The sequence below is a fragment of the Variovorax sp. GW821-FHT06D12 genome, assembly GCF_059419205.1.
Genome location: NZ_JBWKRI010000001.1, coordinates 55,621 through 111,997 on the forward strand (window position 1 = coordinate 55,621; position 56,377 = coordinate 111,997).

Here is a 56,377-nt window from a genome sequence, read left to right on the forward strand (position 1 = left end):
GCGCATTCCGCGCGGGCTGCGGCTGGTGGGCGGCCTGCTGGCGCTGTGGGTCGCGTGGCTCGCGGCGGTGCAGGCACGCATGGTCGGCATCAACTTTCTGCTGTCGATCCTGGTGTTGGTCTGGGTGGCGGACGTGTTCGCCTATTTCGCCGGCCGCGCCTTCGGCCTGAAGTTCACGCGCGCCAAGCTGGCGCCCGCCATCAGCCCCGGCAAGAGCTGGGAAGGTGTCTGGGGCGGCATGGCCGGCGTCATCGTGCTGGCGTTCGCCTGGGTCTGGGCCGACAAGAGCCTGGGCGCCACGGTGCCCAGCCTCTACACCCGCCTGCATGAGCGCGGCTGGTGGCTGCTGTTGATCGGGGCGGTGTTCCTGGCGGCGATGAGCGTCGTCGGCGACCTCGTCGAATCGCTGATCAAGCGCAGCGCCGGCGCCAAGGACAGCAGCCGGCTGCTGCCCGGCCACGGCGGCGTGCTCGACCGCGTGGATGCCCTCTTGCCGGCACTTCCCATTGCCATGATGCTGGCTTTCCTGTGAACACTCCCAAACAACGTGTCACGGTGCTCGGCTCGACCGGTTCGGTCGGTGTCAGCACGCTCGACGTCATTGCCCGCCACCCCGAACGCTTCGAGGTGTTTGCGCTCTCGGCGGCCACCAAGGTCGACGAGCTGCTGGCCCAATGCGCGCGCTTCTCGCCGCGCTTCGCCGTCATGGCGAGTGCGCCGCATGCCGCGCTGCTGGCCGAAAAGCTCAAGCAGAACAACCTGCCGACCCGCGTCCTGATGGGCGACGGTGCTCTCGAAAGAATAGCGTCGGACGACGAAGTCGATGCCGTGATGGCCGCCATCGTCGGTGCCGCCGGCCTGGCGCCGTGCCTGGCCGCCGCGCGCGCCGGCAAGCGCCTGCTGCTGGCCAACAAGGAAGCCCTGGTCGTCGGCGGCGAGCTGTTCATGCGCACGGTGCAGGAGGGCGGCGCCACGCTGCTGCCCATCGACAGCGAGCATTCGGCCATTTTCCAGTCGCTGCCCGAAGACCCGTCCACCTGGGCGCGGCGCATCGACAAGATCATCCTGACGGCGTCGGGCGGCCCGTTCCGCACCCGCGCGCCCGACACGCTGGGCGCCGTGACGCCCGAGCAGGCCTGTGCGCACCCGAACTGGGTCATGGGCCGCAAGATCTCGGTCGACTCGGCCACGATGATGAACAAGGCGCTCGAGGTGATCGAGGCGCGCCACCTGTTCGGCGTGTCGCCGGAGCAGATCGAGGTCGTCATCCACCCGCAGAGCGTGGTCCATTCGATGGTGCAGTTCACCGACGCCTCGGTCATCGCCCAACTCGGCACGCCCGACATGCGGGTGCCGATCGCGGTCGGGCTGGCCTGGCCGGAGCGCGTCGAGAGCGGGGCGGCACGGCTCGATTTCCGCCAGATGGGCTCGCTGACCTTCGACGCGCCCGATCCTGCGCTGTTCCCCGGGCTGGGGCTGGCATGGCAGGCCTTGCGTGCCGCTTCGGGCACCACGGCGGTGCTGAATGCGGCCAACGAGGTGGCGGTGGCCGCCTTTCTCGACCGGCGCCTGCGTTTCGATCGCATTCATGCGGTCAACCTGGAAACTTTGGAGGCGGTCATGCCCTCCAAGCCGGCATCGCTGGCCGACCTGCTGGCGCTCGACGCCAGCGCCCGCGAGGCGGCCAATGCCGCCGCGGCACGTTTCGCGGCCTGATTCCCTACTGCGCAGAGGACCCCGATGCTCACCGTCATAGCTTTTGTGGTCGCTCTCGGCGTCCTCATCGCGGTCCACGAATACGGCCACTACCGCATGGCCGTGGCCTGCGGCGTCAAGGTGGAGCGTTTCTCGGTCGGCTTCGGCAAGGCCCTCCTGCGCTGGCAGCCCAAGCGCCAGCATCCGGGGCAGCAGACCGAGTTCGTGATCGGCGCCTTTCCCTTCGGCGGCTACGTCAAGATGCTCGATGAGCGCGAAGGCCCCGTGGCGCCCGAGGAGCGGCACCGCGCCTTCAACACCCAGCCGCTGCGCTCGCGCGCGGCCATCGTGGCCGCCGGCCCGATCGCCAACCTGCTGCTGGCGGTCGTTCTGTACACGGCCGTCAACTGGATCGGCGTCGACGAGCCTGTGGCCAAGCTGGCCCGGCCGGTGGCGGCGTCGCTGGCCGAGTCGGCGGGACTGCGCGGCGGCGAACACATCACCCAGGCCGGTTTCGACGGCGACCTGTCGCCGGTCCAGTCCTTCGAAGACCTGCGCTGGCGTATGACGCGCGGCGCGCTCGACGGCCGCGACCTCACGCTCGAAGTGGCGGGCGAGGGCGGTCGGCCCGGTCGCCAGCTGGTCCTGCCGCTGAGCCGCATGGAGGCCAAGGACGCCGATCCGCAGATGTTCCGTAAGATCGGCGTGGTCGCACCGCTGACCCGTCCCGAGATCGGCGAGGTCATGGCGGGCAGCGCGGCGGAGCGTTCGGGCCTTCGCCACGGCGACCTGGTCCTGGCCATTGGCGATACCCCCATCCTCGACGGGCAGCAGCTGCGCGAAGTCATCCGTGCCTCGATCGATGCCTCCGGGCAGGCGCGCACACAGACCTGGCAGCTCCAGCGCGGCGGCCAGCCGCTCTCGCTCGAAGTCAAGCCGGAAGTGCGCGAAGAGGGCGCAGCCAATGTCGCGCGCATCGGCGCCTACGTCGGCGCGCCGCCGGAGATGGTCACGGTGCGCCAGGGCGTCATCGACGGCGTCTGGCGTGGCGTGGTGCGCACCTGGGAGGTGTCCGCGCTCACGGTTCGCATGATGGGCAAGATGCTGATCGGTGAGGCCTCGATCAAGAACCTGAGCGGTCCCTTAACAATTGCTGATTACGCCGGCAAGTCCGCCAGCCTCGGTCTGACGCAGTACCTGGTCTTTCTCGCGCTCATCAGCGTGAGCCTCGGGGTGCTCAACCTGATGCCGCTGCCGGTCCTCGATGGGGGGCACCTGATGTATTATCTTTGGGAGGGCCTGACCGGGAAAAGCGTCTCCGACGCCTGGATGGAACGGCTGCAGCGTGGCGGTGTCGCCTTGCTGCTGGTGATGATGTCGGTCGCACTCTTCAACGACGTCACGCGGCTCTTTGGTTAACTTTCTGCCGGCCCTTTCCGTGCCGGCCCAATTCACAGATGAACACAAACTTCAGTCGCTTTCGCCTGCGTAGCGTTGCCGCGGTGGTGGCCAGCACGCTGGCGGCCACGGCCGCTTGGGCCGTCGAGCCTTTCACGGTGCGCGATATCCGCGTCGAAGGCTTGCAACGCGTCGAGGCCGGCACGATCTTCGGGTCGCTGCCCTTGCGTGTGGGCGACACCTACAGCGACGAACGCGGCTCGGCCGCGATCCGCGCGCTGTTCGACCTGGGGTTGTTCAAGGACGTGCGCATCGACGTCAACGGCAACGTGCTGGTGGTGATCGTCGAAGAGCGGCCCACCATCGCCGACGTCGACTTCGTCGGCGCCAAGGAATTCGACAAGGCGGCGCTGCAGAAGGCGCTGCGTGAAATCGGGCTGGCCGACGGCCGCCCGTACGACAAGGCGCTGGCCGACCGCGCGGAGCAGGAGCTCAAGCGCCAGTACGTGAGCCGCAGCCTGTACAACGCGAACGTCGTGACCACGGTCACGCCCATCGAGCGCAACCGCGTGAACCTGACGTTCACCGTGACCGAAGGCGAATCCGCCCGCATCCGCGAAGTGCACGTGGTCGGCAACAAGGCCTTCAGCGAATCGACGCTGCTGAGCCTGTTCGACCAGGACAGCGGCGGCTTCATGAGCTGGTACACCAAGTCGAACCAGTACTCGCGCGCCAAGCTCAACGCCGACCTCGAGACACTGAAGAGCTACTACATCACCCGAGGCTACCTCGAGTTCCGCATCGATTCGACCCAGGTCGCCATTTCGCCGGACCGCAAGGACCTGAGCGTCACGGTGAACATCACCGAAGGCGAGAAGTTCGTGGTGGCGGGCATCAAGCTCGACGGCAACTACCTGGGCCGCGACGACGAGTTCAAGTCGCTCATCACGATCAAGCCCGGCGAGCCCTACAACGGCGAGCAGGTCACGGAGACCACCAAGGCCTTCAGCGACTACTTCGGCACCTTCGGCTACGCCTTCGCCCGCGTGCAGGCGCGTCCGGACATCGACCGCGTGAACAACCGCGTCACGCTCACGCTGCAGGCCGAGCCTTCGCGCCGCGTGTACGTGCGCCGCGTGTCGGTCGGCGGCAACAACAAGACGCGCGACGAAGTGATCCGCCGCGAGTTCCGCCAGTTCGAAGCCTCGTGGTACGACGGCGACAAGATCAAGGTTTCGCGCGACCGCGTGGACCGCCTGGGCTTCTTCACCGAAGTGAACGTCGAGACCCAGGAAGTGCCGGGCTCGCCCGACCAAGTCGATCTGACCGTCAACGTGGCCGAAAAGCCCACCGGCACGCTGCAGCTGGGCGCCGGCTACTCGAGCGCGGAAAAGGTCGCGCTGACCTTCGGCATCTCGCAGGAAAACGTGTTCGGCTCGGGCAACTTCCTGGGCGTGCAGGTCAACACCAGCAAGTACAACCGCACGCTGTCGCTGACCACCACCGACCCGTACTTCACGAAAGACGGCATCTCGCGCACGATCAGCGTGTACCACACGACGACGCGCCCGTACTCCACGAACGAAGACGGCGACTACAAGCTGGTGAACCAGGGCGCCTCGATCCGTTTCGGCGTGCCGTTCAGCGAACTCGACACCGTCTTCTTCGGCGTCGGCCTGGAGCGTTACGCGTTCGACCCGAACCGCTCGGCGCTCGCCGGCCTCACCACGCCGCAGTCGTACCTGAACTACTTCCATTGCGGCAAGGACGCGACCGGCTGGTTCGTCACCAGCTGCGACCAGAAGAGCGTCTGGGGCATCCCGCTGACCGTGGGCTGGGGCCGCGACAGCCGCGACAGCGCACTGGTCCCGACCACCGGTCGTCTGCAGCGCGCCAACCTCGAGTTGGGCGTGGGCGGCGACATGAAGTACCTGAAGACCAGCTACCAGTACCAGCAGTTCTTCGCGATCAACAAGCAGTACACCTTCGCCATCAACGGCGAAGTGGGCTATGCCAAGGCCTTCGGTGGCAAGGTCTACCCGATCTTCAAGAACTTCTACGCCGGTGGCCTGGGGTCGATCCGCGGTTTCGAGCAGAACTCGCTGGGCCCGCGCGACCAGCCGCTACTCGGCCAGACCGAAGGCGCGGCACTGGGCGGTACCAAGAAGGCCATCTTCAACGCCGAGCTGAGCACGCCGTTCCCCGGCGCCGGCAACGACCGCACGCTGCGCCTGTACGGCTTCTTCGACGTCGGTAACGTGTTCGGCTCCCGTGCACCCAACGTGACGGACGAGCAATGGAAGGCCCAGAAGAAGCTGCGCGCCTCGGTCGGCCTGGGCATCAGCTGGATCTCGCCGCTGGGCCCGCTGCGCCTGGCCTACGCCTTCCCCGTCAAGTCCCAGAAGGAAGTGACGGATCCGAGCACCGGGTTCGTCGTGATCCCGAAGGATAGAATTCAGCGCCTCCAATTCCAGATCGGAACGTCTTTCTAAATGAAGCATTTGATTCGCGCCGCCGCCGGCGCGTTCCTGATTCCCGCTTTTGCCCTCATGGCTGCGCCCGCGCAGGCCCAGGAAAGCTTTCGCATCGGTTTCGTGAACCCCGACCGTGTGCTGCGCGAAGCGCAGCCGGCCAAGACCGCGCAAGCCAAGCTCGAGGCTGAATTCCTCAAGCGCGAAAAGGACCTGACCGTGCAGGGCGATGCGCTGAAGACGGCCTCGGAGAAGTTCGAGCGCGAGGCACCGACCCTGTCGGAAAGCCAGCGCGTCTCGCGCCAGCGTTCGCTGGTCGACCAGGACCGCGACTTCCAGCGCAAGCGCCGCGAGTTCCAGGAAGACCTGAACGCGCGCAAGAACGAAGAGCTCCAGCAGGTCTACGAGCGCGCCAACCGCGTGGTCAAGCAGGTCGCCGAAGCCGAAAAGTACGACGCCATCCTCCAGGAAGCGATCTACATCAACCCGAAGCACGACATCACCGACAAGGTGATCAAGGCGCTCAACGCGTCGGTCGGCTCCTCTGCGCCTGCGGCCGGCAAGTAACGCCGCGAACCGGCGTGTCGCTGCAGCTCGGAGCCATCGTTGACGCCCTCGGGGGCGAGCTTCATGGAGATGCCACGCTGTCCATCGAGCGGCTCGCGCCGCTTCAGAATGCACAGCCCGATGCGCTCAGCTTCCTGAGCCATCCCAAATACCAGCAGGAACTGGCCGCCTCCAAGGCGGCCTGTGTCATCGTGTCGCCCGCCATGCGCGAGGCTGCCGCGGCGCGTGGCGCCTACATCGTCACGCCCGACCCGTACTACTACTTTGCGCGCCTGACGCAGCTGTGGAAAGCGCACCATGCGCGCCCGGAAGCCGACCGCATCCACCCGTCCGCCGTGATTCATCCCGAGGCCCAGATTGACGCCACCGCGCGCATCGGCGCGTTGTGCGTGGTGGAGCGGGGCGCGCGCATCGGTGCGGGCACCGTGCTGAAGTCGCGCGTCACGGTCAGCGAAGACTGCACCATCGGCGAGCGCTGCCTGCTGCACCCCGGCGCGGTGATCGGGGCCGACGGCTTCGGCCTCGCGCCGCACCAGGGCGCCTGGGTCAAGATCGAGCAGCTGGGCGCGGTGCGCATCGGCAACGACGTCGAGATAGGCGCCAACACCTGCATCGACCGCGGCGCGCTCGACGACACCGTGATCGAAGACGGCGTGAAGCTCGACAACCTGATCCAGATCGGCCACAACGTGCGCGTCGGCAAGCACACGGCGATGGCGGGCTGCGTCGGCGTGGCCGGCAGTGCCACCATCGGCGCGAATTGCACCTTCGGCGGCGGCGCCATCGTGCTGGGTCACCTCACGGTGGCCGACGGCGTGCATGTGTCGGCGGCGACCGTGGTGACACGCTCCATCCGCAAGGCCGGCCAGTACACCGGCATGTTTCCGATCGATGACAATGCGAACTGGGAAAAGAATGCGGCAACACTCAAGCAGTTGCACAGCCTGCGCGAACGACTGAAGGCGCTGGAAAAAGCCCCCTCGAAACAATGACGACGATGCAGGAACAGAACACCATGACGGACACGACGCTCGATATCCACCAAATTCTCAAGTTGCTGCCGCATCGCTACCCGTTTCTCCTGGTAGACCGGGTGTTGAGCATGGAGAAGGGCAAGCGCATCACGGCCCTCAAGAACGTGACGATGAACGAGCCCTTCTTCAACGGCCACTTCCCGCACCGTCCGGTGATGCCGGGCGTGCTGATGCTCGAAGCCATGGCGCAGGCCGCGGCGCTGCTGTCGTTCCGCTCGCTGGACATCGTGCCCGACGACAACACGGTCTACTACTTTGCGGCCATCGACGGCGCGCGCTTCAAGCGCCCCGTGGAGCCGGGCGACCAGCTCACGCTGGAAGTCGAGATCGAGCGCATGAAGGCCGGCATCTCGAAGTTCAAGGGCCGTGCGCTCGTGGGCAGCGAACTGGCGTGCGAAGCCTCGCTGATGTGCGCCATGCGCCAGATCAACAGCTGATCCGGCTCATCGTCTCTTGCAAGGCATGACCCAGGTTCATTCGACCGCGATCGTCGACCCGAAGGCCCAGCTCGACGCCTCGGTGTCGGTCGGTCCCTACACCGTGATCGGCCCGCACGTGCGGATCGGCGCGGGCACCACCATCGGCGCGCATTGCGTGATCGAAGGGCGCACGACCATCGGGCGCGACAACAGGATCTTCCAGTTCTCGTCGCTCGGTGCGATTCCGCAAGACAAGAAGTACGCGGGCGAGCCGACCGAGCTGACCATCGGCGACCGCAACGTGATCCGCGAGTTCTGCACCTTCAACCTCGGCGTGCCCGGGGCAGGGGGCATCACGCGTGTCGGCAACGACAACTGGATCATGGCGTACACGCACATCGCGCACGACTGCCGGGTCGACAACCACACGACGCTGTCCAACAACACCACGCTGGCCGGGCACGTGCACCTGGCCGACTGGGTCACGATCGGCGGCCTGACCGGCATCCATCAGTTCGTCTCGATCGGCGCGCACGCCATGGTCGGCTTCGCGAGCGCGATCTCGCAGGACGTGCCACCCTTCATGCTGGTCGACGGCAATCCGCTGGCGGTTCGCGGGTTCAACATCGTGGGCCTGCGCCGGCGCGATTTCTCGGCGCAGCGGCTCGCGGCGGTCAAGCAGATGCACCGCCTGCTGTACCGGCAGGGCAAGACGCTCGAAGAGGCGCGCGCCGCCATCGCCGAGCTCGCGGCGGAGATGCCCGAGGCCGCCGGCGATGTCGCGCTGATGGAGGCCTTCCTCGCTCATTCAACGCGCGGCATCGCGCGCTGACATGGGCGCGATGAGCACGAACGAGCAGCGCCGCTTCGCGCTGGTCGCGGGCGAAGCGTCCGGCGACCTGCTCGCGGCCTTGCTGCTCGACGGCCTCGAAGCCCGCTGGCCTGCCTTGCAGACCGTCGGCATCGGCGGTCCGCGCATGCTGGCCCATGGCTTCCAGAGCTGGTGGCCGCAGGAAAAGCTGGCGGTGCGCGGCTACATCGAGGTGCTTCGGCACTACGCCGAGATCGCCGGCATCCGCCGCCAGCTCAAGGCCCGGCTGCTGCGCGAGCGCCCCGAGCTGTTCATCGGCGTCGACGCGCCCGATTTCAATCTCGACCTCGAAGCCGGCCTGCGCAGCGAGGGCATCAAGACGGTTCATTTTGTCTGTCCCTCGATCTGGGCCTGGCGCGCCGACCGCATCGACAAGATCCGCGCCGCCGCCGACCACGTGCTGTGCATCTTCCCGTTCGAGCCCGAATTGCTCGAAAAGCAGGGCGTGGCCGCGAGCTATGTGGGCCATCCGATTGCCAACGTGATCCCGATGACGCCCGATCGCGCCGCCGCCCGCGCCGCACTGGGGCTGGACCCCGAGGCGCAAGTCGTCGCGCTGCTGCCTGGCAGCCGGCGTTCCGAGATCCGTTATCTCGCGGCCCGCTTCTTCGCTGCTGCGGCGCTGATGCAGAAGGCCAAGCCGAAGCTGCAGTTCATCGCGCCGATCCTGCCGGGGTTGCGCGCCGAGGTCGAAAGCCTGCTGCAGGCCGCCGGCATGGCCGGGCGGGTGAAGCTGCTCGACGGCCAGTCCCATGCCGCGCTCGCCGCCTGCGACGTCACGCTGATCGCCAGCGGCACGGCCACGCTCGAGGCGGCGCTGTTCAAGCGGCCGATGGTCATCGCCTACAACATGAACGGCCTCTCGTGGCGCCTGATGCAGCGCAAGCAGCTGCAGCCCTGGGTCGGGCTGCCGAACATCCTGTGCCGCGAGTTCGTGGTGCCGGAGTTGCTGCAGGAAGCCGCCACGCCCGAGGCGCTGGCACAGGCCACGCTCGAATGGCTCGACGCGCCCGCGAAGACGCAGGCGCTGCAACAAAGATTTTCCGCGCTGCATGTGCAATTGCAGCGCGACACGCCCACACTGTGCGCCGATGCGATCCAGAAAGTTCTTGAAGGCTGAGCAGGCCCCGCTGGTGTGGGACGCGCCCGGCCTGATGGCGGGCGTCGACGAGGCAGGGCGCGGGCCGCTGGCCGGCCCCGTGGTGGCCGCGGCCGTGATCCTCGACGACCTGCGCCCGATCCGCGGCCTGGCCGACTCCAAGACGCTCACGGCCCTGCAGCGCGAACGCCTGCACGACCAGATCCTGGCCAAGGCACTGTGCTGCTCGATCGCGCAGGCCTCGGTCGAGGAGATCGACAGCCTCAACATCCTGCAGGCCACGATGCTCGCGATGCGTCGCGCGGTCGAAGGGCTGCGGCTGAAGCCGGTCAAGGTGCTGGTGGACGGCAACCGGCTGCCCCGGCTCGATGTGCTGGCCGAGGCCATCGTCAAGGGCGATGCGCGGGTCAAGGCGATCTCTGCCGCATCCATCCTGGCCAAGGTGCACCGCGACCGGCTCTGCACGCAGCTGCACGACGAATTTCCGAATTACGGCTTCGCCGGCCACAAGGGCTACGGCACGCGTGAGCACCTCGAAGCGCTGCAACGCCACGGCGCCTGCGTGCACCACCGTCGATCGTTCAGTCCGGTGGCGGCGGCGCTGGCGCGCACGGCCGCTGCGACTTCGGGCGTTACCGTTGTGACCGGCGAGGTGCCAGCGACCCTCGTGATCGGTGCCGCCGAAAACCAGAGCGCACGCCTCGATCCGCGCGCCGCCCTCTGAGCCTGCCATGACCACCGACACCGGCCCGAGCCACATCAGCTCGCGCGACAACCCTTTGCTCAAGGACCTGCGCAAGCTCGCGCAGGACCCCGGCGCCTACCGCAAGCTGGGTCGCCTCTGGCTCGAGGGCGATCACCTGTGCCGCGCAGCACTGGCCCGCGGCGTCAAGCCGGCGGTGGCAGTGTTCTCGGAGGTGTTCTGGCCTTCGGCGCCCGCTGAATGGGTGCAAAGCGCTATCAAAACGGTAGTGGTTGCCGACGACCTGTTGCGTGCGGTCAGCGGCCTGGAGTCGCCCGCGCCGATGGGCTTCGTGCTCGACCTGCCGCCGCGGCCCGAAATCCTGCCCGACGCCCCGAGCGTGGTGCTCGACCGCCTGCAGGACGCCGGCAATGCCGGCTCCATCCTGCGCAGCGCGGCGGCTTTCGGCTTTACCCAGGTGATCACGCTCAAGGGCACGGCCGCGCTGTGGGCGCCGAAGGTGCTGCGCGCCGGCATGGGGGCCCACTTCGGCCTGCGGCTGGTCGAAGGCGTGGACATCGACGCGCTCGACGCGCTGCGGGTGCCGCTGGTGGCCACCAGTTCGCACCGGGGCGAATGGCTGCACAAGGCCGATCTGCCGCACCCCTGCGCCTGGCTGATGGGCCACGAGGGGCAGGGCGTTTCGGCCGCGCTGGAGGCCCGGGCCGCCCACCACATCCGCATCGCGCAACCGGGCGGCGAGGAGTCGCTCAATGTGGCGGCGGCTGCCGCCATCTGCCTGCACGCAAGCGGAGCAGCCCTGCAGGCCAAATAACACACCCAGTCCGGGCTACAATCGGGGGCTTACTCGCAAATCAGCGTCGCCCGGCCGCCTTCAACGCCAAAATCCCCTTAAGCAGCAGTCCGCAGGCAACGCGCCTGGGGCTCCGGGCGACCGTAACCATCCGGAGAACCCAGTGCTTTTGTCTCTCAAGGGAAGTTTCCCGCCCGCCATCCTGGCGCTCGCAGACGGCACGGTCTTTCTCGGCAACTCGATCGGAGCCGCCGGCTCCACGACCGGTGAAGTGGTGTTCAACACCGCGATGACCGGTTACCAGGAAATCCTCACCGACCCCAGCTACTGCCAGCAGATCGTCACCCTGACGTATCCGCACATCGGCAACTATGGTGTCAACGGCGAGGACATCGAGGCCGACAAGATCCATGCCGCAGGCCTGATCATCAAGGACCTGCCCCTCGTCGCTTCCAACTTCCGCAAGACCGCCACGCTGACCGAGTACCTCGTGTCCGGCAACACGGTGGCCATCGCGAACATCGACACCCGCAAGCTCACGCGCCACCTGCGCACCCACGGCGCGCAGAACGGCTGCATCCTGGGCCTGGCCGCGGGCGAGACCGTGACGCAGGCGCTGATCGACAAGGCCATCGCCGCCGCCAAGGCCGCGCCCAGCATGGCTGGCCTCGACCTGGCCAAGGTGGTGTCGGTCAAGCAGACCTACGAATGGACCGAGACCGAGTGGAAGCTCGGCGCGGGCTACGGCGTGCAGATCACGCCGCAGTTCCACGTGGTTGCGTTCGACTACGGCGTCAAGAAGAACATCCTGCGCATGATCGCGCAGCGTGGCGCGCGCATCACCGTGGTGCCGGCGCAGACGCCCGCGGCCGACGTGCTCAAGCTCAAGCCCGATGGCATCTTCCTGGCCAACGGCCCTGGCGACCCGGAGCCCTGCGACTACGCCATCAGCGCCGTCAAGGAGCTGATCGAAACCGGCATTCCCACCTTCGGCATCTGCCTGGGCCACCAGATCATGGCGCTCGCCTCGGGCGCCAAGACCTTCAAGATGAAGTTCGGCCACCACGGCGCGAACCATCCGGTGAAGGACCTGGACAACGGCTGCGTGAGCATCACCAGCCAGAACCACGGCTTCGCGGTCGACGAGAAGTCGCTGCCGGCCAACCTGCGTCCCACCCACATCAGCCTGTTCGACAACACGCTGCAGGGCCTGGCGCGCACCGACAAGCCCGCGTTCTGCTTCCAGGGCCACCCCGAAGCCTCGCCGGGCCCGCACGACATCGGCTACCTGTTCGATCGCTTCACGGCACTCATGGAAAAGCACAAGACGGAGAACAAGAATGCCTAAGCGCACCGATCTCAAATCGATCCTCATCATCGGCGCCGGCCCGATCATCATCGGCCAGGCTTGCGAGTTCGACTACTCTGGCGTGCAGGCCTGCAAGGCGCTGCGCGAAGAGGGCTACAAGGTCATTCTGATCAACAGCAACCCCGCGACGATCATGACCGATCCGGCCACGGCCGACGTCACCTACATCGAGCCCATCACCTGGCAGACGGTTGAAAAAATCATCGCCAAGGAGCGCCCCGACGCGATCCTGCCGACCATGGGCGGCCAGACCGCGCTGAACTGCGCGCTCGACCTGTGGCGCAACGGCGTGCTCGACAAGTACACCGGCACGGCCACGAACCGCCCGATCGAGCTGATCGGCGCCACGCCGGAAGCCATCGACAAGGCCGAGGACCGCCTGAAGTTCAAGGACGCGATGACCAAGATCGGCCTGGGCTCGGCGCGTTCGGGCATCGCCCACACGCTCGACGAGGCGTGGGCCGTGCAGAAGACGGTCGGCTTCCCGGTCGTCATCCGCCCCAGCTTCACGCTGGGCGGCACCGGCGGCGGCATCGCCTACAACCCGGAAGAATTCGAGACCATCTGCAAGCGCGGCATCGAGGCCTCGCCCACCAACGAGCTGCTGATCGAAGAGTCGCTGCTCGGCTGGAAAGAGTACGAGATGGAAGTCGTGCGCGACAAGGCCGACAACTGCATCATCGTCTGCTCGATCGAAAACCTCGATCCGATGGGCGTGCACACCGGCGACTCGATCACCGTGGCCCCCGCGCAGACGCTGTCCGACAAGGAATACCAGATCCTGCGGAACGCCTCGCTGGCCGTGCTGCGTGAGATCGGCGTCGACACCGGCGGCTCGAACGTGCAGTTCTCCATCAACCCGAAGGACGGCCGCATGGTCGTCATCGAGATGAACCCGCGCGTGTCGCGTTCCTCGGCGCTGGCCTCCAAGGCCACGGGCTTCCCGATCGCCAAGGTCGCCGCCAAGCTGGCTGTGGGCTACACGCTCGACGAGCTGCGCAACGAAATCACCGGCGGTGCCACGCCCGCGTCGTTCGAGCCGTCGATCGACTACGTGGTCACCAAGATCCCGCGTTTCGCGTTCGAGAAATTCCCGCAGGCCGACTCGCGTCTCACGACGCAGATGAAGTCGGTGGGCGAGGTGATGGCCATGGGCCGCACCTTCCAGGAATCGTTCCAGAAGGCCCTGCGCGGCCTCGAAGTGGGCGTCGATGGCCTGAACGAGAAGACGCAGGACCGCGAAGTGCTCGAGAAGGAACTGGGCGAGCCCGGTCCCGAGCGCATCTGGTACGTGGGCGACGCCTTCGCCATGGGCCTGAGCGTCGATGAAGTGTTCGCGCTGACCAAGATCGACCCGTGGTTCCTGGTGCAGATCGAAGAGATCGTGAAGATCGAACTCGAGCTGGAAACCAAGTCGCTCGACGACATCGACAAGGACACGCTGCTCGCGCTCAAGAAGAAGGGCTTCTCCGACCGTCGCCTGGCCAAGCAGCTCAAGACCACCGACACGGCCATCCGCGAGAAGCGCCGCACCCTGGGCGTGCGCCCGGTCTACAAGCGCGTGGACACCTGCGCAGCCGAGTTCGCGACCAACACCGCCTACATGTACTCGACCTACGAGGACGAGTGCGAGGCCGACCCGACGGACAAGAAGAAGATCATGGTGCTCGGCGGCGGTCCCAACCGCATCGGCCAGGGCATCGAGTTCGACTACTGCTGCGTGCACGCCGCGCTCGCCATGCGCGAAGACGGCTACGAGACCATCATGGTCAACTGCAATCCCGAGACCGTGTCGACCGACTACGACACCTCGGACCGTCTGTACTTCGAGCCGCTGACGCTCGAAGACGTGCTCGAGATCGTCGACAAGGAAAAGCCGCTCGGCGTGATCGTGCAGTACGGCGGTCAGACGCCGTTGAAGCTCGCGCTCGACCTCGAAGCCAACGGCGTGCCGATCATCGGCACCTCGCCCGACATGATCGATGCGGCCGAAGACCGTGAGCGCTTCCAGAAGCTGCTGCACGAGCTGGGCCTGCGCCAGCCACCGAACGCCACCGCGCGCACCGAACCCGAAGCGCTCGAAAAGGCTGCGGCCCTGGGCTACCCGCTGGTGGTGCGTCCGAGCTACGTGCTCGGCGGCCGTGCGATGGAAATCGTGCACGAGCAGCGCGATCTCGAGCGCTACATGCGCGAGGCCGTGAAGGTCAGCAACGACTCGCCGGTGCTGCTCGACCGCTTCCTGAACGACGCCGTCGAATGCGACGTCGACTGCATCCGCGATGCCGAAGGCGGCACGCTGATCGGCGGCGTGATGGAACACATCGAACAGGCCGGCGTGCACTCGGGCGACTCCGCCTGCTCGCTGCCGCCCTACAGCCTGAACGCCGACACGGTGGCCGAGCTGAAGCGCCAGAGCGCTGCCATGGCCGCCGCGCTGAACGTGGTCGGCCTGATGAACGTGCAGTTCGCCATCCAGCAGAAGGACGGCAAGGACGTCATCTACGTGCTCGAAGTGAACCCGCGTGCATCGCGCACCGTGCCTTACGTGAGCAAGGCCACGGGCATCCAGCTGGCCAAGGTGGCGGCACGCTGCATGGCCGGCCAGTCGCTCGCGTCGCAGGGCGTGACCAAGGAAGTCACGCCGCCGTACTTCAGCGTGAAGGAAGCCGTGTTCCCGTTCGTCAAGTTCCCGGGCGTGGACACCATCCTCGGCCCCGAGATGAAGTCGACCGGCGAAGTCATGGGCGTGGGCAAGACCTTCGGCGAAGCCTTCGTGAAGTCGCAGCTGGGCGCGGGCACGTTGCTGCCCAAGTCGGGCAAGGCCTTCATTTCGGTGAAGAACAACGACAAGGCACGCGCCGTCGAAGTGGCGCGCGGCCTGGCCAAGCTGGGCTTCGAGCTGGTCGCCACCAAAGGCACCGCCGCGGCCATCAGCGCCGCCGGCATCGCCTGCGAGACGGTCAACAAGGTGACCGAAGGCCGCCCGCACATCGTGGACATGATCAAGAACAACGAGATTGCCTTGGTCATCAACACGGTGGAAGAGCGCCGCAACGCGATCACCGACTCGCGCCAGATCCGCACCTCGGCACTGCTGGCACGCGTGACGACCTTCACCACGATCTTCGGCGCCGAAGCCGCGGTCGAAGGCATGGGCTTCATGGACGAGCTGGGCGTGATCTCGGTGCAGGAGATGCACGCGCAGCTGGCCGCTGCCTGACCGGGCACCGCCATGGAAACGCAGCTGGTCGAACTGGACCTCGCGGACTGGAATGCAGCCACGCCCAACGAGGCGTGGATCGCGGAACTGGAAGCCGGCAAGGTGCTGTACTTCCCGCGGCTGGGCTTCGAGCTGCTGCCCGAAGAGCGCAGCCTGCTGACGCCCAGCCTGCTGTCGCCCGACGTGCGCAACATCAGCCTCGACGCCCACGGCAAGCTCAAGGGCGCCGTCGGTGACGAGGCGGTGCAGCGTGCCACGGCGGCGATGGTGAAGCGTTTTCGCACGCAGGCGCAGCAGCTCATCCATGGCCTGCTGCCGCACTACACGCCGGCCCTGCGCCTGGCGCCGACCAGCTACCGGCCGGCCCAGGTCGAGACGCGCGTGCAGTCGTGGCGCGCCGACGACCGGCGCCTGCACGTCGATGCGTTCCCGTCGCGGCCCAATTACGGCGAGCGCATCCTGCGCGTGTTTACCAACGTCAATCCCGACGGCGCACCGCGCGTGTGGCGCGTGGGCGAGCCTTTCGAGGACATCGCCAAGCGCTTCCTGCCGCGGGCCAAGCCCTATGCGCGCTGGCAGGCCAAGTTGCTGCAGGCGCTGCACGTCACCAAGTCGTTCCGCAGCGAGTACGACCACCTGATGCTGCAGCTGCACGACGGCATGAAGTCGGACATGGCGTACCAGGAAAACTCGCCGCAGGAAACGGCCAAGTTCCCGCCGGGCTCGGTGTGGGTGTGCTTCTCGGACCAGACCTCGCACGCCGTGATGGCGGGCCAGTACATGCTCGAGCAGACCCTTCATCTGGCCGCATCGAAGCAATACAATCCCGAATCGAGCCCGCTCGCCATCCTGAGCCGGCTGACCGGACGCACACTCGTCTGATCAATTCCCTCAATCGACCGCCGAACGGCAGCGTTCGGCGGTTTCGCTTTATGGAGAACCAACAACATGGCCACCATTCCGATCACCAAGCGCGGCGCTGAAAAACTGCGTGCCGAACTGCACCAGCTCAAGACGGTCGACCGTCCCTGGGTCATCAACGCCATTTCCGAGGCACGCGCCCAGGGCGACCTGAGCGAAAACGCCGAATACGAAGTCGCCAAGGACCGCCAGGGCTTCATCGAAGGGCGCATCCAGGAAGTCGAAGGCAAGCTCTCGGCCGCGCAGATCATCGACCCGAGCGAGCTCGATGCCGGTGGCAAGGTGGTGTTCGGCTCGACCGTCGAACTCGAAGAAGAAGAGTCGGGCGATGCCGTCAAGTACCAGATCGTGGGCGAAGACGAAGCCGACCTGAAGCTTGGCCTGATCAACATCTCCAGCCCGATCGCGCGCGCGCTGATCGGCAAGGAAGAGGGCGACACGGCCGAAGTGCAGGCGCCGGGCGGCCTCAAGCGCTACGAGATCGTGGCGGTCCGCTACCTCTGAATCGGATGAAAGACCGCGTCGCGCTGATGCTGGCGGCCCTCTGGTGGGGCAGCCTCAGCACCATCGGTTTCCTGGTCGTGCCGATGCTGTTCGCCCGGCTCGGCAATCCGGCGGTGGCCGGCAATTTCGCCGCCCAGCTGTTCGAGGCGCAAAGCTGGATCGCCATCGGCTGCGGGCTGATCCTGCTGATCCATTTCCGCCAGAAGGCCGACGATGGCATGACCCAACCGGTGTTGACGGCCATCTTCCTGGTGCTGGCGGCGTTGCTGCTGGCGCTGTTGCAGCAGTACGCCGTGGCGCCGCGCATCGTGGCGCGCGACAACCTCAAGCTGTGGCACGCCATTGGCACCGGCATGTATTTCGTTCAGTGGGCGTGCGCCGGCACGTTGCTGTGGCGCATGGGCGGCGCCGCCCGGGCGCCACGCTGAACCGGGGCGGCGACACACATCGGCCGCCCTCCAGCTTTACTCTTTCCAGTGCTTGGCGACCCAGCTCGCCGGCCGGATGTAGCGGAAGGCGCGGTTGCGCCGTCCCGCCAGCGCATCGGGCGGGTTGCACTCGCCGTGGAACACCATCACACGGGCGCCTTCGGGCACGAAGGGCTCTTCCCAGTAGTTGGTCGGCCAGGTCGGGATGCCGTGGTACTTGAAGCTCGGGCACCAGGCGGCCGGCCAGTAGGCCAGCTTGCCCTGCTTGTGCAGCACGTCCGACAGGTAGGCCTGCTCGTTGCGGTATTCGGCCTGCACCTTGTCCATGTTGGCGCGGAAGTACGCCAGCACGTCGGCATGGGCACCCAGTTCGAAGCGGTAGACCGATGAATTGCCCGTGATCCGCTCGCGCCGCCAGGGGCGGGCGTAGTCGTGAATGATCAGGAATTCGCCGGGCTGCTCGAAGAAGGCGTCCAGGCTGCCGACGATGACCACGTCGACGTCCAGGAAGAGGGCTGTGCCGCGCAGGCCGTGCAGGTCCTGCTCGAAGGTCGTGAGCTTCTTCCAGGCGCCGTCGCGCTGGCCCGGGGCCAGCTGGAGGTTGAGCGGTGGAATGGGCAGGCACGTCACTTCGGGGCGGATGCCGTTGCCGTCGTCGGTCAGGCAGACGAACTTGAAGTCGCCGCTGAGGTGGCGGCGCACCATGGCGTAGAGCCGGTTGACGTACTCGGGGCCGTACTTGGTGCCCCACTTCATGCAGAGGATATGGCGCTGGGCGCCTTGCGCTGCCACCAAGTTCAGTCCGCCTGGTTGCGTTTCTTGGCCGACAGCGGACGCTTGGCCTTGGCGCGCTTGATGGTGCCGCCAGGGGTCAGGCGCTGGTTGCCGAGCACGCGCAGGGTCTTGATTTCAGGGCGCTGGCCGCCGCGCTTGCTGTACTTGACGATCTTCACGTCCCGCGGGCCGGGCATGCGGTCTTCGTCGATGACACGCTCTTTTTCGGGCTTCGGGCGCCACAGCACGAGCAGCTTGCCGATGTGCTGGATCGGGGCGGCGTCGAGCTCGTCGGCGAGCTCCTGGAGCATGGCGTCTCGGGCGAGGCGGTCGTCGGAGAAGACGCGCACCTTGATCAGGCCATGGGCCTTCAGGGCCGCGTCGGCCTCCTTTTTCACGGCAGGGGTGAGCCCGTCTCCACCGACCATGACGATCGGATCCAGGTGGTGAGCTTCGGCGCGGTGCACCTTGCGCTCGGCAGGGGTAAGTTGAATGGCGGGCATCCCCGTATTATCGACGCGTACACGAACACCCTCATGAGCACCAAAGCCAAAAGCAAAAAAGTCAACAAGGCGTGGCTTCACGACCACATCAACGACCCCTACGTGAAGCTCGCGACCAGAGAGGGCTACCGCGCCCGCGCGGCTTACAAGCTCAAGGAAATCGACGAGTCGCTCGGGCTGGTCAAGCCCGGCCAGCTGGTGGTCGACCTGGGCTCGACCCCGGGCGCCTGGAGCCAGTACCTGCGGCGGCGCATGTCGCCCGGCGGGGCGGCGGTCGGCGACCTCAACGGCACCATCATCTCGCTCGACCTGCTGCCGATGGAGCCCATCGAAGGCGTGACCTTCCTGCAGGGCGATTTCCGCGAAGATGCGCTGCTGGCGCAGCTGCTGGAGGTGCTGGACGGCCGCAAGGCCGACCTGGTGGTGTCCGACATGGCGCCCAACCTGTCGGGCATCCATTCGGCCGACGCCGCCCGGGTGGCGCACCTGATCGAGCTGGCCATCGACTTCGCCCAGCACCACATGAAGCCCGAAGGGGCATTGGTGGCCAAGGTCTTCCACGGCAGCGGGTACGACGAATTGGTCAAGATGTTCAAGGCCAATTTCCGCGTCGTGAAGCCGCTCAAGCCCAAGGCATCGCGCGACAAATCGGCCGAGACCTTCCTCATCGGCAGGGGATTGAAGGCGCTCGATACGCATTGATACCTTGCCGCAGGGTGCCCTCCAGGGGCGCAAACCCTTGTCAGCCTATGGCTGCTATAGGGAAATGTCCGCTTTTCGCAGCTTGAAAAGCCTAAAATGGGGCGCAATTGCGTACCCTCAGCGCGTATTTCATATTCCCGTCACGCGCTTTCGACTGGAGCTTCGTTTGAACAATCAGTGGTTTTCCAAAGTTGCCGTATGGCTCGTCATTGCCATGGTGTTGTTCACTGTGTTCAAGCAGTTCGACACCCGCGGTGGCGTCGGCTCGGGAACGGTGAGCTATTCCGAGTTCCTGGACCAGGTCCGCAACAACCAGATCAAGAGCGCCATCATTCCTGAAGGCGCTGGCGGCGGCGAGATCGTCGCCGTCACCAACGACGATCGCAAGATCCGCACGACCGCCACGGTCCTCGACCGCGGCCTCGTGGGCGACCTGATCGACCACAACGTCAAGTTCGACGTCAAGCCGCGCGAAGAAGGCTCGCTCCTCATGACCCTGCTGGTCAGCTGGGGCCCGATGCTGCTGCTGATCGGCGTCTGGATCTACTTCATGCGCCAGATGCAGGGCGGCGGCAAGGGCGGGGCGTTCAGCTTCGGCAAGAGCAAGGCCCGCATGATGGACGAGAACAACAACACGGTGACCTTCGCCGACGTCGCAGGCTGCGACGAGGCAAAAGAAGAAGTCCGTGAAGTCGTCGACTTCCTGAAAGACCCGCAGCGCTTCCAGAAACTCGGCGGCCGCATTCCGCGCGGCCTGCTGCTGGTCGGCCCTCCGGGCACCGGCAAGACGCTGCTGGCCAAGTCGATCGCCGGCGAAGCCAAGGTGCCGTTCTTCTCGATCTCGGGTTCCGACTTCGTTGAAATGTTCGTCGGCGTGGGTGCGGCCCGCGTGCGCGACATGTTCGAGAACGCCAAGAAGAACGCGCCCTGCATCATCTTCATCGACGAAATCGATGCGGTGGGTCGCCAGCGCGGCGCCGGTCTCGGCGGCGGCAACGACGAGCGCGAGCAAACCCTCAACCAGATGCTGGTCGAGATGGACGGCTTCGAAACCAACCTCGGCGTGATCGTGGTGGCTGCCACCAACCGCCCAGACATCCTCGACGCCGCGCTGCTGCGCCCGGGCCGTTTCGACCGTCAGGTGTACGTCACGCTGCCCGATATCCGCGGCCGCGAGCAGATCCTGGCCGTCCACATGCGCAAGGTCCCGCTGGGCCAGGACGTGAACCCGAGCGTCATCGCCCGCGGCACGCCCGGCATGTCGGGTGCCGACCTGGCCAACCTGTGCAACGAAGCCGCCCTGATGGCCGCCCGCCGCAATGCGCGCGTGGTCGAGATGCAGGACTTCGAGAAGGCCAAGGACAAGATCTTCATGGGCCCCGAGCGCAAGAGCATGGTCATGCCCGAGGAAGAGCGCCGCAACACGGCCTACCATGAGTCCGGCCATGCCCTCATCGGCAAGCTGCTGCCCAAGTGCGACCCGGTCCACAAGGTCACGATCATTCCGCGTGGCCGCGCCCTCGGCGTGACCATGAGCCTGCCGTCGCAGGACCGCTACAGCTACGACCGCGAGTACATGCTGAACCAGATCAGCATGCTGTTCGGTGGCCGCATCGCCGAAGAAGTGTTCATGCACCAGATGACCACCGGCGCCAGCAACGACTTCGAGCGCGCGACCTCCATCGCCCGCGACATGGTCACGCGCTACGGCATGACCGACGCGCTGGGCCCGATGGTCTACGCCGAGAACGAAGGCGAAGTGTTCCTGGGCCGCTCGGTCACCAAGACCACGAACATGAGTGAGCAGACCATGGAAAAGGTCGACGGCGAGGTGCGCCGCATCATCGACGAGCAGTACGCCCTGGCGCGCCGCCTCATCGAAGAGAACAGCGACAAGATGCACGCCATGGCCAAGGCGCTGCTCGAATGGGAAACCATCGACAGCGAACAGCTCGACGACATCATGGCCGGCCGCGCACCGCGTCCGCCCAAGGACTGGACGCCGCGCATTCCGCCTTCGGGCAGCGGCGGCAGTGGTGGCACGCCGGCCGTCAATCCTGATCCGGCGCCGACCGCCGCTTGAGGTGGGCTTGAAATCAAGCAACAACGGGGCCCCTGGCCCCGTTTTCCATGGTGAGCCAGATGGTGCGGTTTGGCAGACCTCGCGTTTCAGGATTGATCTCGCGCAGCCGCGCGTGATGGGCATCGTCAACGTCACGCCCGATTCCTTCTCCGATGGCGGCGCGCACGCGTCGACCGAGACCGCGCTGAAGCACTGCGAGCAGTTGCTGAAGGAGGGCGCCGACATCCTCGACATCGGCGGTGAATCGACCCGCCCCGGCAGCCCCGCCGTGCCGCTCGACGCCGAGCTGGCGCGCGTGCTGCCCGTGGTGCGCGAGGCCGTGAAGCTGAACGTGCCGCTGTCGATCGACACCTACAAGCCCGAGGTGATGCGCGCCGTGCTCGACCTGGGCGCGGACATCGTCAACGACATCTGGGCGCTGCGCCAACCCGGCGCGCGCCAGGCCGTTGCGGCGCACCCGACCTGCGGCATCTGCCTGATGCACATGCACCGCGACCCGCAGACCATGCAGGCGCTGCCGATGCAGGGCGACGTGATTCCCGAGGTGCTGGCTTTCTGGGACGCGCAACTGGCGCCCCTGACAGCGCTGGGCATCGACTCCGCGCGCATCACGCTCGATCCGGGCGTCGGTTTCGGCAAGAGCGTGGCGCAGAACTTCGCGCTCCTCGGTCGGCAGCGGGAATTGTTGGCAACCGGTTACCCCTTGTTGCTAGGTTGGTCCCGCAAGTCCTCCATCGGGGCCGTCACCGGCATCGACAATGCATCCGGGCGTACCGTGCCCAGCGTGGCAGCCGCCGTGCTGGCCGTGGACCGGGGTGCAGCGGTCGTGCGGGTGCACGACGTGCGCGACACCGTCGCCGCCCTCACCGTATGGCGTGCCATGCGCGCGGAAGCACCGCAAGAACACCTTCAAAGAGCAACAACATGACCCGTAAGTATTTCGGCACCGACGGCATCCGCGGCACGGTCGGCCAATCGCCCATCACCCCCGATTTCGTGCTGCGCCTCGCGCACGCCGTCGGCCGCGTGCTCAAGAAGACCCAGGCCCGTCCCACGGTGCTGATCGGCAAGGACACCCGCATCTCGGGCTACATGCTTGAGTCGGCGCTCGAGTCGGGCTTCAACTCCGCCGGCGTCGACGTGGTGCTGCTCGGCCCGCTGCCCACGCCGGGCGTGGCCTACCTCACGCGCGCCCAGCGCGCCAGCCTGGGCGTGGTGATCAGCGCCAGCCACAACGCCTTTCCCGACAACGGCATCAAGTTCTTCAGCGCGCAGGGCACCAAGCTCGACGACGCCTGGGAGCTCGCCGTCGAAGCCGCGCTCGAAGAAGAACCCGTCTGGGTGGATTCGGCCAACCTGGGCAAGGCGCGCCGCCTCAACGACGCGGACGGCCGCTACATCGAGTTCTGCAAGAGCACCTTCGCCAACGACCTGTCGCTGCGCGGCATGAAGTTGGTGGTCGATGCGGCCCACGGTGCGGCCTACCAGGTGGCGCCGAACGTGTTCCACGAACTGGGCGCGGACGTCACGAGCATCGGCTGTGCGCCCGACGGACTCAACATCAACAAGGGCTTCGGCGCCACGCATCCCGAGGCGCTGGTTGCCACGGTGACGGCGCAGAAGGCCGACTACGGCATCGCGCTGGACGGCGACGCCGACCGGCTGCAGCTGGTCGATGCCACCGGCCGCCTGTTCAACGGCGACGAGCTGCTGTACCTGATGGTGGCCGAACGCGTCGCGCGCGGCGAGAAGCCGGCGGGCGTGGTCGGCACGCTCATGACCAACAAGGCCGTCGAGATGGCCCTGCGTGCACAGGACATCGAGTTCGTGCGCGCCAAGGTCGGCGACCGCTACGTGCTCGAAGAGCTCGACAAGCGCGGCTGGCTGCTCGGCGGCGAAGGCTCAGGCCACCTGCTGGCACTCGACCGCCACACCACGGGCGACGGCATCGTCAGCGCGCTGCAGGTGCTGCAGGCCTGCGTGCGCAGCGGCAAGACGGTGGCGCAGCTGCTCGAAGGCGTGACGCTGTTCCCGCAGACGCTGATCAACGTGCGCCTCGCACCCGACCAGGACTGGAAGAGCAACGCAGCGCTCGCCAGCGAAACGAAGCGCATCGAAGCCGAGCTGGGCGATGCGGGCCGCGTGCTGATCCGTGCGAGTGGCACCGAGCCGCTGGTGCGCGTGATGGTCGAGGCGCGCGATCCGAAGCAATCGCAGTCCTGCGCCGAGCGCCTCGCGGCCACGCTCAAGCCTGCCGCATGACGACGACGGGCCGCATCGAAACCCGCCTGGCCGACTACCGCGATCCGCTGCAGGCGGCGGCGGTGGTCGAGCTGCTCGACAGCTACGCGCGCGACCCGGCCGGCGGTGGCACGCCGCTGCCCGCGTCGGTTCGCGAAGGCCTGCCCGCCGCGCTGGCGGCACGTCCGCAGGCGTTCAGCGTGCTGGCTTTCGACGGCGACACGCCCGTGGGCCTGATCAACTGCATCGAGGGTTTCTCGACCTTCGCCTGCCAGCCGCTGGTCAACGTGCACGACGTGGTCGTGCGCGCCAGCCACCGTGGCCAGCGCGTGGCGCAGCAGATGTTCGCGCAGGTCGAGCAGGAAGCCCGCCGACGCGGCGCCTGCAAGCTCACGCTCGAAGTGCTGTCGGGCAATGCGCCTGCGCTGCGCAGCTACGAGCGCGAGGGTTTCGTCAGCTACCAGCTCGACCCGGAATTCGGCCATGCCGTCTTCCTGCAGAAGAAGCTCTGACCGAATCAGGCCAATGAAAATGCCGCCGACGCGCAAGGCGTGGGCGGCATGGTTGGAGCAGAAAGAGAAGGGCGCGGCGATCGCGCCCTTTCTTTTGTCTGGATCAGAAGCGCGTGACAGGCGCGTCGGCGGTAGCGCCCGACTTGTCGGCAGCGTACTTGCCCAGCTCCCATTTGGCGATCGCGTTGCGGTGCACTTCGTCCGGACCGTCGGCAAAGCGCAGCGTGCGCGCCTGCGCATAAGCCGAGGCCAGCGGGAAGTCGTCGCACATGCCGCCGCCGCCGTGGACCTGCATGGCCCAGTCGATGACCTGGCAGGCCATGGTGGGCGCTACCACCTTGATCATGGCGATCTCGGTGCGCGCGACCTTGTTGCCGGCCACGTCCATCAGCCAGGCGGCCTTCAGCGTGAGCAGGCGGGCCATGTCGATCTTGCAGCGCGCTTCGGCGATGCGTTCCTGCGTGACGGTCTGCGAGGCGACGGTCTTGCCGAAGGCCACGCGCGACGAGGCGCGCTTGCACATCAGTTCGAGTGCGCGCTCGGCCAGGCCGATCAGGCGCATGCAGTGGTGGATGCGTCCGGGGCCAAGGCGGCCTTGGGCGATCTCGAAGCCGCGGCCTTCGCCCAGCAGGATGTTGCCGACGGGCACGCGCACGTTCTCGAAGTACATCTCGACGTGGCCGTGCGGCGCGTCGTCGTAGCCCATCACGTTCAGCGGACGCACGATGCGGATGCCCTTGGCATCGGCCGGCACGATGACCATGCTCTGCTGCGAGTGCTTGGGCGCCTCGGGGTCGGTCTTGCCCATGGTGACGAACACGGCGCAGCGCGGATCGGCGGCACCGGAGATCCACCACTTGTGGCCGTTGATGACGTACTCGTCGCCCTGGCGCTCGATGCGGGTGGCGATGTTGGTGGCGTCGCTGGAGGCGACGTCGGGTTCGGTCATCGCGAAGGCCGAGCGGATCTGGCCTTCGAGCAGCGGCTTGAGCCAGCGCGCCTTGATCTCTTCCGAGCCGTAGCGGGCGATGGTTTCCATGTTGCCGGTGTCGGGGGCCGAGCAGTTGAAGGCTTCGGAGGCCCATGGCACCCGGCCCATGATCTCGGCCAGCGGGGCGTATTCCTGATTGGTCAGGCCCGCACCCTCATAGCCGGAGGCCGAGGCGCTGTCGACCGGCAGGAACAGGTTCCACAGGCCTTGCGCCTTGGCCTTGGCCTTGAGCTTCTCGACGGTCTGCAGGGCGCTCCAGCGCTTGCCGGCGACCGTGTTGGCGGCCAGTTCAGCGCTGTACTCGGCTTCGGCCGGGTAGATGTGGTCTTCCATGAAGGCGAGAACGCGCTTCTGAAGCTCCTTGGTTTTGGCCGAATATTCGAAATCCATGCTGTCTCCTGGTGGGGTTAAGGGGGAGGGCTGGCTATGCCTTTTGGGCAAATTGCCAGGCCATCTCGGCCATCGGCCGTGCGCCACGGGCGGACGCCACGGCTTGCTCGCTCGATGCGGTACCGGCTTCGACGCGTTTCGCAATGCCCTGCAGGATGGCGGCCATGCGAAACAGGTTGTAGGCCTGGTAGAAATTCCAGTCGGGCGCCAGCGCCTCGGGCGTGCTGATGCTCGTGCGCTCGCAGTAGCGGCGGATGTATTCGCTCTCGGTGGGAATGCCCAGCGCCGCCACGTCCACGCCGCCGATGCCGCGGCCGGTGGTGGGGGGCATGTGCCACGACATGCAGTGGTAGCTGAAGTCGGCCAGCGGGTGGCCCAGCGTGGAGAGCTCCCAGTCGAGCACCGCGATGATCCGCGGCTCGGTGGCGTGGAACATCACGTTGTCCAGGCGGTAGTCGCCATGCACGATCGAGACCTTGCTTTCGTCGCGTGCGCTCGCCGGCATGTGGGCGGGCAGCCAGTCGATCAGCCGCTCCATGGCCTCGATGGGCTGCGACAGTTCGCCGGCGCCGTCGGCCGAGGCCTTGTACTGCTTGCTCCAGCGGCCGATCTGGCGCTCGAAGTAGTTGCCGGGCTTGCCGTAGTCGCCCAGGCCGCGGGCGGCGAAGTCGACCGTGTGCAGCGCCGCGATGACGCGGTTCATCTCGTCGTAGTAGGCCGCGCGTTCGGCGTTGCTGAAGCCGGGCAGCGACTGGTCCCACAGCACGCGGCCCTGCATGAACTCCATGATGTAGAAGGCGCGCCCGATGATGGACTCGTCCTCGCACAGGCAGTACATGCGCGGCACGGGCACGTCGGTGCCCTGCAGGCCGCGCATGACCTTGTATTCGCGCTCGACCGCATGGGCCGAGGGCAGCAGCTTGGCGACCGGGCCGGGCTTGGCGCGCATCACGTAGCTCTGCGTGGGCGTGACGAGCTTGTAGGTCGGGTTGGACTGACCGCCCTTGAACATCTCGACCGTCAGCGGACCCTGGAAGCCCTCGAGGTTCTTTTCGAGCCAAGCCGCGAGCGCGTCCACGTCGAAGGTGTGCTGTTGGGACACCGCGCGGGTGCCGATGAAACTGGAGAAGTCCTGGCTCATGTCGAATCTTTTTTAGTTGTCTGCTTCAGAGATGTGCATCAGCGCCGAGCGGTCCAGCACGACCAGTCCGGCCGGCTCGATCCGGATGGTGCCCTCGCGCTCCATCGTCTTGAGTTCCTGGTTGACCCGCTGGCGCGAGGCGCCGAGCAGCTGCGCGAGTTCTTCCTGCGCCAGTTGCAGGCCGATGCGCGTCTGGCTGCCGTCGTCCAGGTTGGGCACGCCATAGCTGCGCACCAGGTGGATGAGCTGCTTGGCCAGGCGTGCGCGCAAGGGCAGGGTGTTGAGGTCTTCCACCAGCCCGAACAGCGTGCGGATGCGGCGTGCCTGCAGCCGCATCAGCGCTTCGTACAGCTCGACGTGCGTGGCCAGGATCTTCTGGAAGTCGGCCCGCGCCACGCACAGCACGGTGGTGTCGCCGTGCGAGTACGTGTCGTGCGTGCGCCGCTCCCCGTCGAACATCGCCACGTCGCCGAACCAGATGCCCGGCTCGACGTAGGTCAGCGTCACCTGCTTGCCCGACACCGCGGTCGAGCTCACGCGCAACGCCCCCTTGGCACAGGCGATCCAGTGCTCGGGCGGGTCGCCGCGCGCGGCGAGCAGGTCGCCGTCCTTGTAGCGTTTGACAAAGGCGCATCGGAGGATGTCGTGCCGTAGCGATGGAGATAGGGAAGAAAACCAGCGACCACTGTTGATCGCTTCACGTTCTTCGATGGTAAGAATGGGGTCGTCCATGGTCTGTCCTCTCGGCGACTGAAAAGCTGTGGGGTGTCTCGGGAGCGACGCCGTCAGGCGTCACTCGTAGCGTGGCGGTGTCTTGTCGAGGAACGCGGCGATGCCGATGCCCGCGTTCGCGTGGTGCAGGTTGCGCACGAAATGATCGCGCTCCTGCGATAGCTGCGACGCCAGTGTGGCGCCGCGCGCGTCGCTCAGCAGCTCCTTGATGCTGGCCAGCGAGTTCGGTGCGCGCGCGTTCAGGCGGGTGGCCAGGGCCAGCGCGCCGGCCAGCGCCTGTCCGCTGTCGGTGAGCTCGTTGACGAGGCCGAAGGCATGCAGGCGCGCGGCCTCGATGCGCTCGCCGTTCATCAGCCATTCGCTCGCCAGCTGGCGCGGCAGTGCCTGCCCGAGGTGCCAGCTGAGGCCGCCGTCGGGCGACAGCGCCACGTTGCTGTACGAGGCCGCGAACACGGCGTCGCGCGCGGCCACGACGAAGTCGCAGGCCAGCGCGAGCGAGAAGCCGGCGCCGGCCGCCGCACCCTCGACGGCCGCGATGACCGGCTTGGGGAAGGTGCGGATCGAGTCGATCCAGTTGTGCAGGCCCTCGATGCTCTCGGCCTGCACCGAGCGGTCGAGCTGGCGGTTGGCCAGCAGCCGCTGCAGCGAGCCGCCGGCGCAGAACCACGCGCCTTCGCCCACGATGACGACGCTGCGGATCTCGTCGCTGCTCTCGGCGCCGTTCAGCGCCTCGATGCCGGCGGCATAGATCTCGGGGCCCAGTGCATTGCGCTGGGTCGGGTTGACGATGGTCAGCACCATGGTGCTGCCTTCGCTGGTGCTCTTGAGTTCGGCGGTCATGGCGTGTGTGCCTGTTCGTTCGTTATTTATTCTTCTTCGTGCAGCAGGCTCAGGCCCAGCGCGCCGCGGCGGCGCAGCCACGGGCTCGGGCGATAGCGCGGATCGCCATACACGGTCTGCAGGTTGAACAGCACCTCGAGCATGTTGGTCGGCCCGTACAGGTTGCCCATGGCGAGCGGGCCGCGCGGATAGCCCAGGCCCAATTGCACGGCGGTCTCGAGGTCGGCCGGCGTGCACACGCGCTGCTGGCACATGTCGGCGGCGATGTTGACGATGGCGCCGATCACGCGCTGCGTGACGAAGCCGCCGCTGTCGCGGATGACGCTCACGGCCTTGCCGTCGCGCGCGAAGAGGGCGTGCGCGGCGTCGCGCACGTCGCGGCGCGTGGCCGGGTTGGTGGCGAGCACGCGGCGCTTGGTGGCGGCGTCGTCGACCAGCATGTCGATGCCGACGGTGCGCGTGGCGTCCAGCCGCTCGACCGCCGCGACCGTCGTCACGTCGAAGCCCAGCGGTGCGACCAGGATGATCGACTGCGGTGCGGGAGCGCTGCCGCTGTCGATCTGCGCGCCCAGCGTGTTCACCAGGCGCAGCAGCTCGGCACGGCGCGCGGCACGTGGCGACACCCAGACCGCGGGCGTGCCCTCGACCACGGGTGCGGGCGCTTCGGGCGTCTGCTGCATCACGCCGTTGTCGTAGCGGTAGAAGCCTTCGCCGGTCTTGCGGCCCAGCGCGCCGGCGGCCAGGCGCTGCGCGGTGATCACGCTCGGGCGAAAGCGCGGCTCTTCGAAGTACTGGTGGTAGATCGATTCCATCACCGGGTGCGACACGTCGAGCGCCGTGAGGTCGAGCAGCTCGAATGGGCCGAGGCGAAAGCCGGCCTGGTCCTTCAGGATGCGGTCGATGGTGGCGAAGTCGGTCACGCCTTCGCCCACGATGCGCAGCGCCTCGGTGCCGTAGCCGCGGCCCGCGTGGTTGACGATGAAGCCGGGCGTGTCCTGCGCCTGCACGGCGCTGTGGCCCATCTGCGTGGCATAGCCGGCCAGCTGCTGGCAGACCTCGGGCGAGGTCTTGAAGCCCGCCACCACCTCGACCACCTTCATCAGCGGCACGGGGTTGAAGAAGTGAAAGCCCGCAAAGCGCGCGGGGTGCTGCAGGCCGGCCGCGATGGCCGTGACCGACAGCGACGAGGTGTTGGTGACCAGCGTGGCGGTGGGCGCGACCACGTCCTCGAGCTCGCGAAACAGCGTGCGCTTGACCTCGAGGTTCTCGACCACGGCCTCGACCACGAGGTCGCAGCCGGCGAGCGCCTGCATGCCGTCGACCGCCTTCACGCGCGCCACATAGGCGTCGCGCGTGAGGGCGTCGATCTTGCCCTTCTCGTGCAGCTTGTTCCATTGGGCAGCGAGGGCTTCGCGGCCGCGCTCGGCGGCGCCTGCAAAGCTGTCGAGCAGCAGCACTTCGCTGCCGGCCTGGGCGGCGATCTGCGCGATGCCGCGCCCCATGGCGCCGGCGCCGATCACGCCGATTCGGGGGTAGTTCACTGTCATGGGATCAAGGTTCTCATGGGTTGGTGGGTGTCCGGGGCGGCCGCGCCGGCGCGGGTGCGCGACGCGGACGAAAGCTCCGATTTTGCAATCTCGCGGGAGACCCGCGCCCCGGGTGTTACGCGGGGCATCGGAATCAGGCCGGGCGGCGGCTGCGGTCGATGGCGATGCTCAGGCCCATGGCCAGCAGCATCAGTGCAAAACCGACCCGGCTCATCCACTCGGTGGCGTCGTTCGCCAGCAGCCAGCCGCCCAGCGCCGCGCCCAGGGCCTGGCCGATGTAGATGCCCGAGCTGTTGAGCGCCACCGAGCCCGGCGCCAGGGCGGGCGCCAGCCCCACGAGGCGCGCCTGCTGCGAGGAGTTGGTGGCAAAGCAGCCCAGACCCCAGGGCACGAGCACCACCGCGAGCCACGCCAGCGTGCTGGCCAGCGGCCACAGCAGCAGGCTCAGCGCGATCAGCCCGGTCGTCAGCAGCACCATGCGCCCGGCGCCGACGCGGTCGATGTAGCGGCTCACCACCATGTTGCCCAGCAGGCCGAAGGCGCCGAACAGCGCCCACATCAGGCTCAGCGTGTTGGCATCGGCGCCGAAGCCCTGCTTGAGCAGCGGGCCGAAATAGCTGAACAGCACGAACTGGCCGACGCCCTGCAGCGCCGTGACCGACACGATGCCCATCAGCACCGGGCTGCGCAGCACGCGCGACCAGGCGGCGGCCGTGAGCGCGGCGGGCCGGATGCCGCTGGGCAGCGTGAGCCAGACCGAGGCGGCGCTCACGACACTGAGCGCTGCGATGGCCATGAAGGCCATGCGCCAGCCCAGGTGGCCGCCGATCAGCGCGCCGATCGGCAGGCCCAGCACCGAGGCCACCGACCAGCCGAGAAAGACGAAGGTGACGGCGCGCCCGCGCTGCTCGGGCGGCACCAGCATGCCGGCGCAGGCCGCGGCTTGGGGCGTGAAGATGGCGGGCGCGATCACCGTCAGCATGCGCACCGGCAGCAGCGCGCCGAAGCTGGGCACGAGCGCCGCAACCACGTGCCACGCGGCGTACCAGAGCAGGGTGAGGGCGAGCAGCTTGCGGCGGTCCCAGCCGGCGACCGCGGCGGCCAGCAGCGGGGCGCCCAGGCACATCACGACGGCTGCTGCGCTGATCAACTGGCCCGCGGTGGCGACTTGGACCGCCAGCGAGGCGCTGATCTCATTGAGGGTGCCCGGCACGACCATCACGCCCGTGCCGATCACGAAATTGCCGGCCAGCAGCGCCCAGAGCGCGCCTCGCTGCGGCGCGGGCCGGCTCATGGGTTCACCGCCGGACCTGCAGCGCGCCGGGGTTCACGATGTTCGTGGGGTTGCCCTTGATGAAGCTCACGACGTTGTCGAACGCCTGGCCGAAGTAGCTTTCGTAGCTTTCCTGCTCGACGTAGCCGATGTGCGGCGTACAGATGCAGTTCTCGAGGCGCAGCAGCGCATGGCCCTGCAACGGCGGTTCGCTCTCGAACACGTCGATGGCCGCCAGCCCGGGGCGGCCGCGGTTGAGGGCGGCCAAGAGGGCATCGGCTTCGACCAGCTCGGCGCGCGAGGTGTTGACGAACAGCGCCGTCGGCTTCATGCGCGAAAGGTCTTCGAGCTTGACGAGGCCCTGGGTGTCCTCGTTGAGCCGCAGGTGCACCGACAGCACGTCGGCGGCGGCAAAGAATTCGTGGCGGTTCTGTGCCACCTGGAAGCCGTCGGAGCGCGCCTTGGCGCAGCTGGCCTCGCGGCCCCAGATCACGACCTGCATGCCGAAGGCCTGCCCGTAGCGCGCCACCAACTGGCCGATGCGGCCATAGCCCCAGATGCACAGCGTCTTGCCCTTGAGCACCGAGCCCACGCCGAAATTCGGCGGCATCGATGCCGACTTGAGGCCCGACTGCTGCCAGGCCCCGTGCTTGAGGTTGCTGATGTACTGCGGCAGGCGGCGCATGGCCGCCATGATCAGCGCCCAGGTGAGTTCGGCGGGCGCCTGCGGCGAGCCCGAGCCTTCGGCCACCGCCACACCGCGTTCGGTGCAGGCCGTGACGTCGATGTGGCCGCCGACGCGACCGGTCTGGGAAATCAGCTTGAGCTTGGGCAGCTTCTCGATCAGCTGGCGGGAGATCTGACTGCGCTCGCGGATGAGCACGATGACGTCCGCATCCTTGAGGCGAACCGACAGTTGGCCGATGCCCTTGACCGTGTTGGTGTAGACCTTGGCGGCGTAAGCGTCCAGCTTGGCAGCGCACTGCAGCTTGCGCACGGCGTCCTGGTAGTCGTCGAGGATCACAATGTTCATGGCATGCCATTGTGCCTCGCAGCATCGGCACGTCGCACGTGTGAACGTTTGGATACCCCGTGCCAAATGGCGCCCGGGAGGCCTGTTTCAGACCGTTGGGGGTGAATCCGCCGTGCGCGTGCGGGGCGCGCAGGCACAGCGGGTTCGTTTGCACCTTCTCAGTGCAGGTGGCTGGGGCGGGGCGTGCCGCTCCCGGTTTCCGCAGCTTCCAGCGCGGCGAGCCGGTCGAGTTCGGCGCACACGTCGGCCATGCGGCCGGAAATCACGACTCGGTTGGCGCAGCCAGGCTGCGTGCCTTGGCGGTCGACCACGCGGACCACACGCAGCGGGCGTGCAGGCGCGGCGGCGGCGGATGGCGAGCTGGCAGGCGCGGAGCCGCCAGCGGGGCGCGCCGTGCAGGCGGGGCGGATGGCCACGTAGCGCAGACCGGCGGCAGCGTCGCCGCTCTCACCATGCGACGGGCGGCGGGCCGGCATCCAGCGGGTGGCCAGCGATTGCAGGGGCGACCAGAGGTCGGCGATGGCGAGGAGGGCGATTCCCATGTGAACTCCAAAAAAGTATGAGGTTGAACACAGGCAGGATTTCTTGAATCGGCCACGACAGGGTGATGGCGACTTCGCGCCATACGCCCGCCACCTGTCGCGGCCGGATGAGGTGCTGCTTGTGGGCAGCAGGCCCGGGGCCTACATCAGCATCGTGTTGCGGATGAGGCCGACCGCGAGGCCTTCGATTTCGAAGGGCTCGCCGGGCTGGACGATGATGGTCGGGTAGTCGGGGTTCTCGGCGTGCAGCTCGATCACCTGCTTGTTGCGCTTCAGGCGCTTCACGGTGACTTCTTCGCCCAGGCGTGCCACCACGATCTGGCCGTTGCGCGCTTCCTTCGTGGCCTGCACGGCGAGCAGGTCGCCGTCCATGATGCCGGCGTCGCGCATCGACATGCCGCGCACCTTGAGCAGGTAGTCCGGCTGGCGCTGGAACAGCGTGTTCTCGACGTAGTAGGTCTGGTCGACGTGCTCTTGCGCGAGGATGGGCGAACCTGCCGCGACGCGGCCGATGAGCGGCAGCGCGAGCTGGGCCATGCCGGGCAGCGAAAGCGAGAACTGGTTGCCTTCGCGGTGCCGCGTTTCGTGGAGCGAGCGCAGCGCATCGCCCTTGAGGCGGATGCCGCGCGAGGTGCCGCTGACGAGTTCGATCACGCCCTTGCGGGCCAGGGCCTGCAGGTGCTCCTCGGCGGCGTTGGCCGACTTGAAGCCCAGCTCGTTGGCGATTTCGGCGCGCGTGGGCGGCGCACCGGTGCGTGCGATGGCGCCCTGGATCAGGTCCAGGATCTGCTGCTGGCGGGCGGTAAGCTTCACTGCGAACTGCATAGTGGTTTCCTTGCGGCACTGGCTAGATATCCAGTACCTGTATTTTTAACCAGTTTTCAAAAGTTGACAAGCCATGACTCATTCCTCTTCGTCCGAGACGCGCCGCGTGGTCGTGCTGGGCACCGGCGGCACCATTGCCGGCAAGGCCGCCAGCAGCGGCGACAACATCGGCTACACCGCCGGGCAGGTGGGGGTGGCGGATCTGCTGGGCGGCATCGAGGCGCCGGCCGGCGTGACGCTGGTGGCTGAGCAGGTCGCGCAGCTCGACAGCAAGGACATGGACGCGGACACCTGGCGCGAGCTGGCCGCGCGCTGCGCACACTGGCTGGCGCAGCCTGATGTGGCCGGCATCGTGGTCACGCACGGCACCGACACGCTGGAAGAGACCGCCTTCTTCCTGCACGCTGTGCTCGCGCCGGCCAAGCCGGTGGTGCTGACCTGCGCGATGCGTCCGGCCACGGCCCTGTCGCCCGACGGTCCGCAGAACGTGCGCGACGCGCTCGCTGTGGCTGCGACGCCGGACGCGCACGGTGTGACGGTGGTGTGCGCGGGCACGATCCACAGCGGCCTCGATGTGCAGAAGGTGCACACCTACCGCCTCGATGCCTTCGCGTCGGGCGACGCGGGGCCGGTCGGCTATGTGGAAGAGGGCGAAGTGCGGCGCGTTCGTGCGTGGCCGCATGGGGCGCCGTTCGATGCGGCGCGGCTGGAGTCGGTATCGAAGCCGTGGCCCCGCGTCGAGATCGTCATGAGCCACGCGGGCGCGAGCGGTGCGATCGTGGAGGCGTTGCTGCTCCCGTCGGCTGAGCCCTTGCGCGGGCTGGTCGTGGCCACGACCGGCAATGGCACCGTGCACCACGCGCTGGAAGCCGCAGCGCTGAAGGCGCAGGGCGGTGGCTTGGTGGTGTTGCGTGCCACACGCTGCGCGAACGGACGCATCCTGCCGAAACCCGGCGACGGGCTGCGGGACGCAGGCGCACTCACGCCGGTGAAGGCGCGGGTCGCGCTGGTGCTGGAACTTTTGGGAGTGGCCGCCCTGCCGGAGGCGGAGGGCGGCTAGGAGAAAGAGGCTGACGAATCAGCCGCTGAATCAGCTGTTCAGTGCGGCAAGCGCGCGCTGTGTGATCTCGTCGACCGTGCCCACGCCCTGGATGGCGCGGTACTTCGGCGCGGCGGCCGGGTCGGTCTTGGCCCAGGCCGAGTAGTAGTCGACCAGCGGACGGGTCTGCTGGCTGTAGACGTCGAGCCGCTTGCGCACGGTCTCTTCCTTGTCGTCTTCGCGCTGGATCAGCTCTTCGCCCGTCACGTCGTCCTTGCCTTCCACCTTCGGCGGATTGAACTTGACGTGGTAGGTGCGGCCCGATGCCGGGTGTGAGCGACGACCGCTCATGCGTTCGATGATGTCACCGAAGGGCACGTCGATCTCGAGCACGTAGTCGAGCTTCACGCCGGCCGCCTTCATGGCGTCGGCCTGCGGAATGGTGCGCGGGAAGCCGTCGAACAGGAAACCGCCGTTGCAGTCGGGCTGCGCGATGCGTTCCTTCACGAGGTTGATGATCAGGTCGTCGCTGACCAGTGCACCCGAATCCATGATCGTCTTGGCCTGCAGCCCGAGGGGGGTGCCCGCCTTGACCGCGGCGCGCAACATGTCGCCGGTGGAGATTTGGGGAATGCCGTATTTCTGGCAGATGAAGGTCGCTTGCGTGCCTTTGCCTGCTCCGGGCGCGCCCAGCAAAATAAGTCTCATGGTGTCCTCGGAAGGTTCTTAGATTTTGTGTCGCGCCCCATGCGCACCCTCAGGCGCGCCGAGGCGGAATTGCATCGAGGATAGCATGCGTCCCCGTGACAAATTGCCGCCGTCTCCCTCGGGGCGGCCTGCAGTTCACGCAGGCGAGCTGGCCGCGAAGACGGCGCGCACGCGTGCCAGGTCTTCGGGCGTGTCGATCCCGGGGCCCGGTGCCACATCGCTCACATGCACCGCGATGCGGTGTCCGTGCCACAGCGCGCGCAACTGTTCGAGCGCCTCGGTGGCTTCGACAGGGGCGGGCGACAGCAACGGAAATTGCCGCACGAAGCCTGCGCGATAGCCGTAGATGCCGATGTGGCGCAGCGGTGCGGGGCTGGGCAGCACCGACGGCGCCGCGCCACCCGACGAGCCGTCGCGCCACCAGGGGATCGGCGCGCGGCTGAAATACAGCGCATGGCCCTGCGCGTCGAGCACGGCCTTCACCACGTTCGGGTTCATGAAGTCGGCCAGCGAGTCGATCGCATGGACGGCGGTGCTCATCGCGGCCTGCGGGCGCGCGGCCAGCGTGGCGGCGACGGCGTCGATCAACGCGGGGTCGATCAGCGGCTCGTCGCCCTGCACGTTGACGACGATCGCGTCACCGTCGAGTCCGAGTTGTTCGCAGGCTTCGGCCAGCCGGTCGGTGCCGCTGGGGTGGTCCTGGCGGGTGAGCAGGGCCTCGACGCCGTGCGCCTTGCAGGCGTCGATGATGGTGGCGTCGTCGCCGGCCACCACCACGCGGGCGGCGCTGGACTGGCGGGCACGTTGCGCCACGCGCACGACCATCGGCAGTCCGGCGATGTCGGCCAGCGGTTTCTTGGGAAGTCGCGTCGAAGCCAGCCGGGCCGGCACCAGAACGGTGAAGCTCACAGGCCCAGCTCTTCGTCGGACAGCGTGCGGGCCTCGTTCTCGAGCAGCACGGGGATGCCGTCACGCACCGGGTAGGCCAGGCGCGCGCTGCGCGAGCAGAGTTCCTGCTTCTCGGCGTTCCAGGTCAGCGGGCCCTTGGTGACGGGGCAGACGAGCAGTTCAAGCAGCTTGGTATCCATCGAGCGATGATAGCTTCGCGTCGAGGGCGGCGAAGAACGCCGGCGAGGGTTCGAAGTGCAGCGGCACGGCGAGCGCGTCGGGCGCCTGGCGCCAGAGCTTGACGGCGTCTTTTTCCGTGCAGACGAGGGGCAGGGCGGGACCGGCTGGTCGTTGCCAACCGCTGAAATCGTGATGGTCAGGCAGCGCGAGGGTGTCTGCGAGCGTCAGGCCGCGAGCACGCAGCATCGTGAAGAAGGCCTCCGGCCGCGCGATGGCGGCGAGCGCGATCACGGGCTGGCCGGCGAGCGTGTCAAGCGGGATGCGCCGGCCGTCCTTCGCGATGGCGTACAGCGCCAGTTCGCGGGTGGCGGTGTAGCCGCCGGCGAAAGCGGGCCGCTCGCCGCTGTGCAACAGCAGGTCGCAATGGCGCGGCCACGGCTCGCGCAGGGGGCCGGCCGGCAGCAGCCAGCCGTTGCCGACACCGCGGTCGTCGAACACGCAGATCTCGATGTCGCGCGCCAGCGCCAGGTGTTGCAGGCCGTCGTCGCTGACGATGACCTGCGTGGCCGGGTGTTGTTCGAGCAGGGCGCGTGCGGCCTCGATGCGCTGTCGGGCCACGAAGACCGGCGCGCCAGTGGCATGGTGGATCAACGCGGGTTCGTCGCCGACGTCCTGCGGATCGCTGTCGGCCTGGACTTCACGGCAGTCGTCGGTGCGGCGGCCGTAGCCGCGCGACACCACCCCCACCCGCAGACCACGTGCCTGAAGGTGGCGCACGACCGCCATCACGACGGGTGTCTTGCCGGCCCCACCCGCAATCACATTGCCGACCACGATCACGGGTACCGGCACGCGTCCGGTTTTCTGCCAACCCCATCGGTAGAAGGCGCGCCGCAACGCGAAGAGGGCGCCGTAGACCTGCGACAGCGGCCACAGCAGGCAGGCCAGCGCACCGCGGCGCAGCCAGGCATCCTGCAGCCGCGCGCCGGTCGACACTCAGTGACCGGCCTGGGCCGTCGACTGGGCGGCGAAGGTGATCTGCATCAGGCCGGCGCGGCGCGCAGCCTCCATCACCGTCACCACGGCCTGGTGCGGGCTGGCGGCATCGGCGCTGATGATCACGACGCTGTCCTTGCCACCGGTGGCGGCGGCGCCGAGCGCGGCGGCCACGGTGTCGACGCTGCGGTCCGCCAGCGGCGACTTGTTGATCACGTAGCGGCCGTCAGCCGACACCGCCACGATCACCTCTTTCGGGTAGTCGCGCTGCGCGTCGACGTCCGCCGTCGGCAGCCGCAGCTGCATCTCGGTGAACTTGCTGTAGGTGGTCGACAGCATCAGGAAGATCAGCACGACCAGCAGCACGTCGATGAACGGGATCAGGTTGATCTCCGGCTCGTCGCGCGCGCCGTGGCGAAACTGCATGCGGCCTCGAGTCATAGGCTCACCCCCAGGCTGCGCGCACTTCGTGTCGCTACGCCAACCCCCTTCCGGGGGCGACACCTGCGGCCCGGCGAAGCCGGTTCCGCGGTGTCCCTGGTGTGGCGGCCGTCGGTTGCTGCGATGGCCGTCATTTGCGAAGTGCGTTCAAGTGGCGCGCAAAGCGCTCGCCCGAGAGTTCGAGGTTCAGCAGGTACTCGTCGACGCGGCTGCGGAAGTAGCGCCAGAAGATCAGCGTGGGGATGGCCACGATCAGGCCGAAGGCCGTGTTGTACAGCGCGATCGAAATGCCGTGCGCCAGCTGCGCCGGATTGCCCGAACCGACGGCACCGCTGCCGGGCGACTGCGAGCCGAAGATCTCGATCATGCCGATCACCGTGCCCAGCAGGCCGAGCAGCGGCGCGGCCGAGGCGATGGTGGCCAGCGCCGGCAGGTAGCGCTCCAGCTTGTGCGCCACGGTGCGGCCCGAGGCCTCCATGGCGGCGCGCAGGTCTTCTTCGGTGCAGCGCGGGTTGGCGTTCAGCGCGCGCAGGCCGGCGGCCAGCACCTGGCCGAGCATCGAGTTGCTTTCCAGTTTGGTCACGACCTCCGGGCCGGGAACCGCGCCGCGCGACACGGTGATGGTCTCGTCCAGCAGCTTCGGCGGCAGGACCTTGACGGTCTTGAGGCTGGTGAAACGTTCAATGACCAGCGCGAGTGCGATGACCGAACAGGCGAGCAATGGCCAGATTGGCCAGCCCGCGGCAACAATGATGGAAAACAAGAAAATCCTCCGGCCCGTAGACTGCAAATGCGCGGCGATTATCCACCGAGCCACCATCGGCTCGCGGCTTGTTTGCGTGTCGGCAAGGACGCACAGATTCTGTGGATAACTTTGTGATTAACCCATCGCGCAATGTCTCCGAACCCGCATGGGACGGGCTTTCCGTTAGATCGATTGAATTTTGAGCAGCACTTTTTTTAATGAAATCAACAGCTTGCACGAGAACTCGTGCATCTGTTCCACCATACCCCTCCAAAGTGGGGGGCGCGACGCCCGTTGTGGAAGAGTGGCGCTCGGCGGCGGAGGGGCGCGATGAGCTTCAGGGAGCCGAATGCCGCGCCCGGGCCGCGCGTGTGGGCCGTGGGCGCGCTGTGCCGCGCGGTGGCCGATGCGCTCGATGCGCGCTTCAACCCGGTCTCGGTGCGCGGGGAAATCTCCGGTTTCTCGCGTGCATCGAGCGGTCATTGCTATTTCTCGCTCAAGGACGAATCCGGCCAGCTGCGCTGCGCGATGTTCCGTCGCGCGGCCAGCCTGCTCGACTTCACGCCGCGCGATGGCGACCAGGTCGAGGTGCGCGGACGGCTGGCGGTGTACGAACCGCGCGGTGACCTGCAGCTGGTGGTCGAGAGCCTGCGGCGCGCGGGGCAGGGCGCGCTGTTCGAGCAGTTCCTGCAGCGCAAGGCGCGCCTCGAGGCCGAGGGCCTGTTCGACCCCGCGCGCAAGCGGGCGCTGCCGTCCATGCCGCGCGCCGTGGGCGTCGTCACCTCGCTGGGGGCCGCGGCGCTGCATGACGTCGTGACAGCGCTGCGGCGGCGCGTCCCACATATTCCCGTGGTGCTGGCGCCGGCGGCAGTGCAGGGCGCCAGCGCGCCGGCCGACCTGGTGCGTGCCTTGCAGTCGCTCTACACGCTGGAGCCGGCTGTCGACGTGATCCTGCTGGTGCGCGGCGGTGGCTCGATCGAGGACCTCTGGGCCTTCAACGACGAAACGCTGGCGCGCACCATCGTGCAGAGCCCCGTGCCGGTGATCAGCGGCGTGGGGCACGAAACCGATTTCACTATCGCCGATTTCTGCGCCGACCTGCGCGCGCCGACGCCGACGGCCGCCGCGGAACTCGTCAGCGCGCCGCGCGACCTGTGGCTCGGCGCGCTCGACCTGCTCGATGAACGGCTCGGCGATGCGTTGGGCGGGCGGCTCGATGTGCTCGGCCAACGGCTGGACCAGGCGGCCGCGCGGCTGGGGCGCCCGTCGGGCCTGGTCGCGCGCCAGCAGTTGCGGTTGGCGCACCGCGCGCAGCGGTTGCACTACGCGGTGCTGTCGCGCCGGGAGCGCCTGGCGCAGGTGCCGCAGGCCATCGCCACCGATTTCTCCGCGAAGTTCGCGCGCTCGCTGACGCAGCGGCGCGAGCGGCTCGAACGCGTGGCCCTGCGCCTGCGACTGCTCGACCCGGCCCTGGTGCTGCAGCGCGGCTATGCCTTGCTGACCGACGGCGAAGGCCGCGCGGTCGTCAGCGCAGGCAGCCTGAAGGCTGGCGATGCCGTGGTCGCACGCCTTTCGGATGGCTCGGTCGACCTGACCGTGACGCCCGGCGGCGCGACGGGAACGCGTCTGACGCCGCCCCCCTGATTACTTCCTAGAATCCTTCATTCCCCACAACCAACCCACGAGAAAAAACCATGGAACATGTGCTCCCACCCCTGCCGTACGCCATCGACGCACTGGCCCCCGAGTATTCGAAGGAAACGCTCGAGTACCACCACGGCAAGCACCACAACGCCTACGTGGTGAACCTGAACAACCTGCAAAAGGGCACCGAGTTCGAAGCGATGACGCTCGAAGAGATCGTCAAGAAGTCCAGCGGCGGCATCTACAACAACGCTGCGCAGATCTGGAACCACACCTTCTTCTGGAACTGCATGAAGCCCCAGGGCGGCGGCGCTCCCACCGGCGCGCTGGCCAAGGCCATCGACGCCAAGTGGGGCAGCTACGACGCCTTCAAGGAAGCTTTCGTGAAGTCGGCCGTGGGCAACTTCGGCTCGGGCTGGACGTGGCTCGTGAAGAAGGCCGACGGTTCGGTGGACATCGTGAACACCGGCGCCGCCGGCACGCCGCTGACCACCGCCGACACCGCGCTGCTGACGGTGGACGTGTGGGAGCACGCGTACTACATCGACTACCGCAACCTGCGCCCGAAGTTCGTCGAGACCTTCCTGGCCAAGCTGGCCAACTGGGACTTCGCAGCGAAGAACTTCGGCTGAAGCCGGACCTGGCGCTCGCCATAAAAAAAGCCGACCTTAGGGTCGGCTTTTTTACGCGCGCTGCGCTGCTCAGCGCTTGGCGGCCGAGAAGAGCTCGCCGCCGAGCTTGGCACCCTTCTTGATGTTCTTCTTGGCGAACCAGCCCTGGTTCATCTCGAGCACGTAGCGCACCGGCTCCTCGGAGCAATGCGAGTTCTCGGTCATCGGCTGCATGTCGACCAAGTTGACGATGCGGCCGTCGTCGGCCACGAAGGCGGCGGTCAGCGGCAGCAGCGTATTGCGCATCCAGAAGCACTGCGTGGCCGGCTGCTCGAAGACGAAGATCATGCCCTCGGCCTGCGGCATCGTCTTGCGGAACATCAGTCCGATCTCGCGCTCGCGAGGCGATTGCGCCACTTGCGCATCGATCTTGTAGAGGCCGACCGACAACTGCGTGCGTGCCAGATCGGTTTGGGGTTGCGGTTGGATTTGCTGCTGCGCGTGGGCCGGCGCCAGGAAGGACGCGGACACCAGAAGCAGCGCGGCGAGACGCTGAAACATCGGATGACTCTTTCGGGGCCGCGACACACGAGGTCGGCCCGTGACCAATAAAAATGCCCGCTGAAGCGGGCATCGCCGGGAGCTTGAAAGCTTACACCTTCTTGGCAGCGGCGTGGGCCTTGGAGACGTGGCGCACCTTGTGCTTCTTGACCGTGTGCTTGGCCTTGGCCTTGTGGGCGGCGGGAGCGGCCGGCGCTGCGGGAGCGGGTTCGGCGGCTTGGGCGAATGCACCGGCTGCGAAGAGGCCGGCGACCAGGGCTGCGATCAGCTTGTTCATGAGAAATCCTTTGAGATTGTTGATATGGATCACCTCCCTGCGGAAGGCCTCCATTCAACGGACCTCAAGAACCCCGGTTGACAGTGGTTGAACAAAACTGCGAACGAAAAAAAGCGCTCCGGAGAGCGCTTTTCTTAGGGGGGACAGACCGGCTTACTTGGCGCCGGGCATGTCAGGCGTGCCGCCTTGGGTGGCCTTGCGCTTCACGCTGCCGTCCTTGTTGCGGCGACGATCGTCGCGGGTCTTGGCGCGCTTTTCGCCAGCAACGCCAGCCTTGTCGGCACCGAAGGCGCCGCCTTCAGGCGTCTTGGCGATGTCGCCAGCAGCGGGAGCCACTTGACCAGCGGGCTTGGCTTCCTTCTTGGCTTCAGCGCGAGCTTGCGGCTTGCTGTTGGTCGCGTTGCCTTGTTCGGGCGTGGTACCGGCCGGGTTCTGGGCGTACGCGCCAGCGGCGAACAGGCCAGCGATCATGACTGCGAGAAGTTTGCTCATTGATGATTCCTCTATCGAGAATTGGTTGGAAACGCCTCCCGGCGAGCAGAAGGTCAGCCAGTAACGGGCTCTATCGCCCTACGGTTGACAATTGTCCGCTGATGGGTTGCGTCTAAAATGTACAGCGATTTGTTAGCGCGCTGTACAGCGATTCTCCCTCGCTGTCTGAATTCGCAGACAGTCGTTCGAATTACGTCACTCCCGGAGTCAAGCCCCCTCATGTCCAGCTATCAGCACATCAAAGTCCCGACCGAAGGCCAGAAGATCACGGTCAACGCTGACAATTCGCTCAATGTGCCCGATCAGCCGATCATTCCGTTCATCGAAGGCGACGGCACCGGGCTGGACATCACGCCGGTGATGCTCAAGGTGGTGGACGCCGCAGTGGCCAAGGCCTACGGCGGCAAGAAGAAGATCCACTGGATGGAGGTCTACGCCGGCGAGAAGTCGACCAAGGTCTACGGCCCCGACGTCTGGCTTCCCGAGGAAACCCTGCATGCGGTGCGCGACTACGTGGTGTCCATCAAGGGCCCGCTGACCACGCCCGTCGGCGGCGGCATCCGCTCGCTGAACGTGGCGCTGCGCCAGGAACTCGACCTGTACGTCTGCTTGCGGCCCATCCAGTACTTCGAGGGCGTGCCCAGCCCGGTGCGCGAGCCGCACAAGACCAACATGGTCATCTTCCGCGAGAACTCGGAAGACATCTACGCCGGCATCGAGTTCGAAGCCGAAAGCGACAAGGCCAAGAAGCTCATCAAGTTCCTGCAGGACGAGATGGGCGTCAAGAAGATCCGTTTCCCCAACACCTCGGGCATCGGCGTCAAGCCCGTCTCGCGCGAAGGCACCGAGCGCCTCGTGCGCAAGGCTTTCCAGTACGCCATCGACAACGACAAGCCCAGCGTGACCCTGGTCCACAAGGGCAACATCATGAAGTTCACCGAAGGTGGCTTCCGTGACTGGGGCTACAACCTGGCCGCCAAGGAATTCGGCGCCGAGCTGATCGACGGCGGCCCGTGGATGAAGTTCAAGAACCCCAAGACGGGCAAGGAAATCACCGTCAAGGACAGCATCGCCGACGCGTTCCTGCAGCAGATCCTGCTGCGTCCCGCCGAATACAGCGTGATCGCCACGCTGAACCTCAACGGCGACTACGTCTCCGACGCGCTGGCCGCACAGGTTGGCGGCATCGGCATTGCACCGGGTGCGAACCTGAGCGACACCGTCGCCATGTTCGAAGCCACCCACGGCACGGCCCCCAAGTACGCCGGCAAGGATTATGTGAACCCGGGTTCCGAGATCCTGTCCGCCGAAATGATGCTGCGCCACATGGGCTGGACCGAAGCGGCCGACCTGATCATCAGCTCGATGGAAAAATCGATCGCCAGCAAGAAGGTCACCTATGACTTCGCGCGCCTGATGGACGGCGCGACGCAAGTGAGCTGCTCTGGTTTCGGTCAGGTCATGATCGACAACATGTAATTGCGATCGCTGACGTCGAGAAACGTCAGACCCTTATCAAGCCCTCGAGCTTCCGAAAGGAGTCGAGGGTTTTTTCTTGCCTGTCGCCCTCGCGATATCGTTAGTGAATTACCTCCTTTGTGCTCTGAACGTAAGGAGAGGCGGGCAAACATCACAGATCAATAGGCTCCGTCTTTCGTTTAACCATTGGTAGAAACTGTGCTGTGTTTGCCTCGCGGCGAGCCGCCAGAATCGCGCCCATTCCAAGAAGCATAGGGGGCGCGAAGTGGGGAAAAAGAACGCAGGAATCTGCCCGGCAACAGGGGGCCTCGCAGACGACTCGATCGAACAGGGCGTGCACGCTGCACGGCAGATCGCGCAATGACGATCTCTCGGCGAGCGCTGTTCGGCAAGCTCAACCTCACCTTGTTTCGCGGCATCGAATCCGCCACCGCCTTTGCCAAGCTGCGCGGCAATCCCTATGTCGAACTGACGCACTGGATTCACCAGCTCTGGCAGCTCAACGACAGCGATCTGCACCGCATCTGCCGGCACTACCAGATCGACGCGCAAGCCATCGAGAAAGACTTCGCATCGGCCTTGTCCAGCTTGCCATCGGGTGCCACCTCGCTGACCGATTTTTCCAGTCATATCGAAGCTGCCATCGAGCGTGCGTGGGTGCTCTCGAGCCTCGAGTTCGGCGCGCATTGCGTGCGTGGTGCGTGGCTGCTTGCTGCGCTGCTTCAGACGCCGGACCTGCGGCGCGTGCTTCTTGGCATCTCGCCTGCATTCCAGAGAATCCCAGCAGACCAACTGACGGAGGCCATCGGTGCCATCGTGGCCGGCTCCCCCGAAGGGCAGGAAGGACCGCACGATGGCTCCGGTCTGCCATCAGCGCTGCCCGGTGAAGCCAGCGCCGCGCTCACGGATGCAGCGTCGGATGGAAGGTCCGCGTTGCGGCGCTACTGCACGGATCTGACCGAGCGCGCGTCTCAAGGGCAGATCGATCCGGTCATCGGGCGCGGACACGAGATCCGCACGATGGTCGACATCCTGCTGCGTCGCCGTCAGAACAATCCCCTGCTCACGGGAGACGCGGGCGTCGGCAAGACGGCGGTGGTCGAGGGGCTCGCGTTGGCCATCGCGCAAGGCGAGGTTCCTCCCGATCTGAAGAACTGCCGCTTGTGGAGCCTCGATGTCGGAGCGCTGTTGGCCGGCGCAAGCATGCGCGGGGAGTTCGAGTCCCGCCTCAAGGCCTTGCTGGAAGAAGCGGGTAAATCGGCGCAGCCCGTCATCCTCTTCATCGACGAGGTGCACACCTTGGTCGGTGCGGGCGGGCAATCCGGAACCGGCGATGCCGCCAACCTGCTCAAGCCGGCGCTTGCACGGGGAACCTTGCGCACGATCGGTGCCACCACCTGGAGCGAGTACAAGCGCCACATCGAGAAAGACCCGGCGCTGACGCGACGCTTTCAGACGCTGCAGGTGGCAGAGCCCGACGAGGTTGCTGCGACCGAGATGGTGCGTGGCCTTGTCGCCACCTTTGCAGAGCACCACGGCGTGCTCGTACTCGATGAAGCCGTGCGCGCGGCCGTGACGCTGTCGCATCGCTACATCCCTGCACGCCAGCTCCCCGATAAGGCGATCAGTCTCCTGGACACCGCATGTGCGCGCGTTGCCATGTCGCTTCACGCGCCGCCGCCTGAAGTCGAGCAATGGCGGCACCGCATCGCTGCCCTCCAGGTCGAGCTCGAACTGCTGAGTCAGGAGGGTGTCGTTGCCCAGGGGAGTGATGCAAGAGCGTTGCGCCTCGATGCGGCACGATCTCAACTCGATGCGGCGCAGCAGGCGTTGACCTTGCACGAAGCGCGATGGCAAGACGAGCTTGCGCTGGTTCGCACGATTCATGGATTGAGGACCAAGAAGAGGGAGGGGGCGAAAGATCTGAGCTGCGCCGAGGGGAATGCACCCTCGGCGCAGCTGCAGGCCCTCGAGCTCGAGCTTGCCGCGCACCAGAAGGAGTTGCCTCTGATTTTTCCCCAGGTGGACGAGGCCGTGGTGGCCGGCATCGTGGCCGACTGGACGGGGATTCCCGTGGGGCGGATGGTCACCGACGAGGTCGCGGCAGTCGTTGCGCTTCAATCACGACTGGAAGCGCGCGTGATTGGCCAGGGGCCAGCGCTCGCGGCGATCGCGGAGCGCATGCAGACGGCGCGAGCGCGGCTGACGGATCCAAGCAAGCCGGTGGGTGTATTCCTGCTGGCCGGCCCTTCGGGTGTGGGCAAGACAGAGACGGCATTGGCACTGGCCGAGGCCATGTATGGCGGTGAGCAGAACCTCATCACCATCAACATGAGCGAGTTCCAGGAGTCGCACACGGTGTCGACCTTGAAAGGCGCGCCCCCGGGTTATGTCGGCTTCGGCGAAGGTGGCGTGCTCACGGAGGCCGTGCGCCGAAAGCCCTACAGCACGATCCTGCTCGATGAGGTGGAAAAGGCCCACCCGGATGTGCACGAAATCTTCTATCAAGTGTTCGACAAGGGGTGGATGGAAGATGGGGAAGGGCGTCGTGTCGATTTCCGAAACACCACGATCCTGCTGACGAGCAACACCGGTGCGGAACTCATCGCTGCTCTGAGTGAAGACCCCTTGCTGGTGCCCGATGTCGAGGCTCTGCGCGATGCCCTCCAGCCGGCGCTGCGAACGGTCTTTCCTGCGGCCTTCCTTGGCCGGTTGACCGTGGTGCCTTACCTGCCCTTGGCCTCGGGCGCACTGCGCGACATCGTGAGCCTGCACCTGGATCGCGTGGTCGAGCGAATGCATGCGCAGCATGACATTGCGCTGGACTACACGCCTGCGCTGCTGAATGAAATCGTCGGCCACTGCGGCACTTACGAAACCGGGGCTCGCCGTCTGATCGGCTTCATCGAACAACGTCTCCTGCCGATTCTTTCCCGGCAATGGCTGGATGCGCTTCAAGTGCGGCAAAAGATCCGGCGCATGACTGCCGACGTGAAGCCAAGCGACAGCGCCAACCCCGCCTTGCAAGGAGGAGGCGCCATCGTCTGTCACACCGAGTTCGCCTGAGTCCAGCGAGCCATCTCGTTGGCGCAGGAGATGCGTCGTTGCCTCCGAAAGGGCGCGATGCCAGGTTCTTGTCTGTCTTTTTTCACCAGGGAGTTTTCATGGCCACCAACAACAACAGCAGTCAGAAGTTCATTGCCCGCAACAGGGCACCACGTGTGCAGATCGAGTACGACGTGGAAATCTACGGGTCCGAGAAGAAGATCGAATTGCCCTTCGTGATGGGCGTCTTGTCCGATCTGTCCGGCAAGCCGGCGCAGGCCTTGCCTCCTGTGCCCGAGAGAAAGTTCCTCGATATCGACATCGACAACTTCGACGAGCGGATGAAGGCAATCCAGCCGCGCGTGGCATTCGCCGTGCCGAACACGCTGACGGGCGAAGGCCAGCTCATGGTCGACATCACCTTCGAGAGCATCGAAGACTTCTCGCCAGCCGCTGTCGCACGAAAGGTAGAGCCACTCAGCAAGCTCCTCGAAGCCCGCACGCAGTTGGCCAACCTGCAGACCTACATGGACGGAAAGGCGGGGGCCGAAAGCCTCGTCAACAAGCTGCTTCAAGACCCTTCGCTGATGAAGTCGCTGGCGAAATCCGCCAAACCCCGCACCGACGACCTGGACGGCGCACCTGCGTCCGATTCCGCCGCGTGACATTCAGACCAAGGAACTCCAGATGACCACCCTCATGGACAACGTGCTCGAGGCGCCCGAGGCGACGCGCTACACCGACCCCACCGACTTCTCGGCCCTGCTCGACAAGGAATTCAAGCCCAAGACCGACGAAGCGCGCGATGCCGTCGAGGCGGCCGTCAGGACGCTGGCAGAGCAGGCGCTCGTCAACGCCGCAACGATGACCGACGACGCCTACAGCAGCATCGAGGCCATCATTGCCGAGATCGATCGCAAGCTGTCGGAGCAGATCAACCTCGTGCTCCACAAGGAAGACTTCCAGAAGATCGAGTCGGCCTGGCGAGGCATGCACCACCTGGTCTACAACACCGAGACGGACGAGAAGCTCAAGATCCGCTTCATGGACGTTTCCAAGGACGAAGTCCGTCGCACGCTGCGTCGCCACAAGGGAATCGCCTGGGACCAGAGCCCGATCTTCAAGCGCATCTATGAAGAGGAGTACGGCCAGCTCGGCGGCGAGCCCTACGGGTGCCTGGTGGCCGACTACTACTTCGATCACACGCCGCCCGATGTCGAGCTGTTGGGTGCAATCGCCAAGGTCTCTGCAGCATCTCACGCGCCGTTCATCGCCGGATCGGCGCCCTCGCTGCTCGGCATGGAGTCGTGGCAAGAGCTTGCGAATCCGCGCGACCTCGCAAAGATCACGTCGAACCTCGAGCACGCCCCGTGGAACTCGCTGCGAAACACCGAGGACTCCCGCTACGTTGGTCTGGCAATGCCTCGATTCCTGGCCCGGTTGCCTTATGGCGTGAAAACCAATCCTGTCGACGAATTCGACTTCGAAGAGGAAACCGAAGGCGCCGATCACCGCAACTACGTATGGAGCAATGCGGCCTATGCCATGGCGGTCAACATCAACCGCAGCTTCAAGCTCTACGGCTGGTGCACGATGATCCGCGGCGTGGAGTCGGGTGGCACTGTCGAGAACTTGCCGTGCCACACCTTCCCGACCGACGACGGCGGCTTCGACATGAAGTGTCCGACCGAAATCGCGATCTCCGACCGCCGCGAGGCTGAGCTTGCGAAAGCCGGACTGATTCCGCTGGTGCATCGAAAGAACACCGACCATGCCGCGTTCATCGGTGCCCAGTCGCTCCAGAAGCCACAGGAGTACATGGACCCGGACGCGACCGCCAATGCCAACCTGTCCGCACGGCTGCCGTATCTTTTCGCCAGCACGCGGTTCGCGCACTACCTGAAGTGCATCGTGCGCGACAAGATCGGCTCCTTCAAGGAGCGCGACGAAATGCAGCGCTGGTTGAACGAATGGATCATGCATTACGTCGACGCCGATCCTGCGAATTCGTCCCAGGAAACCAAGGCCCGGCGACCCCTCGCGGCTGCCGAAGTCGTGGTGGAGGACGTCGAAGGCAATCCGGGCTACTACAGCGCGAAGTTCTTCCTGCGTCCGCATTTCCAGCTCGAAGGCCTGACCGTTTCTCTGCGTCTGGTTGCAAAGCTGCCGTCGCTCAAAGAAGCGGCCTGACGCCGAACCGCCATCGAATTGTTCGAGGAAGTGGCGCGCAGACGCCACGGCATTTCCAAGGACGCGCCATCAAGAGCGCTCGTGCATTCGTCATTTACCGACAAATTCAAATACAGGGAGTTTTCTCATGTCACAAGACATTTTTCTGAAGATCAACGGCATCGAAGGCGAATCGCAGGATTCGGACCACAAGAACGAGATCGAGGTTCTGGCCTTCAACTGGAAAGCCTTCCAGGAATCCACCATGCACGCCGGCTCGGGCGGCGGCGCAGGCAAGGCGACGGTCGAAGACCTCGAGTTCGACCACTACATCGACCGTTCGAGTCCCAACCTCATGAAGTACTGCCTGACCGGCAAGCACGTGCAAGAGGCCAAGCTCACGGTTCGCAAGGCCGGCGGCAATCCGCTGGAGTACCTGAAGTTCACCTTCTCCGACGTGATCATCACCTCGATCCAGCCCTTCGGCTCGAACTCGGACGAGATGCGTGTCAAGGAGCGTGTGCGCCTTTCCTTCTCCAAGATCAAGCAGGAGTACTCCGTGCAGAACGCGCAAGGCGGCAGCGGTGGTGCTGTCACTGCGGGCTACGACATCAAGGGCAACAAGGAGTCCTGAAGCCTTCGCTTCGCCCCGGATCCGTCCGGGGCTTTTCGACTTCGGTTCGCGCAAGGGGGTTGAGGAGGCGCGAATCGAAGTCGGTTCTTTTGCGGTCCCTTTTTCAGTTTGATTCCTACATGAATCTCGACATGCCAGGGCTGTGCCGGAGTATTGCGTCCCGACGCGGGCTGTCCAGGTGGATGTCGCGTCTCGGGTTTCCATGCCTGTGGGGTTTTGCATTGGCCGTTGCGTTGGCAGGGCCTTCGCCGGCATATGCGCAGTTCTCACACCCAAGAGAGCAAACCAAGCTCGATATCACGGTCACTGCGGAAGCCGGTGTCAACCCGGACGACAAGGGGAGGGCGGCACCCATCATGGTCCGCATCTATGAGCTCAAGTCGGAGGCAACCTTCGAATCGGCCGATTACTTCTCGCTGCACAACAGCGACAAGACCGTGATGGGCGCCGACCTTCTGGTGCGCGATGAGTTCATCCTGCGACCCGGAGAGGTCAAGAAGATCCGGCGCATGTCGCACCCCGAGCTCGCCGCGATCGGCGTGATCGCCGGCTACCGGGAGCTCGCACAAAGCGAGTGGCGCCTTGTGCAGAAAGTCGATCCCGCCCCCGAGGCCGCCTGGTATCGCACGGTCATCCCCGCCAACAAGGTCAAGCTGGAGATCGCCCTTCAAGGCAAGGGCATCCAGCTGACGCCCATCAAGTAGCACGTCTGCGGCCCGAAAGCACAACGATCGAATCCATGAGCTGGTACAACAAAGTCGCCTGGAGCGAAGGGCTCTTCCTGCGTCCGCAGCTGTTTCAACAGCAGGAGCGCTACCTCGAACACCTGGCGCACAAGCGTGCCGCCTCGTTGACCCCCTTTTACTGGGGGTTCAACCACTACAGCATCGATGCGGAGTCGCTCTCACTGGGCAAGCTGGTGCTGGCCAGCGCGGCCGGGATCTTCTCGGATGGCACGCCCTTCGATGCACCGGGCCAGACGCTGCCGCCAGCGCCGCTCACGATCTTGCCGGAGCATCTGGAGCAAGTCATTCACCTGGCGGTGCCGATCCGGACGCCCAACGGAGAAGAAACGACGTTCGATGACGCCGGCATCTCAGCGTCGTCATTGGCCCGGTTTTCGGTGTTCGATGCGGAGCTGCGCGATGCCAACTCGATCGGACAGGGGGCAAAGACCGTGCAACTGTCGCGTCTGCGCCTGCGTCTCCTTCCGCAACGCGAACTGACCGATGCCTGGATCGGCTTGCCGCTCGCCAAGGTGACGGTGCTGCGCTCGGACGGAAGCATCGCCGTCGACCCTCACCTGATTCCGCCAGTAGCCGGCTATGGCGCAAGCCCCTTGCTGGCGGACTGGATCACCAATCTGCACGGCTTGTGCAAGCTGCGCGCGCAATCGTTGGCCGCCCGACTGAGTGGCAACGATGGCAAGTCCAGCGAAGCCGCCGAAGTGTCCGATTTCCTGCTGCTGCAGATCCTCAACCGCTACGAGCCCATGCTCGAGCACTGGCTTCGGGTGCGTGAGACCTCTCCAGAGATGCTCTACACCGCATTGCGCACGTTGAGCGGGGAGCTGGCCACCTTCGTTCGCGGAACCACCCGTCGTCCGCAACCGCATCCTGCCTACCAACACCTCGACCCGTACCTCTCCTTCAGGGAGTTGATCGGAGATGTGCAGGCCTTGCTGAACGACGTGCTCGTGCGAAGCGCCCAGAGCATCCCCTTGGCGTCAAGACCCAATGGTGTGCGCGTTGCGAGCGTCGAACCCGCGGAGTTGCAGGGCTTCTCCAGCCTGGTGTTTGCGGTCGCGGCGCACACGCCGCCGGAACAGTTGGCGAGCCAGTTTCCCGCCCGCTGCAAGGTGGGGCCGAGCGACAGGTTGACCGAGCTCATTCGGTCCCATCTGCCGGGCATACCGCTGCAGACCTTGCCCGTTCCGCCGCGTCAGATTCCCTTCAATGCAGGCTTTGTCTACTTCCAGATCGACCCTCGTGGTCCGTTATGGGAGCACATGGTCAAGCACGGTGGGCTGGCGCTGCATGTCGCGGGCGAGTTTCCGGGGTTGCGCATGGAGCTTTGGGGAGTGAGGGAAAAATGAATCCCCTGAAATTTCCGACCCATTTGTACGAAGGGGTCGTCTACGAGATCAAGAAGGGCGCCGAGCTCGCACTGTCGCATGGACCTTTGCGATCGGGCAAAGGCATGGTGAGCGGAATGATCGCACTGGTGCTGGCCAACTTCAGCATGCTGGGCGTGTTGTTGTTCCAGTTTCCGGATTTCCTCAGCACACCCAAGGTGCGTGAGTACCTGAGCTTCGATGTGATGCGAATCGTGTTGCTGGGCGCGATGGCATTGTGCGGAACCTTGGCGTTGTTCAACATTGTCTTCGGGCGGGTTCGACGCCTGTCTGCATGGGCATTGCTCTGGTTGGCCGTGGCCGTCGTGGGGTCGAAGTTGGGCGTCAGTGCAACGGGCAATGGCTGGCTTCCTGTTGCGGGGCAGTTGGCCGTTGTTCCCTATCTGGGGGTTGACTGGTTGATCTTCGATTTGCTGGCGACGACCCTGCTTTTCACCACGATCGAAAAGCTTCGACCCCTGAAGCCAGAAATGCCGGTTTTCAGGAAAGACTGGCAGACCGACTTCATGTACTTCGTCACAGGCCACTTGCTCATTGGCGTGACGTTGTTTCTCGTCTATGCCGTCTTGTATGGCGTGAGTGGTGCGCTTGCCGATCTCAATCCCGCCGCACAAGGTACGTTGCGCGGCTGGGTGCGGCAGCTTCCGTTCGGTTATGCACTGCTGTTGCTCTTGCTGATCACCGACTTCGGAAGGTACTGGCTGCATCGCTTCTATCACGAGACCGCCATTGGATGGCGACTGCACTCGATCCATCACAGCGCCGAGCATATGGACTGGATCTCCGGAAGCCGGACCCATGGCGTGGAAACGGTGATCTCGACGGTGGTGATCCTGGCACCAGCGTTCCTGCTTGGCTTTTCACAGAGCGTGATCAACGTCTACGTCTTGATTGCGGGCGTGCAGGCCGTGTTCAACAACACCAACGCATCGGTGCGGCTGGGGCCCCTGCGCTATCTCATCGTGACACCGAACTTTCACCATTGGCATCACAGCCGGGACGCGGAAGGCCTGGACCGATGCTATGCCGCGCACTTTGCGTTCTGGGACTACCTGTTCGGTACGGCGGTCAAAGCCGACAAGAACAAGATCTGGCCGGATGGCTATGGGGTCGTTGGCGACTACGTCCCGCGAGGGTTCTGGGCGCAGCAGCTGCATCCGATCCGATGGTCGGGGCGGTGGGTCGATGCGCACGGCGTCGAGCACAGAGAGAACCGTTGATCGGAGGCGCAGATGACCACACCCATCACCAGTCTCCAGAAAGAGTACATCCGTCTGCTCGACGGCAGTTCGGCCGCGATGACCGTCGCCGGTGCGCACATGGCCTCGGGCGCCTTCGTCGGCGTGTCCTGGAAGAACCTGACCTTTGTCGGATGCGACTTCGCAGGGGACGGCAACATCAAGCTGGCATCGATGTCGGGCTGCAAATTCATCGACTGCCGGTTTCTGGCGCCCCATCACGACTTCGGCGTGATGACCGATGTGAGCTTCACCCAATGCAGTTCGGCCGGGCGTTCGATCGTCTGTGGGGGCGATGGAAGCACTGGCGTCCTGTTCCAGGAGTGCAGCTTTGACGGCGGAAGCTCTGCACCCGCGGCGCACGAAGGCGTGGGATGCATGGGAGAGGTCACCTTTCGTAACTGCACAGGTCGCGGCGAAGTGCTGGTGGCCGGCACCCGTCTCACCATCGACAACTGCCAGTTCGACCACATGACCTTCGCCATCGGCCGCCAGCGCCGGCGTGGGACACCGCTGGCGGCCACCGTCCTGATCGACAACTCGCAGGGCTCCGGCGTGTGGCGAATGGTCGACTGCCGCATGAAGACCAGCCACATCCAGAACAGCAGCTTCGAGCAGATCGTCAACGACAGCTCCGAGTGCGAGGCCTGAGCAGGCTTCGCTTTTTCATCGGGCTCGGCCCGTTCATTTTTCCAACGCTCCAATGCTCTACAAAGAAGAATTCAACGAGGCGCCTGCGGGAGGTGGTGGAACCGCCCCACGCGACGGATCCGGTGATGGCGAACTGTTCGGCGAGTCGACCGATGTCGCGCATCTGGTGTCCGAGTCCTCGACGCAGGAGCGCCTGACCGCGGTCGCGGCGGCTCAGAATCCCTTGCTGGAGGCGGCCCAACCCTTGCTGCGGGCCCTGGCAGACATGCCCGCTGCGCTGGAAAGCGACGGCGTGGCGTTGTTCCATCAGTTGCTCGAGCGCGAGGTGGCCGCTTTCCAATCCATCTGCACCACTGCGCAGGTCCGGCACGAACATGTGGTGGCCGCGAGCTATGCGCTGTGCACCGCGCTCGACGAAGCGGCCAACAGTACGCCGTGGGGCGGCGGGCAGGGCGGAGAGGCCGGTATCTGGGCTGGCCAACAGCTGGCCGCGAAATTTCACGGCGATACCAAAGGCGGTGACAAATTCTTCCTTCTCGTCGGTCGCCTCGCCGCGAGCCCGCAAGAGCACGTGGATCTGCTCGAAGTGCTGTACCAGATCCTCGGGTTGGGTTTCGAAGGTCGCTTCAGCACCGCAGCGAACGGGCGCCGGCAGCTTGAAACGGTCCGTCATCGGCTGTTCTCTCTGCTGGGCAACGCGCGCGGCGATGTCCCGAGCGACTTGTCGCCGCATTGGAAGGGTGTGGGGGCAGGCAAGTTTCGCTTGCTGCGCAGTGTGCCGGTGTGGGTCACCGGCTCGGTGCTGACGTTGATCCTGTTCGGCCTGTTCGCTTGGTACAAGTACCAGCTGCTGCAGTCGAGCGCCGATCTGCAGCAGCGCATTGCCGCCATCGGCCGGCTGCGTCCCCCGCCGGCGCCTCCCGTCAAGCCGCTGCGCCTGAAGGAATTGCTGGCGAGCGAAATCGAGCGAGAGACGGTGAGCGTGGACGAAGACGAACGCCGCAGCATCGTCACCTTCAAGGGCGACGAGATGTTCGTCCCCGGTCAGGCGCGCCTCAGTGCACGGATTCTCCCCGTGCTGGCGAAGGTGGCTGACGAGATCAACCAGGTCTCCGGCACGGTCCAAATCACCGGCCATTCGGACAACCAGCCGATTCGCACGCGCGAGTTTCCCGACAACCAGGTCCTGAGCGAGAAGCGGGCACAGGCCGTGGCCGAAGTGCTGACGGGCAAAGGCGTCGTGCCGTCGCGCATCCAGACCGAGGGGCGCGGCGCCACGGTTCCCATCGCAGACAGCACGACCGCTGCGGGACGTGCCCGCAACCGGCGCGTCGACATCATGGTCACGCAGGGCACTGGCGTCAGCGCCAACGCCAGCGCGGGTCCGGTGAAGCAGCCAGCCGTCGCCCCGCGCTAGACGCAAGGCAGGAATCCATCACTCATGCAATATCTCAAACAGTTCCTGGCCTTCCTGTTTTCCCGACAGATGCTGGCCTTCCTCGCGATGGTGCTGCTGGCCCTCGCGATCTGGTTCATCGGTCCGCTGCTCGCGGTGGATGGGCTTCGCCCCTTCGCCTCGGTCGGGGTGCGCGTGACCTTCATCGTCATGCTGCTCGTGCTCGGTCTCCTCTGGATGGTGTCGGGCCCCTACAGCCTGTTGGGCGTGGCAGCGCTCTGCCTGCTTGTATGGCATGCAGGGCCTCTGCTGGCCATCGGGGCAGCGAAGCCATTGGCGCCGCTCTGGGTGCGCACCATGGTCATCTGCGCCATTCTTGTGATGTACGCGGTGTACTGGCTCTACCGTCTCTGGCAGGCCTTGCGCAACAACGACGATCTGCTCGCGAAGTTCCTGCGTTTTGGCCAGGATGCCGACAAGGACGACAGCGCGAAAGAGGAGCTCAAGACAGTCACCGCCACGGTCACCCGCGCCCTGGTCCAGCTGAAGGGCTTGCGTGGGCGCGGCGGGCTTCGCCGGATCCTGGAGGGCAAGCGCTACCTCTACGAACTGCCGTGGTACATGATCGTCGGCAGTCCGGGCGCAGGCAAGACGACGGCGCTCCTGAACGCCGGACTGCAGTTTCCTTTGGCGCGCCAGATGGGGCACGCGTCCAGAAGCATGGTGCTCAGGTCGGAAGGCGGCACGCTGAACAGCGACTGGTGGTTCTCGAACGAGGCCGTGTTGATCGACACGGCCGGCCGCTACACCACGCAGGAAAGCAACCCGGTCTCGGACCCCATTGAGTGGCGGGGATTTCTGGGGCTGCTGCGCAAGCACCGCGCGCGCGCGCCGCTCAACGGCGTCATCGTCGCGCTCAATGCGGCCGAGCTGCTCACGATGTCCGAGATGGAACGCGCAGAGCATGCAAGCATGGTGCGAGACCGGTTGGCTGATCTGCGCCAGGAGCTCGGCATCCGCTTCCCGGTCTACGTGATCGTGACGAAGATCGATCTGCTGCGGGGCTTCAGCGAGTACTTCCAATCCCTCACCAGTGAAGGCCGCACCCAGACCTGGGGCTTCACGCTGCCGTTCCACGGCATCCAGAGCTCGCGCGCGGCGGTGCGCGACCGCGAGCCGCTGCGCGCCCAGATCGAGGCGGAGCTGGCGTTGCTCAAGGACCGCCTGGCGGCGGGTTTGCGCGCCCGGTTGAACGAGGAATTCGACGTCGACCGCAGGAAGCGCCTGTTCGCGTTGCCCCAGGAACTGGCCGGCATGTCGGCGCTCCTGGTGCCGATGCTCGACGAGATGTTCCTGGCGTCGCGTTTCGACGGAACCCAGCTGCACGACACGCTGCGTGGTGTCTATTTCACGAGTGGCGCCCAGGCC

General features: G+C 66.0%; 55 protein-coding genes (2 of these 55 running past the window's edge). 35 read left to right on the forward strand and 20 right to left on the reverse strand.

The features are described from left to right. The 16 genes from AC07SQ_RS00275 to AC07SQ_RS00350 form a co-directional block, all read left to right on the forward strand. Window positions 1–532 carry the 3' portion of a phosphatidate cytidylyltransferase gene (locus AC07SQ_RS00275; protein WP_070060528.1) on the forward strand. The gene continues 314 nt to the left of window position 1, outside the view, so 532 of the gene's 846 nt are visible here — the last part of the coding sequence; its start codon lies off the left edge, out of view; the stop codon is at window positions 530–532. Further along, on the forward strand, window positions 529–1,716 hold the full coding sequence (gene ispC, locus AC07SQ_RS00280; RefSeq protein ID WP_495271406.1) for a 1-deoxy-D-xylulose-5-phosphate reductoisomerase: 1,188 nt from the start codon (window positions 529–531) through the stop codon (window positions 1,714–1,716). Before AC07SQ_RS00275 ends, ispC begins: the two co-directional genes overlap by 4 nt. A 24-nt stretch (window positions 1,717–1,740) precedes the next feature. Next, a complete protein-coding gene (gene rseP, locus AC07SQ_RS00285) occupies window positions 1,741–3,114 on the forward strand; it encodes an RIP metalloprotease RseP (RefSeq protein ID WP_495271405.1) in 1,374 nt (457 codons plus the stop codon). A gap of 38 nt (window positions 3,115–3,152) precedes the next feature. After that, window positions 3,153–5,585 (forward strand): outer membrane protein assembly factor BamA, encoded by a 2,433-nt coding sequence (bamA, locus tag AC07SQ_RS00290; RefSeq protein WP_062471595.1) that lies wholly within the window; start codon window positions 3,153–3,155, stop codon window positions 5,583–5,585. Beyond that, window positions 5,586–6,131 (forward strand): OmpH/Skp family outer membrane protein, encoded by a 546-nt coding sequence (locus AC07SQ_RS00295; protein WP_070060531.1) that lies wholly within the window; start codon window positions 5,586–5,588, stop codon window positions 6,129–6,131. It abuts the gene before it with no gap. A 14-nt stretch (window positions 6,132–6,145) separates the two neighbouring features. After that, complete coding sequence (gene lpxD / locus AC07SQ_RS00300; protein WP_495271404.1) at window positions 6,146–7,123, forward strand: UDP-3-O-(3-hydroxymyristoyl)glucosamine N-acyltransferase; 978 nt, start codon at window positions 6,146–6,148, stop codon at window positions 7,121–7,123. Between the two features lie 23 nt (window positions 7,124–7,146). Beyond that, complete coding sequence (gene fabZ, locus AC07SQ_RS00305; RefSeq protein WP_056582588.1) at window positions 7,147–7,602, forward strand: 3-hydroxyacyl-ACP dehydratase FabZ; 456 nt, start codon at window positions 7,147–7,149, stop codon at window positions 7,600–7,602. A 25-nt stretch (window positions 7,603–7,627) separates the two neighbouring features. Beyond that, window positions 7,628–8,416 (forward strand): acyl-ACP--UDP-N-acetylglucosamine O-acyltransferase, encoded by a 789-nt coding sequence (lpxA, locus tag AC07SQ_RS00310; RefSeq protein WP_487847046.1) that lies wholly within the window; start codon window positions 7,628–7,630, stop codon window positions 8,414–8,416. Window positions 8,417–8,426: 10 nt separating this feature from the next. Continuing rightward, on the forward strand, window positions 8,427–9,575 hold the full coding sequence (lpxB, locus tag AC07SQ_RS00315; protein WP_495271403.1) for a lipid-A-disaccharide synthase: 1,149 nt from the start codon (window positions 8,427–8,429) through the stop codon (window positions 9,573–9,575). Next, a complete protein-coding gene (rnhB, locus tag AC07SQ_RS00320) occupies window positions 9,547–10,278 on the forward strand; it encodes a ribonuclease HII (protein ID WP_495271402.1) in 732 nt (243 codons plus the stop codon). The genes lpxB and rnhB overlap by 29 nt, the downstream gene beginning before the upstream one ends. A 7-nt stretch (window positions 10,279–10,285) precedes the next feature. Beyond that, on the forward strand, window positions 10,286–11,071 hold the full coding sequence (locus AC07SQ_RS00325; protein WP_495271401.1) for a TrmH family RNA methyltransferase: 786 nt from the start codon (window positions 10,286–10,288) through the stop codon (window positions 11,069–11,071). A gap of 142 nt (window positions 11,072–11,213) precedes the next feature. After that, window positions 11,214–12,398, forward strand: coding sequence for a glutamine-hydrolyzing carbamoyl-phosphate synthase small subunit (carA, locus tag AC07SQ_RS00330; RefSeq protein WP_495271400.1), 1,185 nt, complete (start codon window positions 11,214–11,216; stop codon window positions 12,396–12,398). Then, complete coding sequence (gene carB, locus AC07SQ_RS00335; RefSeq protein ID WP_495271399.1) at window positions 12,391–15,639, forward strand: carbamoyl-phosphate synthase large subunit; 3,249 nt, start codon at window positions 12,391–12,393, stop codon at window positions 15,637–15,639. Before carA ends, carB begins: the two co-directional genes overlap by 8 nt. Before the next feature lie 12 nt (window positions 15,640–15,651). After that, a complete protein-coding gene (gene kdoO, locus AC07SQ_RS00340; RefSeq protein WP_492696039.1) occupies window positions 15,652–16,521 on the forward strand; it encodes a Kdo hydroxylase KdoO in 870 nt (289 codons plus the stop codon). A 66-nt stretch (window positions 16,522–16,587) separates the two neighbouring features. Then, the gene (gene greA / locus AC07SQ_RS00345) at window positions 16,588–17,064 is read left to right on the forward strand and encodes a transcription elongation factor GreA (protein ID WP_056518766.1); all 477 of its coding nucleotides are present in this window, start codon (window positions 16,588–16,590) and stop codon (window positions 17,062–17,064) included. Window positions 17,065–17,069: 5 nt separating this feature from the next. Further along, window positions 17,070–17,492, forward strand: coding sequence for a DUF4149 domain-containing protein (locus AC07SQ_RS00350; RefSeq protein WP_495271398.1), 423 nt, complete (start codon window positions 17,070–17,072; stop codon window positions 17,490–17,492). Between the two features lie 36 nt (window positions 17,493–17,528). Here AC07SQ_RS00350 and AC07SQ_RS00355 read toward each other — a convergent pair whose 3' ends face one another. Beyond that, window positions 17,529–18,248, reverse strand: coding sequence for a glycosyltransferase (locus tag AC07SQ_RS00355; RefSeq protein WP_167395020.1), 720 nt, complete (start codon window positions 18,246–18,248; stop codon window positions 17,529–17,531). Window positions 18,249–18,289: 41 nt separating this feature from the next. Next, complete coding sequence (locus AC07SQ_RS00360; protein ID WP_062471564.1) at window positions 18,290–18,769, reverse strand: YhbY family RNA-binding protein; 480 nt, start codon at window positions 18,767–18,769, stop codon at window positions 18,290–18,292. Window positions 18,770–18,802: 33 nt separating this feature from the next. Between AC07SQ_RS00360 and AC07SQ_RS00365 the strand changes: the two genes are divergently transcribed. The 5 genes from AC07SQ_RS00365 to AC07SQ_RS00385 all read left to right on the forward strand — a co-directional run bounded on the left by AC07SQ_RS00365 (window position 18,803) and on the right by AC07SQ_RS00385 (window position 24,307). Further along, window positions 18,803–19,471, forward strand: coding sequence for an RlmE family RNA methyltransferase (locus tag AC07SQ_RS00365; RefSeq protein ID WP_495271397.1), 669 nt, complete (start codon window positions 18,803–18,805; stop codon window positions 19,469–19,471). Between the two features lie 166 nt (window positions 19,472–19,637). Further along, the gene (ftsH, locus tag AC07SQ_RS00370) at window positions 19,638–21,554 is read left to right on the forward strand and encodes an ATP-dependent zinc metalloprotease FtsH (protein WP_062471558.1); all 1,917 of its coding nucleotides are present in this window, start codon (window positions 19,638–19,640) and stop codon (window positions 21,552–21,554) included. A 115-nt stretch (window positions 21,555–21,669) separates the two neighbouring features. Beyond that, window positions 21,670–22,482: a dihydropteroate synthase gene (gene folP / locus AC07SQ_RS00375; protein ID WP_495271396.1), complete on the forward strand. Its 813-nt coding sequence runs from the start codon at window positions 21,670–21,672 to the stop codon at window positions 22,480–22,482. Beyond that, window positions 22,479–23,816 carry a phosphoglucosamine mutase gene (glmM, locus tag AC07SQ_RS00380; protein WP_095745197.1) on the forward strand — a complete coding sequence of 446 codons (1,338 nt, stop codon included), beginning with the start codon at window positions 22,479–22,481 and terminating at the stop codon, window positions 23,814–23,816. The genes folP and glmM overlap by 4 nt, the downstream gene beginning before the upstream one ends. Continuing rightward, the gene (locus AC07SQ_RS00385) at window positions 23,813–24,307 is read left to right on the forward strand and encodes a GNAT family N-acetyltransferase (protein WP_447743855.1); all 495 of its coding nucleotides are present in this window, start codon (window positions 23,813–23,815) and stop codon (window positions 24,305–24,307) included. Before glmM ends, AC07SQ_RS00385 begins: the two co-directional genes overlap by 4 nt. Before the next feature lie 103 nt (window positions 24,308–24,410). On the opposite strand, the gene AC07SQ_RS00390 is transcribed toward AC07SQ_RS00385, so the two are convergent. The 9 genes from AC07SQ_RS00390 to lexA all read right to left on the reverse strand — a co-directional run bounded on the left by AC07SQ_RS00390 (window position 24,411) and on the right by lexA (window position 33,621). After that, window positions 24,411–25,688 carry an acyl-CoA dehydrogenase family protein gene (locus AC07SQ_RS00390; protein ID WP_062471546.1) on the reverse strand — a complete coding sequence of 426 codons (1,278 nt, stop codon included), beginning with the start codon at window positions 25,686–25,688 and terminating at the stop codon, window positions 24,411–24,413. A gap of 34 nt (window positions 25,689–25,722) precedes the next feature. After that, complete coding sequence (locus tag AC07SQ_RS00395; protein ID WP_495271395.1) at window positions 25,723–26,829, reverse strand: phosphotransferase; 1,107 nt, start codon at window positions 26,827–26,829, stop codon at window positions 25,723–25,725. A 12-nt stretch (window positions 26,830–26,841) separates the two neighbouring features. Continuing rightward, complete coding sequence (locus AC07SQ_RS00400) at window positions 26,842–27,561, reverse strand: Crp/Fnr family transcriptional regulator (RefSeq protein WP_062471540.1); 720 nt, start codon at window positions 27,559–27,561, stop codon at window positions 26,842–26,844. Between the two features lie 60 nt (window positions 27,562–27,621). Beyond that, window positions 27,622–28,401, reverse strand: coding sequence for an oxepin-CoA hydrolase, alternative type (locus AC07SQ_RS00405; protein ID WP_062471537.1), 780 nt, complete (start codon window positions 28,399–28,401; stop codon window positions 27,622–27,624). 26 nt (window positions 28,402–28,427) lie between these two features. Beyond that, entirely contained in the window at window positions 28,428–29,948 is a 1,521-nt protein-coding gene (locus tag AC07SQ_RS00410; RefSeq protein ID WP_495271394.1) for a 3-hydroxyacyl-CoA dehydrogenase, read from the reverse strand. A 133-nt stretch (window positions 29,949–30,081) separates the two neighbouring features. After that, on the reverse strand, window positions 30,082–31,242 hold the full coding sequence (locus tag AC07SQ_RS00415; RefSeq protein ID WP_492741149.1) for an MFS transporter: 1,161 nt from the start codon (window positions 31,240–31,242) through the stop codon (window positions 30,082–30,084). A 4-nt stretch (window positions 31,243–31,246) separates the two neighbouring features. Continuing rightward, window positions 31,247–32,254, reverse strand: coding sequence for a D-2-hydroxyacid dehydrogenase family protein (locus tag AC07SQ_RS00420; RefSeq protein WP_062471528.1), 1,008 nt, complete (start codon window positions 32,252–32,254; stop codon window positions 31,247–31,249). A gap of 158 nt (window positions 32,255–32,412) precedes the next feature. Further along, the gene (locus tag AC07SQ_RS00425; protein ID WP_495271393.1) at window positions 32,413–32,796 is read right to left on the reverse strand and encodes a hypothetical protein; all 384 of its coding nucleotides are present in this window, start codon (window positions 32,794–32,796) and stop codon (window positions 32,413–32,415) included. A 141-nt stretch (window positions 32,797–32,937) separates the two neighbouring features. Then, window positions 32,938–33,621 (reverse strand): transcriptional repressor LexA, encoded by a 684-nt coding sequence (gene lexA / locus AC07SQ_RS00430; RefSeq protein ID WP_062471522.1) that lies wholly within the window; start codon window positions 33,619–33,621, stop codon window positions 32,938–32,940. A 73-nt stretch (window positions 33,622–33,694) separates the two neighbouring features. On the opposite strand from lexA, the gene AC07SQ_RS00435 reads away from it, so the two are divergent. After that, entirely contained in the window at window positions 33,695–34,681 is a 987-nt protein-coding gene (locus AC07SQ_RS00435; protein WP_495271392.1) for an asparaginase, read from the forward strand. Between the two features lie 30 nt (window positions 34,682–34,711). On the opposite strand, the gene adk is transcribed toward AC07SQ_RS00435, so the two are convergent. The 6 genes from adk to AC07SQ_RS00465 all read right to left on the reverse strand — a co-directional run bounded on the left by adk (window position 34,712) and on the right by AC07SQ_RS00465 (window position 38,636). Next, window positions 34,712–35,368 carry an adenylate kinase gene (gene adk, locus AC07SQ_RS00440; protein ID WP_062471515.1) on the reverse strand — a complete coding sequence of 219 codons (657 nt, stop codon included), beginning with the start codon at window positions 35,366–35,368 and terminating at the stop codon, window positions 34,712–34,714. Between the two features lie 135 nt (window positions 35,369–35,503). Next, window positions 35,504–36,277 (reverse strand): 3-deoxy-manno-octulosonate cytidylyltransferase, encoded by a 774-nt coding sequence (gene kdsB, locus AC07SQ_RS00445; RefSeq protein ID WP_495271391.1) that lies wholly within the window; start codon window positions 36,275–36,277, stop codon window positions 35,504–35,506. After that, a complete protein-coding gene (locus tag AC07SQ_RS00450) occupies window positions 36,274–36,456 on the reverse strand; it encodes a Trm112 family protein (protein ID WP_013541700.1) in 183 nt (60 codons plus the stop codon). Before AC07SQ_RS00450 ends, kdsB begins: the two co-directional genes overlap by 4 nt. Then, window positions 36,437–37,432, reverse strand: a complete 996-nt coding sequence (gene lpxK, locus AC07SQ_RS00455) for a tetraacyldisaccharide 4'-kinase (RefSeq protein WP_495271390.1) — start codon at window positions 37,430–37,432, stop codon at window positions 36,437–36,439. The genes AC07SQ_RS00450 and lpxK overlap by 20 nt, the downstream gene beginning before the upstream one ends. After that, window positions 37,433–37,858 (reverse strand): ExbD/TolR family protein, encoded by a 426-nt coding sequence (locus AC07SQ_RS00460; RefSeq protein WP_062471507.1) that lies wholly within the window; start codon window positions 37,856–37,858, stop codon window positions 37,433–37,435. Window positions 37,859–38,003: 145 nt separating this feature from the next. After that, window positions 38,004–38,636 carry a MotA/TolQ/ExbB proton channel family protein gene (locus tag AC07SQ_RS00465; protein ID WP_495271389.1) on the reverse strand — a complete coding sequence of 211 codons (633 nt, stop codon included), beginning with the start codon at window positions 38,634–38,636 and terminating at the stop codon, window positions 38,004–38,006. 312 nt (window positions 38,637–38,948) lie between these two features. On the opposite strand from AC07SQ_RS00465, the gene xseA reads away from it, so the two are divergent. Both xseA and AC07SQ_RS00475 read left to right on the forward strand, forming a co-directional pair. Next, window positions 38,949–40,262 carry an exodeoxyribonuclease VII large subunit gene (xseA, locus tag AC07SQ_RS00470; RefSeq protein ID WP_495271388.1) on the forward strand — a complete coding sequence of 438 codons (1,314 nt, stop codon included), beginning with the start codon at window positions 38,949–38,951 and terminating at the stop codon, window positions 40,260–40,262. A gap of 50 nt (window positions 40,263–40,312) precedes the next feature. Then, complete coding sequence (locus tag AC07SQ_RS00475) at window positions 40,313–40,894, forward strand: superoxide dismutase (RefSeq protein ID WP_095745206.1); 582 nt, start codon at window positions 40,313–40,315, stop codon at window positions 40,892–40,894. A 69-nt stretch (window positions 40,895–40,963) separates the two neighbouring features. On the opposite strand, the gene AC07SQ_RS00480 is transcribed toward AC07SQ_RS00475, so the two are convergent. From AC07SQ_RS00480 to AC07SQ_RS00490, 3 genes are all read right to left on the reverse strand, one after another. Next, window positions 40,964–41,434, reverse strand: coding sequence for a DUF192 domain-containing protein (locus AC07SQ_RS00480; RefSeq protein ID WP_082548869.1), 471 nt, complete (start codon window positions 41,432–41,434; stop codon window positions 40,964–40,966). A gap of 91 nt (window positions 41,435–41,525) precedes the next feature. Then, a complete protein-coding gene (locus AC07SQ_RS00485; RefSeq protein WP_495271387.1) occupies window positions 41,526–41,711 on the reverse strand; it encodes a hypothetical protein in 186 nt (61 codons plus the stop codon). A 153-nt stretch (window positions 41,712–41,864) separates the two neighbouring features. Continuing rightward, complete coding sequence (locus AC07SQ_RS00490; protein ID WP_062471494.1) at window positions 41,865–42,203, reverse strand: hypothetical protein; 339 nt, start codon at window positions 42,201–42,203, stop codon at window positions 41,865–41,867. A gap of 219 nt (window positions 42,204–42,422) precedes the next feature. Here AC07SQ_RS00490 and icd point away from each other — a divergent pair, with 219 nt between their 5' ends. The 11 genes from icd to tssM all read left to right on the forward strand — a co-directional run. Continuing rightward, window positions 42,423–43,682 carry an NADP-dependent isocitrate dehydrogenase gene (gene icd / locus AC07SQ_RS00495; protein ID WP_062471491.1) on the forward strand — a complete coding sequence of 420 codons (1,260 nt, stop codon included), beginning with the start codon at window positions 42,423–42,425 and terminating at the stop codon, window positions 43,680–43,682. A 360-nt stretch (window positions 43,683–44,042) separates the two neighbouring features. Then, window positions 44,043–46,748 carry a type VI secretion system ATPase TssH gene (gene tssH, locus AC07SQ_RS00500; protein WP_495271386.1) on the forward strand — a complete coding sequence of 902 codons (2,706 nt, stop codon included), beginning with the start codon at window positions 44,043–44,045 and terminating at the stop codon, window positions 46,746–46,748. Window positions 46,749–46,846: 98 nt separating this feature from the next. Continuing rightward, window positions 46,847–47,392, forward strand: coding sequence for a type VI secretion system contractile sheath small subunit (gene tssB / locus AC07SQ_RS00505; protein WP_159277076.1), 546 nt, complete (start codon window positions 46,847–46,849; stop codon window positions 47,390–47,392). A 34-nt stretch (window positions 47,393–47,426) separates the two neighbouring features. Continuing rightward, window positions 47,427–48,917 carry a type VI secretion system contractile sheath large subunit gene (gene tssC / locus AC07SQ_RS00510; protein WP_139706204.1) on the forward strand — a complete coding sequence of 497 codons (1,491 nt, stop codon included), beginning with the start codon at window positions 47,427–47,429 and terminating at the stop codon, window positions 48,915–48,917. Window positions 48,918–49,044: 127 nt separating this feature from the next. After that, the gene (locus AC07SQ_RS00515; protein ID WP_062471480.1) at window positions 49,045–49,530 is read left to right on the forward strand and encodes an Hcp family type VI secretion system effector; all 486 of its coding nucleotides are present in this window, start codon (window positions 49,045–49,047) and stop codon (window positions 49,528–49,530) included. A gap of 119 nt (window positions 49,531–49,649) precedes the next feature. Further along, window positions 49,650–50,234, forward strand: a complete 585-nt coding sequence (gene tssJ, locus AC07SQ_RS00520; protein WP_495271385.1) for a type VI secretion system lipoprotein TssJ — start codon at window positions 49,650–49,652, stop codon at window positions 50,232–50,234. A gap of 35 nt (window positions 50,235–50,269) precedes the next feature. Further along, window positions 50,270–51,625, forward strand: coding sequence for a type VI secretion system baseplate subunit TssK (gene tssK, locus AC07SQ_RS00525; RefSeq protein WP_139706207.1), 1,356 nt, complete (start codon window positions 50,270–50,272; stop codon window positions 51,623–51,625). Continuing rightward, window positions 51,622–52,884, forward strand: a complete 1,263-nt coding sequence (locus AC07SQ_RS00530; protein WP_495271384.1) for a sterol desaturase family protein — start codon at window positions 51,622–51,624, stop codon at window positions 52,882–52,884. The genes tssK and AC07SQ_RS00530 overlap by 4 nt, the downstream gene beginning before the upstream one ends. 12 nt (window positions 52,885–52,896) lie before the next feature. Beyond that, window positions 52,897–53,553 (forward strand): hypothetical protein, encoded by a 657-nt coding sequence (locus AC07SQ_RS00535; RefSeq protein WP_495271383.1) that lies wholly within the window; start codon window positions 52,897–52,899, stop codon window positions 53,551–53,553. A 52-nt stretch (window positions 53,554–53,605) separates the two neighbouring features. Then, a complete protein-coding gene (tssL, locus tag AC07SQ_RS00540) occupies window positions 53,606–54,970 on the forward strand; it encodes a type VI secretion system protein TssL, long form (protein ID WP_495271382.1) in 1,365 nt (454 codons plus the stop codon). A 24-nt stretch (window positions 54,971–54,994) separates the two neighbouring features. Continuing rightward, window positions 54,995–56,377 carry the 5' portion of a type VI secretion system membrane subunit TssM gene (gene tssM / locus AC07SQ_RS00545; protein ID WP_495271381.1) on the forward strand. Its footprint extends 2,685 nt past the window's final position, so the window shows 1,383 of its 4,068 coding nt (coding positions 1–1,383); its start codon is at window positions 54,995–54,997; its stop codon lies beyond the right edge, outside the window.

Coding starts and splice junctions, on each gene's coding strand:
- AC07SQ_RS00415 (WP_492741149.1), bottom strand. CDS start 31,242: ATGAGCCGGCCCGCGCCGCAGCGAGGCGCGCTCTGGGCGCTGCTGGCC.
- icd (WP_062471491.1), top strand. CDS start 42,423: ATGTCCAGCTATCAGCACATCAAAGTCCCGACCGAAGGCCAGAAGATC.
- AC07SQ_RS00480 (WP_082548869.1), bottom strand. CDS start 41,434: ATGTTTCAGCGTCTCGCCGCGCTGCTTCTGGTGTCCGCGTCCTTCCTG.
- AC07SQ_RS00485 (WP_495271387.1), bottom strand. CDS start 41,711: ATGAACAAGCTGATCGCAGCCCTGGTCGCCGGCCTCTTCGCAGCCGGT.
- xseA (WP_495271388.1), top strand. CDS start 38,949: ATGAGCTTCAGGGAGCCGAATGCCGCGCCCGGGCCGCGCGTGTGGGCC.
- glmM (WP_095745197.1), top strand. CDS start 22,479: ATGACCCGTAAGTATTTCGGCACCGACGGCATCCGCGGCACGGTCGGC.
- carB (WP_495271399.1), top strand. CDS start 12,391: ATGCCTAAGCGCACCGATCTCAAATCGATCCTCATCATCGGCGCCGGC.
- AC07SQ_RS00295 (WP_070060531.1), top strand. CDS start 5,586: ATGAAGCATTTGATTCGCGCCGCCGCCGGCGCGTTCCTGATTCCCGCT.
- AC07SQ_RS00515 (WP_062471480.1), top strand. CDS start 49,045: ATGTCACAAGACATTTTTCTGAAGATCAACGGCATCGAAGGCGAATCG.
- AC07SQ_RS00350 (WP_495271398.1), top strand. CDS start 17,070: ATGAAAGACCGCGTCGCGCTGATGCTGGCGGCCCTCTGGTGGGGCAGC.
- bamA (WP_062471595.1), top strand. CDS start 3,153: ATGAACACAAACTTCAGTCGCTTTCGCCTGCGTAGCGTTGCCGCGGTG.
- fabZ (WP_056582588.1), top strand. CDS start 7,147: ATGACGGACACGACGCTCGATATCCACCAAATTCTCAAGTTGCTGCCG.
- AC07SQ_RS00365 (WP_495271397.1), top strand. CDS start 18,803: ATGAGCACCAAAGCCAAAAGCAAAAAAGTCAACAAGGCGTGGCTTCAC.
- tssJ (WP_495271385.1), top strand. CDS start 49,650: ATGAATCTCGACATGCCAGGGCTGTGCCGGAGTATTGCGTCCCGACGC.
- AC07SQ_RS00400 (WP_062471540.1), bottom strand. CDS start 27,561: ATGGACGACCCCATTCTTACCATCGAAGAACGTGAAGCGATCAACAGT.
- AC07SQ_RS00395 (WP_495271395.1), bottom strand. CDS start 26,829: ATGAGCCAGGACTTCTCCAGTTTCATCGGCACCCGCGCGGTGTCCCAA.
- tssL (WP_495271382.1), top strand. CDS start 53,606: ATGCTCTACAAAGAAGAATTCAACGAGGCGCCTGCGGGAGGTGGTGGA.
- AC07SQ_RS00405 (WP_062471537.1), bottom strand. CDS start 28,401: ATGACCGCCGAACTCAAGAGCACCAGCGAAGGCAGCACCATGGTGCTG.
- lpxB (WP_495271403.1), top strand. CDS start 8,427: ATGAGCACGAACGAGCAGCGCCGCTTCGCGCTGGTCGCGGGCGAAGCG.
- folP (WP_495271396.1), top strand. CDS start 21,670: ATGGGCATCGTCAACGTCACGCCCGATTCCTTCTCCGATGGCGGCGCG.
- AC07SQ_RS00360 (WP_062471564.1), bottom strand. CDS start 18,769: ATGCCCGCCATTCAACTTACCCCTGCCGAGCGCAAGGTGCACCGCGCC.
- AC07SQ_RS00325 (WP_495271401.1), top strand. CDS start 10,286: ATGACCACCGACACCGGCCCGAGCCACATCAGCTCGCGCGACAACCCT.
- rseP (WP_495271405.1), top strand. CDS start 1,741: ATGCTCACCGTCATAGCTTTTGTGGTCGCTCTCGGCGTCCTCATCGCG.
- AC07SQ_RS00420 (WP_062471528.1), bottom strand. CDS start 32,254: ATGAACATTGTGATCCTCGACGACTACCAGGACGCCGTGCGCAAGCTG.
- AC07SQ_RS00460 (WP_062471507.1), bottom strand. CDS start 37,858: ATGCAGTTTCGCCACGGCGCGCGCGACGAGCCGGAGATCAACCTGATC.
- tssB (WP_159277076.1), top strand. CDS start 46,847: ATGGCCACCAACAACAACAGCAGTCAGAAGTTCATTGCCCGCAACAGG.
- AC07SQ_RS00475 (WP_095745206.1), top strand. CDS start 40,313: ATGGAACATGTGCTCCCACCCCTGCCGTACGCCATCGACGCACTGGCC.
- lexA (WP_062471522.1), bottom strand. CDS start 33,621: ATGCAGTTCGCAGTGAAGCTTACCGCCCGCCAGCAGCAGATCCTGGAC.
- AC07SQ_RS00435 (WP_495271392.1), top strand. CDS start 33,695: ATGACTCATTCCTCTTCGTCCGAGACGCGCCGCGTGGTCGTGCTGGGC.
- rnhB (WP_495271402.1), top strand. CDS start 9,547: ATGCGATCCAGAAAGTTCTTGAAGGCTGAGCAGGCCCCGCTGGTGTGG.
- tssC (WP_139706204.1), top strand. CDS start 47,427: ATGGACAACGTGCTCGAGGCGCCCGAGGCGACGCGCTACACCGACCCC.
- greA (WP_056518766.1), top strand. CDS start 16,588: ATGGCCACCATTCCGATCACCAAGCGCGGCGCTGAAAAACTGCGTGCC.
- AC07SQ_RS00410 (WP_495271394.1), bottom strand. CDS start 29,948: ATGACAGTGAACTACCCCCGAATCGGCGTGATCGGCGCCGGCGCCATG.
- AC07SQ_RS00490 (WP_062471494.1), bottom strand. CDS start 42,203: ATGAGCAAACTTCTCGCAGTCATGATCGCTGGCCTGTTCGCCGCTGGC.
- AC07SQ_RS00450 (WP_013541700.1), bottom strand. CDS start 36,456: ATGGATACCAAGCTGCTTGAACTGCTCGTCTGCCCCGTCACCAAGGGC.
- adk (WP_062471515.1), bottom strand. CDS start 35,368: ATGAGACTTATTTTGCTGGGCGCGCCCGGAGCAGGCAAAGGCACGCAA.
- tssH (WP_495271386.1), top strand. CDS start 44,043: ATGACGATCTCTCGGCGAGCGCTGTTCGGCAAGCTCAACCTCACCTTG.
- lpxA (WP_487847046.1), top strand. CDS start 7,628: ATGACCCAGGTTCATTCGACCGCGATCGTCGACCCGAAGGCCCAGCTC.
- AC07SQ_RS00390 (WP_062471546.1), bottom strand. CDS start 25,688: ATGGATTTCGAATATTCGGCCAAAACCAAGGAGCTTCAGAAGCGCGTT.
- AC07SQ_RS00530 (WP_495271384.1), top strand. CDS start 51,622: ATGAATCCCCTGAAATTTCCGACCCATTTGTACGAAGGGGTCGTCTAC.
- AC07SQ_RS00355 (WP_167395020.1), bottom strand. CDS start 18,248: ATGAAGTGGGGCACCAAGTACGGCCCCGAGTACGTCAACCGGCTCTAC.
- AC07SQ_RS00425 (WP_495271393.1), bottom strand. CDS start 32,796: ATGGGAATCGCCCTCCTCGCCATCGCCGACCTCTGGTCGCCCCTGCAA.
- kdoO (WP_492696039.1), top strand. CDS start 15,652: ATGGAAACGCAGCTGGTCGAACTGGACCTCGCGGACTGGAATGCAGCC.
- tssK (WP_139706207.1), top strand. CDS start 50,270: ATGAGCTGGTACAACAAAGTCGCCTGGAGCGAAGGGCTCTTCCTGCGT.
- AC07SQ_RS00535 (WP_495271383.1), top strand. CDS start 52,897: ATGACCACACCCATCACCAGTCTCCAGAAAGAGTACATCCGTCTGCTC.
- AC07SQ_RS00385 (WP_447743855.1), top strand. CDS start 23,813: ATGACGACGACGGGCCGCATCGAAACCCGCCTGGCCGACTACCGCGAT.